Here is a 57671-nt window from a genome sequence, read left to right as displayed (position 1 = left end):
GGTACGCCAGCGCGCGCAGGGTGAGGGTTCGGCCCAGACCGCCTCCCTGTGCCTGCGGGTTCACACCCACCACGTAAATCTCGCCGGAGGGGGACAGCTCGCCCTGCTCCTGACCGGTCGGGATCTTCGTCCAGGTGAACGCCGCAATCGCAGAATCGTCATCAACCTCGGAGGCGATGAAGAAACCTTCGGGACGGAACCAGGGGGAGCCGGTGCGCTCGCGCAAATCGGCGAGGGTGAGCTTGCCCTGCTCGGGGTGGTGCGCAAAAGCGGCAGCGTTCACGCGTAGCCAGGGGAATTCGTCCGCGCCGGTGAAGGTGCGCATCCGCAGGTTTTCGGGGAGGGTGCGTGCATCGGAGCGTTCCACGAGCTCTTCGCGGGTCTGTGCGTCCAGGGGCAGAACCATCTTGTACAGCACTCGCACCGGCTCGAAGCCGTGCAGGGTCGCGAATGCGTGGGCGGGGCTTTCAATGCCGGTGTCGGTGGCGCTGCCGTGAACCCAGAGGCGGTAGCGTACGGCGTCTTCACCCAGCTGGCGGACGGCGTGGTCGAAGAACGCGCTACCGGTGCCTCGTCCGCGGTATTCGGGGGCGACGGCGGCCTCAATCACGCCTGTATCTTCGTCATGTGCGGGGGTGAGCGCCACGAAGACAGCAGCAAGGGTGCCGTTGTCCTCTGCGACAAAGAAACGCGGAGGGGTGAGGGTGCTTTCGCGTAGCGCCTTGCTCAGCTCGATGCGGGTCTGCTCGGAGAACGCCGAAACGCCGTCGTGCTTGGCAACCGCCTGGGCAAAGGAATCGAATCGTTCCAGCAGCTCTTCGGTGAGCTGCGGTTCCGCGTAAACAAGGGAGCTTTCAGCGGGCAGGGTGGAGGGATTGGGTGTCTGACTGTGTACCATCATCGCCTTCTTTCGTAGCCTTCTGATTCAACTCTACCGGGGATGATTGCTCTTTGAAGAGTTTGCTCTTCGTCTTGGGCGAATATGACAAGAACCGGAACATTTACACATTCTGGTACCTGGTTCAGCGGCGAGGCTACTCGAGAACGGGCACACCAAAACAGCGGATGGTGCCGCAAAATTTAGCGGGTGCTGTTGAAGGAATAGCCCACGTTACGCACGGTCGAGATCATCTGCTCGTACTCGGTGCCGAGCTTGGAACGCAGACGACGCACGTGCACGTCCACGGTGCGGGTGCCGCCGTAGTAGGAATCGTAACCCCACACCTCGGAGAGCAGCTGGGCGCGGGAGAAGACGCGTCCGGGGTGCTGAGCCATGAACTTGAGCAGTTCAAACTCTTTGAAGGTCAGGTTCAGTGCGGTACCGGAGAGATGCGCCGAGTACGCCTGTGTGTCAATGACGAGGTTGCCCGCGCGCACGATGCGTTCTTCGGAGCTTTCTTCTTCCGCGGCTGCGTCGCTCTTGATGGCGAGGCGCAGGCGCGCATCCATTTCGGAGGGGGATGCCTGGTCAGAGACGATATCGTCCACCTGCCAGGAGGCGGCAACCGCCGCCATGCCGCCTTCATTCAGGAGTGCGATGAGCGGCAACTGCACACCGGCGGCGCGCAACAGCTGGGCGCATTGGCGTGCCTTGACGAGCGCGGTGCGGGCGTCGACCATGAGCAGGTCGAAGGTCTCGGATTCGAGGGCGGTGTGGGCGGTGTCGAGGGGGAAGACGTGTACCTTGTGGCTGAGCAGGCTCAGCGAGGGGATCATATCCTGCGCGGCGGTGTCGCTCATGAGCGCAATACGGTACACACCCTCTCCTTTCCTATGTATTTCCCGTGTAAAACTTTTGGGCTCTTTCTAGTGTACTCGCACGCCCGCTCTGGGGTGCTGGAGTGGTGTTTGGGTGGGTGCTGGTATCGCATGGCGGACTGTTGCTGAACTCTGCCTGCCCGGAGGCGATGGGGGCGTGCGCAGCGACTGTTGCGGTGAGTGTTGTGGTGGCTACCGCGGGCGGGGTGTCCACTATGTTTCTGCCGCTGATTCTGCGCCCTTTCGGGGCGGGTCTGTGGTAGGTTTAAGGCATGGAAAACAATCTTATGGCTCTTGAAGCTCTCTTCATGTCGTTGATGGCTATCATCTCCGTGTGCATCGGTATCGGTGCATTCGCAGTGTTGCGTGGCCTCTTCAGCGGTCAGAAGTAGTCTTCCCGCACAGAGCAGAAGCATCGCCCACACAGGGCTTTAGGCGGTCGTACGGTTCGTACCGCCTCGCCAATGACGGCGTGAACCCCCACCCGGTCCCCTCCGGTTGGGGGTTTTCTATATGTCTGATGCCGGGCGTGGACGGGGAATTATCCCGCGCCGAGGGCGAACGAACAGGGTGCCGTTGTACGCTCGGGTACTAAAATAGGGGGTATGGCTATTGAAATCCCTACCAACCTAACCCCTGAACTTGTTCCCTTCGCATGGCTGCTCGGCACCTGGGAGGGTACCGGAACCATGTGGTACGAAGGCCAGGAAAACACCCCCTTCGGCCAGATTATTACTTTTGAGCAGGACGGCCTGCCCTTCATTGAATACCGCGCTGAGTCTTTCCTGCTCGACGACGAGGGTCAGAAGCTGCGCCCCATCACCGTTGAGACCGGCTTCTGGCAGATTGACCGCCCCCTGACCGACGCCGACGGCGGCTTCGGTATCGTTCCCAAGGACGTTATTCCCGCCTTCGCTGACGCTGAGAGCGTTGAGACCCTGCGCAACGAGGACGACGGCTTCTCGCTGTTGGCAACCATCGCGCACCCCGGCGGTATTAGCGAGAACTACGTGGGCATGGTCAAGGGCCCGGTCATTCGCATGCAGACCGGCAACCTGCTGCGCGACGACATCTCCCACGAGTACGCGGGCTCCGTGCGTCTGTGGGGCCTGGTCAACGGCAACCTCATGTGGGACTGGGAGGTCGCAGACGCCGAGGGTAAGCTGCACAAGCACGCCTCCGCTGAGCTTCGTAAGACTTCCTCGATGACCGGCGACTCCCTGGGCACCTCGATGTTCGGTTCCCTGGACGGCGAAGAGCCCACCGGCGAGCCCGGCTCCGAGCCCACCGCCTAATACATTACTTATGTCTGCCCCGCTGAATGGCGGGGCAGACTCTTTGCGTGAAAGGTGCACCTTCCGTGACTGATTCTTCGCTTGAAGCCCCTCAGGCTGAGGCACCCCAGCCTGATGCCGCCCGCCCGGTGAGCCCCCTGCTGGGCCTGCACGGCGCTTTTGCCGCCTCCGGCCTGGATGCCGGCGTCGCCGCGCACTACGGCAACCCCATGCTGGAGCAGCGCGCCCTCAGCTTTGACCGATCCGCGCAGGAGCAGGAACCGCTGGTGCTGGTGGACCGCTCCTCCATGGGCGTGGTGCGTGTTACGGGTCCGGATCGTCAGACCTGGCTGACCTCCATCGCCTCGCAGATTCTGACCGGCATGACCTCCGGGGAGAGCCGCGAGTTCCTGCTGCTTTCACCCCAGGGGCGCGTGGAGTACGCCCCGGCTGCTATCGAAGACGGCGAGGCGCTCTGGCTCATCGTTGAGGGCTACCAGGCTCAGCCGCTGACCGATTACCTGAACCGCATGAAGTTCATGATGCGCGTTGAGGTGCAGAACCTCAGCGACGAGTACGCCGTGCTGGAGAGCGCCCGCAACCCGATTCTGCAGGACGGTTCGGTGCATCCTGCGCTCGCCGAGGCTAAGCCGCTGGTGTGGGAGGATCCCTGGCATACTCCGGCACCTGGCAGCTACCGTTATGATGAGGCGGGTGACGCCCACCCTGGCGCGGACTACGTGCGTTTCTTGAGCATTGTGCCGCGCTCTGTCCTGCCGGCCCTGGCTGAATCTGCGGAGGCGCGTTTTGCGGGCCTGTGGGCTGCGGAGGCTCTGCGTATTGAGGCGTGGCGCCCGCGCTACGGTACCGAGGCTGACGATAAAACCATCCCTCAGGAGCTGGATTACACCCGTACCGCGGTGCATTTCGATAAGGGTTGCTATAAGGGCCAGGAGACAGTCGCTCGTGTGCATAACCTGGGTCGCCCGCCGCGCCGCCTGGTGTTCTTGGATATTGACGGTTCGGAGCACACCCTGCCTGCGGCCGGTAGCGAGCTGTTCGTGGAGGGTAAGTCCCGCCCGGTGGGTCGTATTACCTCGGTGGCGTTGCATCATGAGGCGGGTCCGATTGCGCTGGCTGTGATTAAGCGCGGCGTTGATCCGCAGGCGCCTTTGCGTGCGGTTGACGGCGGCGATTTCCTGCCCGATGGTTCGCCGGCACCGGCTACCGAGTACGCGGTGGCACAGACGACGGTGGTTTCGCCGGAGTCCGGTGAGGTGGCGCGTCGTTCTTTGGCGGGTCAGGATTTCTTGAAGCGTTAGGCGCTTCCCGGCCTCAAACTGCCTGAACTAGAAAATACCTCAGATAAAACCGCGGAGGCGGGCACCCGTTACGAGTGCCCGCCTCCGCGGTTTTAGTATGTGTGCTCAGCAATCTTGCCGAGCTTATGGGGTTTAGCGGCCGAAGAGGACGGCTGCTTCGTCCCAGCGTTCCTGAGGTACGGACTTCAGGCCGTCCAGTGCCTCTTCGAGGGGGACGTACTTGATTTCGGTGCCCTGAACGGAGACCATCTTGCCCCACTGCTTCTGAGCGACCATGTCGACTGCGCCCATGCCCAGGCGGGTTGCGAGCACGCGGTCGTAGCCGGTGGGTGCGCCACCGCGCTGGATGTGGCCCAGGATGGTGTTACGGGTTTCGACGCCGGTCATCTTCTCGATTTCCTGGGTGATGTACTCACCGATACCACCGAGGCGGGGACGACCGTCCTTCTCGGTACCCTTGTTTGCCATGACGTCGTCGAAGCCTTCGGGGATGAAGCCCTCAGCAACAACAACCAGGGGAGAGCGGCCGCGGTCGTGTACTTCCTTGACCCATTCTGCAACCTGCTCCATGGAGACCTTGACTTCGGGGATCAGGATTGCGTGTGCGCCTGCTGCCATACCGGAGTGCAGTGCGATCCAACCGACGTGGCGGCCCATGACCTCTGCGACCATGCAGCGGTGGTGCGATTCACCGGTGGTGCGGATGCGGTCCATTGCCTCGGTTGCGATGGAGACTGCGGTGTCGAAGCCGAAGGTGTAGTCGGTTGCGCGCAGGTCGTTGTCGATGGTCTTGGGAACACCGATGACGGGCAGACCTGCGTCTGCCAGACGCTTTGCGCCTGCGAGGGTGCCTTCACCACCGATAGCGACGATTGCGTCGATGCCGTGGCGTTCCATCATGATTTCGATGTTCTCGGGGCCACCGTTGGGGCCGTCGAAGGGGTTGGTGCGGGAGGTACCGATGATGGTGCCGCCCTGGGATGCCAGGCCGCGGACCTTCTGGCGGGGCAGGTCCATGTAGTCGCCTTCAACGACGCCGCGCCAGCCATCGCGGAAGCCGACGAACTCGTAGCCGTACTTCTTGACGCCGTTGAGGACAGCGCCGCGGATGACAGCGTTCAGGCCGGGGCAGTCGCCGCCGGAAGTAAGCAGACCGATCTTCATGGTTGGCTCCTAATGTCTGCGCGTTTTAGGTGTTGTGCGCGCGTGTATATAACTATGACCTCCACGATTTCGGCGCATGAATGTGCGCCGGTCGGGAGGTCGTTCTCTTGGTCTCTATTTTAGCGATGTTTGGGTTGTGTTGGTAGTGGTGGAATGGCGTGGGAATGCCCAAATCGCGGCATAAAAGTTCAGGTTTTTGAAACCTGTATGTTTGGGTTTGAAGTACAAATAGCCGCCGCTTCCCACTTATGGCACCGAAGAGGCAAATGAGGCCTCCGCGCATCCGAAAAGATGCGGGAGGCCTCGAGCGTTTTAAAAATATTTTTAAATCTTTGTGGGATTCCCGGTTTTTAGGACATAAAACGGTCAATAGCCCTGTGTTTGATCGTTTTGTGCCGGTTCACCCAACACCTAAACCGCACCTCCCGCCGGAGCGAGAGACGCGGTTCGGAGAGTCGCGAACTAGTCGCGTGCCTGACCGAGGAACTTCTGCAGGCGAGCCAGGCCCTCTGCCAGGTCCTGGTCGCTCAGGGCGTAGGAGAGGCGCAGGTAGCCGCTGGGGCCGAATGCCTCGCCGGGAACTACAGCGACCTCGGCCTTTTCGAGGATGAGCTCGGCGAGCTCTGCGGAGGTTTGGGGGCGTACGCCCGCGATTTCCTTGCCGAGCAGTTCGCGTACGTCCGGGTAGGCGTAGAACGCGCCGGTGGGTACGGGGCAGTGTACGCCTTCAATAGCGTTCAGGCCGTCGACGATGGTGCGGCGGCGGCGGTCGAAGGCAGCGTGCATGATTTCCACGTCCTCCTGCGGGCCGGTCAGCGCGGCAAGCGCTGCGCGCTGGGCGATGTTGTTGACGTTGGAGGTCATATGGGACTGCAGGTTGGAGGCTGCGGCGATGACGTCGCGCGGGCCAATCATCCAGCCAACACGCCAACCGGTCATGGCGTAGGTCTTTGCCACGCCGTTGAGGATGACGCACTGGTCGGCGAGCTCGGGCACTGCCTTCAGGATGGAGACGGAGTCGGTGCCGTCGTAGGTGAGGTGCTCGTAGATTTCGTCGGTCAGTACGAAAATGCCCTTGGAAAGTGCCCATTCGCCAATCGCGCGGGTCTCTTCTTCGGTGTAGACGGCACCGGTCGGGTTGGAGGGGGAGACGAAGATGAGCGCCTTGGTCGCGGGGGTGTAGGCGGCTTCGAGCTGCTCGACGGTGACCTTGTAGTGCTGGTCGCTACCGGCGAAAACCTCGATGGGGTTACCGCCAGCCAGGCGGATGCATTCGGGGTAGGTGGTCCAGTAGGGTGCGGGCAGAAGCACGTCGTCGCCTTCGTCGATGACGGTTGCGAATGCCTGGTACACGGCCTGCTTGCCGCCGTTGGTGACGATGACCTGGGAGGGGTCGACCTCTACACCGGAGTCGCGCAGGGTCTTCTCCGCGATGGCCTTCTTCAGCTCGGGCAGGCCGGATGCGGGGGAGTAGCGGAAGTTCTTGGGGTCGTTGAGTGCTTCGCGTGCGGCGTCCACGATATGCGCGGGTGTGGGGAAGTCCGGTTCGCCTGCACCGAATCCAATGACGGGGCGTCCCTGAGCCTTGAGTGCTTTTGCCTTTGCGTCGACGGCAAGGGTTGCGGAGGGTGCGATGGCACCGATGCGGCTTGAAATACGCGCCATGGGGCTCTCTTCTCTTTCTTCGTGTGCGCTGCCGGCGTGAAGTCGACAAGGAAAACAGGTGATTGGAATGCGCGGGTGGGACCGTCTCGCGTGCGTTGCGCGAGGGTGTAAGTGGCGTTCCTTTTATATAGGATACGGTCCACTAGTAGCGATGCGGAACCCTTCGTCAAGGTATCTCAAGAGGTTTTTCGAAAAATATTACATTCTGAAGTTGCATCGGCCCCGAAAGATGGTTTACAGTTAGTTCTGCACCCGCAAGGGTGTAATTGTTTGCCCCTCTAAAGCCACGGCTTAGAGGCAATGGAGGAGTAAACGAGTGAGAAGCAACTCTCACACCTGAAGTGAAAACTTCAAAGGGTGGTGGCTCAATTGGTAGAGCAGCGGTCTCCAAAACCGCAGGTTGCAGGTTCGAGTCCTGTCCGCCCTGCTTTTATTGCCTCAATAAATAACTTTGTACGCCCGCACCCCGGGCGTACTTTTTTAGACTCAGAAAGGGGCAGAAGAAATGGCATCGTCTGCTACCGCCGAGAAGGCTGTTCAGCCCGGCGCATCGTCGAAGAGCGATAAGAAGCTCGGTTTCTTCGGCCGTATTTTTGCATTCCTCCGTGAAGTTTTTGCGGAGTTGAAGAAGGTTACTACTCCCACCGGACGCGAACTGGTTGGTTACTTCTTCGGAGTTCTGTTCTTTGTCGTGGTGATGCTCCTTCTTATTTCTGGTCTGGATTATCTTTTCGGCCAGGGAGCATTCTGGATTTTCGGTAACGGAACCATTCAGCGTAACTAGTACTGGCTGCATCCTTATCTGGGGTGCCCCATCAGTGATTTCCCTCAGCGCATTGGCGAGTGGGAGTCCCCTCTAGATGATTAACGATAGAAAGTAGGAGCGACGTGTCCGAGCAGGAACTGGTATCCGAGATTGAAGAGGTCGAGGTAGCCGCTGCTGAGGCTACTGAGGAGTCTGCGGCTATTGAGCAGCAGGCTGAGGAAGCTACCGAGGCTGTCGAGGTGGCTGAAGCAGCTGCTGAGGCGGTTGAGGAAGTCGACGCTCTGGAAGAATTCAAGTCCAAGCTGCGCCGTCAGGCGGGTGACTGGTACGTGGTGCACACCTACTCCGGTTACGAGAATAAGGTGAAGACCGGTATCGAGACCCGTATCCAGAACCTGGAAGCTGAAGATGAGATCTTCGAGGTTCAGGTTCCCATGGAGACCGTGGTTGAGTTCAAGAACACCGTGAAGAAGACCATCCGCCGCGTGCGCGTTCCCGGTTACGTTCTGGTTCGTATGGAACTGACCGACCACTCGTGGGGCGTTGTCCGTCACACCCCGGGTGTGACTGGCTTCGTGGGCCAGGATGCGTACAACCCGGTCCCGCTGCGTATGGACGAGGTCTTTGACATGCTCCTGCCGGTCTTCGAAGAGCAGCAGCAGAGCCAGGGCCTGCCCGTTTCCAAGCCCGTTATCGAGTCCGACTACACTGTGGGCGAGAACGTCCGCGTGAAGTCCGGTGCTTTCGAGGGCATGGACGCTACCGTTTCGGAGATCAAGGGCGAGTCCCAGCAGATTGTCGTGATGATTTCCGTCTTCGGCCGCGACACCCCGGTGACCTTGAGCTTCACCGAGATCGAAAAGATTTAACGCTTCTAGCGTGTGAATATGAGCCTCGCACTTTGGTGCGGGGCTCATATTGCGTATGGGCGTCTTGAACTGTGCGAGCTGTGCGGGTGGGGTTTACTCTTTCTGCTAGCTGGCGCTGGATTAAGTCGCTGATTAACGCTAAAATGTTGGTTTGTGTATGCGCATGTCACGCTTTCATGCGGATGCACGGGTGGCCGCGCCACGGTCACCATCTTGCCGGCGTACGCTCCTGTGCGTCGGTTCCCAGCTAAGAAAAGGACCCTACATTGGCTCCCAAGAAGAAGGTCACTGGCCTCATCAAGCTGCAGATCCAGGCAGGCGCCGCTAACCCGGCTCCCCCCGTCGGCCCCGCACTGGGCTCGCACGGTGTGAACATCATGGAGTTCTGCAAGGCATACAACGCTGCAACTGAGTCGCAGCGCGGTAACATCATCCCCGTTGAGATTACCGTCTACGAGGATCGCTCCTTCACCTTCATCACCAAGACCCCTCCGGCTTCCCAGCTGATCAAGAAGGCTGCTGGCGTTGCCAAGGGCTCCGCTGTTCCTCACACCACCAAGGTTGGCTCGCTGACCGAGGCTCAGGTGCGCGAAATCGCTGAGACCAAGATGCCCGACCTGAACGCAAACGACCTGGATGCAGCATCCAAGATCATCGCAGGTACCGCTCGTTCCATGGGTATCACCGTCGAGTAATTTCGGTTCGCCGAATAGCCGAGTAATCGGCACCGTAGATTTTTCTACACAGAACTTGTAAATGCCCGTCGTATGGACGGGATGTGGCAGAGCCGAGCGCGGCTCACGAGACCACAACTGCATAAGGAGAAAAGCAGATGGCAAAGCGCAGCAAGGCGTACAAGGCAGCTGTAGCCAAGATTGAAGAGGGTAAGCTCTACACCCCCGCTGAGGCAGTTGCCCTGGCGAAGGAAACCTCTTCCACCAAGACCGACGCAACCGTTGAGGTTGCAATGCGTCTGTCCGTTGACCCCCGTAAGGCAGACCAGATGGTTCGCGGTACCGTGAACCTGCCCCACGGCACCGGTAAGACCGCTCGCGTGGTCGTTATCGCAGCAGGCCCCAAGGCTGCTGAGGCTGAGGCAGCTGGCGCTGACTACGTTGGTTCCGACGAGCTGATTGCAAAGATCGCTGGCGGCTGGACCGACTTCGACGCAGCGGTTGCAACCCCCGACATGATGGGCAAGGTCGGCCGCCTGGGTAAGATCCTGGGTCCCCGTAACCTGATGCCGAACCCCAAGACCGGTACCGTGACCATGGATGTTGCAAAGGCTGTTGCAGACATCAAGGGCGGTAAGATCGACTTCCGCGTTGACCGTAACTCCAACCTGCACTTCATCATCGGTAAGGCTTCCTTCACCGCTGAGCAGCTCGAGGAGAACTTCCAGGCAGCTCTGGAAGAGGTTAACCGTCTGAAGCCCTCTTCGGCTAAGGGTCGTTACATCTCCAAGGCAACCGTTGCTACCACCTTCGGCCCCGGTATCCCCGTTGATCCGGCTGCCGTTGCTGCCTAAGGTATGCACCTGTAGCTTCTAGCTTTAGCTAGTGATCGCCCCCGACGTTTAGGCGTCGGGGGCGATTTTTTGTGCATGATTTTGTCTGTGTGAAGATTCAAAACACAGCGTTAAGATTCAAGATGCAGCGTGAAGATTCAAGACATTGCGTGACCGGCGTCAGTTAAAGTACGTCACGGACTTCCAGCTTTTATAAGCTTAAAACATAGAATGATTTTCGAGCTCCCCGGTTCCTTGGGCCTGTCCATGTCCCGGCACCGTCGAAACACATATTGGGGCCGTGTGCCCCTATTCTGCCCTACAACCATGAGAGGTAAAACCTAATGCCTTCTTCCCTCCAGAGCGAGCAGAGCGCCCGCCGCGGCCTCAGCGTGCCGGTCAATTATTTTGCGGTGGCGCTGGGCACCGGCGCGCTGGGTGCTGCCTGGCGTACCGGTGCGTCGAAGGGGCTGGCGCCTGACTGGGTGGGTGAGAGCATCCTGGCTTTTAATGCCGTGGTGTGGCTGCTTCTTATGGGTTTTCTGGTTCACGCGGTGGTGAAGTACCGTGCGTGGGTGTGTGGTTTTTGGGAGCATCCGGCGCGTACCTGCTTCTTTTCGCTGGTTCCGGCGACGACGGCGCAGGTGGGTGCGGCTCTCTACCCGTATGTTGAGGTTCCGGCTCTCACGCTGGTTGTGCTGGGCGGAGTGGGGCAGCTGTATTTCGCTTCTCATCGTATTGCTGGCACGTGGCGTGGCGGGTATGCGCCCGAGGCTGCCTCGCCAGTGTTGTACCTGCCGACTGTGGCGACAAATTTTGCGACCGCTACGGCGATGGGTTTTGTCGGATGGCGCGATATGGCGATGCTCTTCTTCGGTGCGGGTCTGATTTCGTGGTTTAGCATTGAGGGCGCGATTCTGAGCCGTCTGCGTACCCTGACCCCGCTACCTCAGGGGGAGCGCGGCATTATTGGTATCCAGATGGCTCCGCCTTTTGTGGGTGGTAACGCGTACCTGGCGGCTAACGGCGGCACGGTGGACTGGTTCTTCCTTGTGCTGACCGGTTACGGCATTTTGCAGCTGTTCTTCTTGATGCGCTTGCTTCCGTGGACTCTTGAGGGTGGCTTCTCGATGAGCATGTGGGGTTTCTCCTTCGGTATGGCATCTATGGCGGCGAGTGGTATTCGCCTGACCTCGGCTGGCATGCTGGGGCTGGTGGGTCCTGCTCTGACGGTGGCGGGTACTGCTTTCTTGATTTTCCTGTGGGCGGGCACGCTGTATTTGGCGGTGAAGGGACGCCTGTTGGTGCGCCCGAGCTAAGGTTTCCGTGTGGGGTACCGGCGTGAGGTTAGTGTGCTGTTGTATGACGGCGCTTATCTTCTGCGCCCGTGCCGGGTGCGGGTTTCGGCGATAATGGGGGAATGACTTCTGCATCCCACTCTTCTTCTGTTGCGGCTTCTGAGCCTTTTGACGGCTTGCGTATTCGAGGTATCGCGAAGACTTTTGGCACCGATACGACGGTTCTGAATGAAATTGACCTGGATGTGCATCCGGGCGAGATGATTTCTCTGGTTGGTTCTTCGGGCACGGGTAAATCCACGCTGCTGCGTATTATTGCGGGTCTGGAGGAGCCGAGTGCCGGCCGGGTGACCTATGCCGGACAGCCTCTGGAGCGCGGCTCGGTGGGTGTGGTCTTCCAGCGTCCCATTCTGTACCCGCACCTGAGTGTGAAGGATAATATTCTGTTCCCGACGCGTCTGCGTGCGTTCTCCGGTGGTGCCGATATGGACTACTACCGCGAGCTGTTGGCGGCGTTGAAGCTTGAGGGCCTGGAGGACCGTAAGCCTTCGCAGCTATCGGGTGGTCAGGCTCAGCGTGTGGGTATTGCGCGTGCACTGATTCGCCGTGCTCCGGTGGTGCTTTTTGATGAGCCGCTGGCGAGTGTGGATGAGGAGATGAGCGCGAGTATTCGCGCGGATATTGTGCGTCTGCACGAACGCTACGGTTTTACGGGCCTGTACGTGACCCACGATCAGAATGAGGCTCTGATGCTGGGTCACCGTGTGGCGGTTATGGATGCCGGCTACCTGGTGCAGGTGGATACTCCGGAGCGGCTGCTGGCGCATCCGCATACTCTGCAGGTGGCGAAGCTTTTGGCGGCACCCGCGCTGAATCTATTGGAGCTTGAGGACTCTGCGTCTCTACCTGCCGGGTGCGAGCTGGCGATTCGTGCGACCGCCTTGCATCCGGTGGCGGCAGATGCTGCTCACGCCCTACCGGTGCAGGTGCTCGGCTACCGTCACCTGGTCGGTGGCATGCTGTACCGTGGGCGTCTGCTGGAGGCGGTTTCCCTGCCTCTGGAATCTCAGCGGGCTTCAGCAGAAACAGAGCTGAGCGCCCAAAAGTATGCCCGAGTGCGTGCGGACCAGGAACTGGAGTTCTTTATCCCGGATGCGCAGGGTACCACTTCCCTAAACGTGGGGCAGCGGGTGCACCTGGGGGTGGCTGCTGGGCGCTGCTTCTTGTTTGCCCAGGGAAAGCGTTTTTACCTCTAAAACGTGGTTTACCGGGTCTTCCAGAGGGGATAAAGCGCGGGTTAATCGGCTTAAAGAGGGGCTTTAAGTGATTAACCCCGCTTAATCACGTTTTTAACTTGCGACTCGGGCTTTAACCTGAGATGATGAATAAACCAAAGACCGCCGGTCTAGAACTATGTCCTTTATCGCCACCTCGATGGAGACGAAGAACAGAGTTCTGATAAGAGCAGATTTCACTAGAAATCGCCGCCCGCGTAGGTAACTCGAAGTGAATAGCCGTTGCCCTCATGCAGGGTGTCGTCTATCGTGCCTCGTACGCCTACGCGTCGGGGCATTTTTTATTGCTTGCAATAAATGCTTCGAGGCTCTACCGGCGACCTTACAAGAATCGGAAGAAGGAACTACCATGGCGACTCAGGAAAAGATCGCTGCAGTATCCGAGCTGAAGGAACTCTTCGAAGCTTCGAACGCAGTCATCCTGACCGAATACCGCGGTCTCACTGTTGCACAGCTCAAGGAGCTGCGCCGCGCACTCGGTGCAGAGACCGAATACGCCGTGGTGAAGAACACGCTGGCTGCTATCGCAGCTAAGGAAGCTGGCATCGACGCATTCGAAGGCCACCTCCAGGGTCCCTCCGCACTGGCATTCATCAAGGGCGACCTGATTGATGCTGCTAAGGGCCTGCGTGACTTTGCCAAGGCTAACCCCCAGCTGATCGTGAAGAACGGTTACTACGAAGGTGCCGCTCTGACCGAGGACGACGTCAAGCGCTACGCTGACCTGGAATCCCGCGAGGTTCTGCTGTCCAAGGTTGCAGGTGGCGCAAAGGCAGCCATCGCACGCATCGCACAGGTTGCAGACGCACTGCGCGTCAAGCTGGAGGAGCAGGAAGGCGCAGCTCCCGCTGCTGCCGAGGAGGCTTCGGAAGAGGCATAAGCCCCTTTCGTGCTACTGCACCAGCGCTGAGATACTCAGCAGCGTGAACGCGAATAGCGTGTAACGCACCCTAAATTTGACCGACCCTTTCGGGGTAGGTACTGAAGTTTTACACCGCGGGCGTCAGTCCGCACCAGATAGTGAAGGAGCCAAACAATGGCTAAGCTGTCCATCGAAGAACTCATTGCAGCATTCAAGGAACTGTCCCTCGTTGAGGTTTCCGAGTTCGTCAAGGCATTCGAGGAAGAGTTCGACGTCACCGCAGCTGCTCCCGTTGCAGTTGTAGCAGGCGGCGCAGCAGGCGAGGCTGCTGAAGAGAAGTCCGAGTTCGACGTTATCCTGGAGTCCGCTGGCGACAAGAAGATCGCAGTGATCAAGGAAGTTCGTGCCCTGACCTCCCTCGGCCTGAAGGAAGCAAAGGACCTGGTTGACAGCGCTCCCAAGGCTCTGCTCGAGGGCGTTTCCAAGGAAGACGCTGAGAAGGCTAAGGAGCAGCTCGAGGCTGCTGGCGCAACCATCACCCTCAAGTAATCGACTTCTTCTCGATTCTTACGCGGGCGGTGCATCCATCGGATGTGCCGCCTCGCGGCATTTAACAGCCCCGCGCCTACCCCGGCATAAGACTAGGGAGGTGCGGGGCTTTGTCGTGCCCGCTCTTTTCTCCTGTAGCAAACGGGGTATGCGCCACATAATCAGCAGGTGGCGTATAAGCCGCTGTGGCCGCCCTGTGCCTCGGATAAGAGAGGCTGAGAGCACTGTGGCTCCTCTCTCCTGGAGCCCAGCAATGGGGGATAGGTGCCGTATGATGGGATGAGACAACCCAGACATTCCTTTGCACGAAAGCGGATAGACATGAGCGAGCAGAAGAAAAAGAAGAAGAGCGCAACCAAGCGACCCGCCCGCGACTTGGCGGCTGAAGCACAGCAGATCCTGGACGCTTTCGGTGCCGGTGTTCGTGAAGACCGCGACTACCCGGCTCTGCACCTGGCACCTCCCGTGGGCCGTCTGAACGACCCGAACGGCCTGGTCTTCGACGGCAAGCGCTACCACGCCTTCTACCAGTACTCGCCCCTGCACCCGGAGCGTATGGTTTACTGGCGCCACGCGGTCAGCGAGGACCTGACCCACTGGACTGATGAGGGCACCGCGCTGGTTCCCGATAGCCGCTACGATTCGCACGGCTGCTACTCCGGCTCCGGCATTAAGGTCCCCGGCGGTTTTGAATTCTTCTACACCGGTAACGTGAAGGACGAAGAAGGCAACCGCGAAACCTACCAGATTCTCGCTACCGCGGGTGAGGACGCGAAGCCGACCCGTCAGTTGCCCCCGCTGATTTCCGGCCCCGCAAAGGGCTACACCGCGCACTACCGCGACCCGCACGTCTTCGAGCGTAACGGCGAATGGTGGATGGTCATCGGCGCTCAGCGCGAGGATCTGACCGGCGCTGTCGTCGTGTACACCTCCGCCGACCGCCGCGAGTGGACCTTCCGCGGCGAGCTGGGCATCAAGGATAAGACCCTCAAGGGCACCTACATGTACGAGTGCCCCTCCCTGCTGAGCATGCGCGATGAGCTGACCGGCGAGATCCGCGACGTGCTGATTTTCAGCCCGCAGGGCATGCAGCCCCTCGGCGAGAAGTACAACAACATTTTCCAGAGCGGCTACATTGTCGGTTCGCTGGATAACGAGACCCTCAAGTTCACCGTGGAGACCCCCTTCACCGAGCTGGATGCAGGTTTCGAGTTCTACGCCCCGCAGACCATCTCCGGCACCGGCCTGACCTCCGACCCGAAGGCACCGCACACCGTGAGCGGCGATGCCCCGGTGATGATCGCGTGGCTGGGCAACGCAGACCAGGACGACCTGCCCTCGTGGAGCCACCGCTGGGTGCACATGTTCACCTACCCGCGTGAGCTGCACCTGCGTAACGGTAAGCTGTTCCAGCGCCCGGTGCCGCAGCTCAACGACGCTATGGAGATGAAGCCGCTGTACCGCGAAGAGGAGAAGGGCAAGCTCGTCGAGCTGAAGAACGCCCTGACCTTCCGTCTGCGCGGCCGCGTGAACGTCTCGGATGAGCGCGTGAAGCTGAAGATTAAGGACACCCACGGCGTGGCACTGAGCATCGTCCTTGATAAGGACTTTGTGCAGATGGACCGTGGCGGTACCCGCTACACCGAGGGCGGTAGCCTGCGCCGCCGCACCCTGAAGCGTTCGAAGATTCGCGAGTTTGACCTGCTCGTGGACGGCTCGGCAACCGAACTGTACGTGGGCGGCAAGCTGGTCGCATCCATGGGTGCTGAGGTCATGACCGCTCGCACCTTCTTCAAGGGCGATAAGCGCCGCGTCCGCCTGACCGGTGGCGAGGTACTGTCCCTGGAGTACGGCCGCCTCTAAACCGTTTTATAGGCGTTAGGAGCTGCCCACACGGGTGGTTTTCGGTAATTTCTGAATATGTCTGAGGGCTCACTTTCCATGTGGAGGGTGAGCCCTCGCTTTTAAGAACTTTCCCGTGATACCATGTTTTACATCCGATATGTCAAACGTATGACATATGCATGACATGCACACACAGACATATCTCACCTCATTCACAAAGCATCATACGGTGGTGCTCCAAACAAAGGAGAGCGAGCGTGGACCACAAGTCAGTGGCACAGCGCGTGCTGAAGGACGTCGGTGGCGTCGGCAACATTCTTGCAGCCGCGCACTGCGCAACCCGCCTTCGCCTCGTCCTGAAGAACCAGGACAAGGTCGACCAGGCAGCAATCGACAACGACGAGGATCTCAAGGGCAGCTTCCTCAACGCTGGCCAGTTCCAGATCATCGTCGGCCCCGGCGACGTCAACGAGGTGCACAAGCACCTGATTGCCGCTGGCGCACCCGAGGCATCCAAGGATGACCTCAAGAGCATCGCCGCGAAGCAGGGCAACATTGTCTCCCGCTTCATCAAGACCATTGCCGACATCTTCGTGCCGCTCATCCCGGTGCTGGTCGGTGGCGGTATGCTGATGGCGGTCAACAGCGTGCTGACCTCTAAGGGTATCTTCGGCCCGCAGCCCTTCATTGAGATGTACCCCGAGTGGGAGGGCTTCGCGGATATCGTGAACCTGCTCTCCGCAGCGCCCTTCGCCTTCCTGCCCGTGCTGGTTGGTTTCTCCGCCACCAAGGTCTTCGGCGGTAACCCCTACCTGGGCATGACCATGGGTGCCGCTATGGTGTCCCCCGCCCTGATGAACGGCTACAGCGTCGCAAAGTCACTGGCAGGCGTTGAGGGTGCTGACCCCATGACCTACTGGAACCTCTTCGGCCTGCAGGTTCAGCAGGCGGGCTACCAGGGTACCGTGCTGCCCATCATGCTGGTTGCATTTATCCTGGCGAACATTGAGAAGTTCTTCCACAAGGTCCTCAAGGGCACCATCGACTTCATCTTCACCCCGACCCTCACCATCCTCATCACCGGCTTCCTGACCTTCCTGCTGGTCGGCCCGCCGATGTTCCAGCTGGGTACCTGGCTGGGTGAAGGTATCAACTGGCTCTACACCGTTGCCGGCCCGTTGGGTGGTCTGATCTTCGGTACCTTCTACGCATTCATCGTGATGACCGGTATGCACCAGGCATTCCCGCCCATCGAGATGAGCCTGTGGGCAACCGGCGGTTCCTTCATCTTCGTTGTTGCCTCCATGTCTAACGTGGCTCAGGGTGCTGCCGCAGCCGGTGTCGCGCTGACCACCAAGAACAAGAAGATCAAGGGCATTGCTTCGGCATCCGCACCTTCCGCATTCCTGGGTATTACCGAGCCCGCAATGTTCGGTGTGAACCTGGCTCTGCGCTGGCCCTTCTACATTGCAATCGTTTCCGCGGGTATTGGTGCAATGGTTGCTTCCATCCTGAACGTGAAGGCAATTGCTCTGGGTGCTGCTGGCTACATCGGCTTCCCCTCTATTAGCCCCACCACCGGCGCGGGCTGGGCTGGCTTCTTTGGCAGCCTCATCCTGACCACCGTCATCGCTTTCGTTGCCTCCTTCATCTGGGGCAAGAAGGTCGAAGCTGGTAACACCGAGGCTGCTGAGGCACCTGCTGCTGCTCCCGTTGCTGCCGCAGCCGCTGCGGCTCCCGCAGCAGCTGCTACTTCTGAGGCTGAAGCTGGCGAGAGCGTCGAGATCGGCTCCCACATGGTCGGTTCCGTGGTTCTGCTGGCTGACGTCAAGGACCCCACCTTCTCCTCCGGCGCGCTGGGTGCAGGCACCGCAGTGGAGCCCACCGAGGGTAAGCTCTACGCACCGGTTGACGGCAAGATCACCGTCGCATTCCCCACCGGCCACGCATACGGTCTGCGCACCGAGGATGGCCTGGACCTGCTGATGCACATCGGCATGGACACCGTTGAGCTCGACGGTAAGCACTTCGAACCCAAGGTTGCTAAGGGCGACACCGTCAAGCGTGGCGATGTTATCGCTGAGTTCGATATCCCCGCCATCAAGGCGGCTGGCTACCCGCTGGCAACCCCCATGGTGATCACCAACGCCAAGAAGGCAGCTGCTTCGGTTGAAGATGTCCAGGCTTCGGGCGCATCTGTCACCAATGCAGATTCGCTCCTGAAGGTTGCACTGAAGGCAAAGGCTAACGCATAGTCTGCACTCTTAGTGAGTAGATAACCTCAACGTGATGTACACCCCGTACCGCTCTTCCTAGAGCTGGTGCGGGGTGTTCAATTTTTCCTGCAATGCTGTGAAAAAAGTGTGTGAATACATATGCATTAAAATTATGCATATTGGTGCAATATTAGCTAGCGCACAATGGTGCATGGTCATGAAAAATGTCTTGATAAGGCAGAATTTATTAGCCAGGAGTGAATAATCCAGCTAATATTTATGTATAGTTTCAAGCTTTTGTAAAGGGTGAATATGACCTTAGCTTCCTATGCTGTCCGCACCGCCGAGCCTCATGAATATGCCGAAGCGCTCGAAGTCCTGATTGCCGCGTTTGACGGAGATCCCGCCATGATGGCAGTCATTGCAGGCGGTAGCCGCCGACAGGAACTCGCCAGGCTCCGCGCCATTATGACTCTTCAGGTTTACGGCAACTTTTCCGACCGTGGTCGCATCGATATCGGCATCGAAGAATCCACCGGCAAGATTGTAGGCGTCTGCCTCTGGAGCACCCCCGAATCCCACGAAGGTTCCTTCCTGAACGAGCTCAAGCAGATCAGTGCGTACTACAAGGCACTCGGCGTCAAGAGCCTGCTACGGGCAGTCATGATGGAGCTGCACCTGCTCAAGTACCGCCCCGCCTTCAAGCACTGGTACCTCTTCAACATTGGTGTTCTCGAAGAGTATCGAGGCCGGGGCATTGGCTCCCAGCTACTCGACTACGGTACCGAACGCATCGGCGACTACCCCGCCTACCTCGAAGCATCGACCTACGACAGTGCCCGCCTCTACGAGCGCCGCGGATTCTTCTCCCTCGGCCCGCTCCACGGAATCTTCTCCAAGGCACACGCCGTCGGCATGGTCTACCCCGGCACCGGTCCCACCGAGATTGTGCAGCGCACCTCCTAAACTTCCGGACGCGCGCAGAACCGATAAATGTATATGAAAAATCCGCCCCACCGTGAGCACTCGCACGGTGGGGCGGATTTTTATTGTCAGAAGAGGAGCCTCTTATTGGAGCTCGTCCGGGGCAGAGGTATCAGGCTGAATCTGATCCAGATTCGGGATAGAACGCACCGTCGCCCCCAAATGCAGCTCAACGGGGAGTACGTCCTCGGGTTGGGTAATTGGGGGAGCGGTCTTCTCTGAAGATTCCTCCTGCTGTAGCTCAATGAGCTCCAGTAGACGCTGCGCGGTACGCTTCGCAATACCCTCAATCGGCTGAACCACGGTCGCCAACTCCGGCATGAGCAGCTGAACGCTCTGCGTGCCGTCGTAGCCAATCACCTGGAAATCCTCAGGAACGCGAATACCGCGTGCGCGCGCCCAGCCCAGCGCCAACGCGGCGTAATTATCGTTGGAGGCGAAGACCGCATCCACCGGCTCCGGGCTATCGGCGCGTTCGTCGAGGTAGCGGTAGAGCACCTCACGCTTAATGCCCAGGGAGGGGCGGAAACCCAGCTCCAGGAACTCCGGCATGAGTCCGGCTTCGAGCATTGCCTCACGGTATCCGCGCTGACGCTCATTGTGCTCACCCAGGGTCGATGTCACGTGCACAATATTCTGCGCACCCGTGGCGATCAGATGCTCCGTGGCGGCGCGAGCGCCTCCGTAGTTATCGGAGCGGACATTCGGGTAAAAGCCGCTTTCGAGGCGGTCCACGGTCACCAGGGGAGCCTGGGCGTGCGGAATATTCACCAGCGCATCAGAGTGCGCGCCGCTGATAATGCCGTCCACCTGGTTGGAGAAAAGCATCTCCAGGTAGCGCTTTTCCTGCTCGGGGTGGTCATCGCTATTGCAGAGAATGACCCGGTAGCCTTCCTCAGCAAGGTAGCTTTCGAGGCGGTACACCATCTCCCCGTAGAAGGGGTTCGCAACCGTGGGGAAGATGAGGCCCACCATCTGCGAGCGCTGACCCTGCAGGCTGCGGGCGATGGCGTTGGGACGGTAGCCGAGTTCCCGCATTGCCTCGTGGACCTTGGTGCGGGTGCTTTCGCTCAGGTAGCCGCGGTTGTTGAGCACGCGGGAGACCGTGGTGGGGGAGACTCCCGCCAGGGCCGCAACATCGCTGAGTTTGGGCTTAGCCACGGGGGCTCCCTTCGGTATGCTAAACGATTGACATATCTCTCTACTATACCCCGACCGCATACCGCATAAACATTCCAACGCCGGAAAATAGCGCCTTACTACAGCACCGGAATAATCGGAACCCGAGCCCCCACCTCATGCGCAGAACCTCGCACCGAAGAATCATCCAACACCGCGCAGTGAGTAGCCGCCGCCAACGAGGACAACATATGCGACGCCGACTTCGGCAGAGGATACGCCACACCATCACGCACCGCCACAGGCAACAGACGAGCCCCCGCAGGCTTACGCAACGTATCAACAGGCTCACCCAGAACCGCAGAATCCAGCTCCGGCAGAGGCATATCCCTCATGCCAGCCAGAAGCGGCGGCAAATACGAATACAGGGCAGTGTAAGCCGCCAAAGGATTACCCGGCAGACCCAGCACAAAACGCTCACGACCCGAATTCGGGCCCGTCTCCGGAACCGGCAGGCGCGCAGCCAACGCAGGATGCCCCGGACGCACATCCACCGACTCAAACAGGTACGTCGCACCCATATCGTTGAGCACCTTACGCACCAAATCAACACCCGAGGTGCTCGACCCACCCGTAAACACCAGCACACGAGCCGTCGACGTGGACAAGAACGTGCGGAACTCAGACTCAACATCCGCCAGGCGAATCGACGGGCGCGCCTCACAGCCGGCAGAAATAATCGCATGCTCCATAAAGCCGCCAAACGCATCACGCACCTGACCCGGCGCAGGCACACCAAACGTAATGACCTCATTACCCGTAAACGCGCAACGCACCGGAATCGGGGCATACACCGGCAACTCATCAAAACCATTCGTGCCCAAGAACGCCGCCATACGCGCAGAAATACGGTCGCCGTGGCGCGCCAACAGCTCGCCACGCTCCAGCTCAGCACCGGCATGGCGAATATCAGCACCCGGTGCCGGAGGCTCAAAACCCTCCGCCATATCCAGGTAATGAATGCTCGACTGAGTCTCCAAATGAGCGCTCACGCCCGGACGCAAAGAAGCCTCCGCACCCTCATATAGGCGGGAATGCTCCTCACGCACAATCGCCTCAGCACCCTCCGGGATCAAACCACCCGTCAGAATCGGGGTCGCCTCGCCCGGTGCAATCGGCACGGTCAGGCGGTGAATATTCGCGCGAGAATCCTCCGGGTACGCCGGGGTCACCAGACGCCACGGAGGCGCACCCGCCACCGCGTAACCGTCCATCGCCGAAGAGCTGTAGTGGGGCACCGGCATCATCGAATAAACGTCGTCCGCCAAATAGTGGCCAATCGTCGCCAACAGCGGCAAAGACTCCGTCTTCACATGGTGAGCAATCTCTAGACCCTGCTCATGCAGAATCTGGCGGGCCTGCTGCCACGAAACAGAAGGAATATGGTGAGACATCGTACCTCATAAAAGTGTGTGCGGGACGCGCAACAGCGCGCGAGCTCAAAAACATCGCCCGGTCGGGCGTTAAGAACTGAGACCTACCACTAGGGTACTCGTAGCTTGGCAACTAGCGCTCCTGCGCGCCTCAGATGCTAATAACTCGTGCTAATAACTCGACCAGAGCGAAGTCGTATAGCCGAGAGCCTGCGCCTGCTCCCACGTATCAACATCGGCGGTGTCAGCGGCAGACATCTCCACCGCCGCAGGGTTCAGACGGCGCAAAAAAGAACGAACAGAAGCGTCGGTCGTGCCGGTCGAAAAGACCGAACGGATCGCCTCAAAGCGGTAAATACCCACCAGCGGCTGATAGATGCCCTCAGAGACACCCCAGAAACCTGCAGAAGCTTCAGAGTCACTAGGCGCTTCAGAACAGGTGGTGGAGGGGGTGGTCGCGGCCTGCTCAGCACTTCGTGCCGCGGTAATCAGCAGCTGAACCGCCGGAGCAATACGCGGAGTATCCACACCCAAAATCAGGCACCAGCCCGGCAACGGGACCTGCGAGCGCTCACAATCCGCCGCAATACACTCCAACCCGGCATGAATCGCCGCGGCAGGACCCGAAAACGGCGGATCCTCACGAGTACGCAACACCCCGGTAGGCAACGGCAGGCTCTCAGGACCCACCACCACGCGCGGGGACGCGGTGGCCACCGCCTCCAGGGCGCAATCCAGTAGAGTGCTCGTGCCGTCAGACAGGGATGCCTTCGGCACGTGGTTCAGGCGGCGGGAAGCACCTCCGGCAACAACGACCGCGGCGCACGAAAAATCACCCTCAGCGGCAAGCTCAGAACCGGGCATCTTATCCGCCCGCATTATCCACCCGCAAAGGGAGGAAGAACGTCCACGCGGTCTGCATCCTGCAGGGCAACATCCGCCTCCGAGCGGGCACCGTTGACCAGGAACGAGCACTGCTCCATCACCTGGGCAAGAGTCAGACCCGACGGGGTCGTACCCTCCAGGGTTCGACCCAGGTGCTCAATGAGTGCGCCAAGAGTCGCGGACGGCAACTCAGCCAGAGGCACCGACAGCTGCGCAGTACCCGCCGCAGAACGCGCGGCAGCGAAAAAATGAACCTGCATCATGCTCCTCAAACCTAGAACGGGGGATAGCCGAAAGCCAGGGGGCAGGTGCCAGCAAAAGACCTTGTCCCACGCATATCTGACTGTATATTCGGCTAATAAATAGGGTAGCCTCTTAGCCACCAATAGCGCTCATCGAGCGGCTCGCCTTCGCGAACTCCTCAATATCGAAGTCAGCGTCTTCCTTACCGTGGGCGCGCGGCTTAAACCACATGCCCTCACGCCAACGCAGCGCCAACTGCTGATCGTCGGCGCCGGAACGCAGAAGCTGCATCAGATCAGTCTCGGTATCGGAGAACAGGCAGGAGCGAATCTTGCCGTCCGCCGTCAGACGGGTGCGGGTGCACGCATTGCAGAACGACTCCGTCACCGACGCGATAATGCCCACGCGGCCCAGCGACTCGGTGCCGTCGGTCGGGAAGCCTGCCTCATCGAGGGCAGTACCGAGCGGGTACACCTCCCACAGCTGAGCGGGGGAGTCGCCGCGAGCCTCAGTCACCGAACCCAGGACGTACTCAGCCGACAGCTTCTCGCGAATCTCAGCGGCAGTAATCGTGCCCTCGCGGGTCCAACGGTTATCGGCATCCAGCGGCATCTGCTCAATGAAACGCAGCTGATAGCCGCCCGCCAACGCCCAGCGCAGAAGCTCCGGAGCCTGATCATCATTCAGGCCCGGCATCAGCACAGCATTAATCTTGATGGGCCACAGACCCGCCTCCGCCGCGCCGTCAATACCCTTGAGCACGGCGTCGAGCTTATCGCGGCGGGTCAGCTCGGCAAAGGTCTCACGGCAAATCGTATCCAGAGAAACATTGATGCGGGTCAGACCAGCCTCCGCCAGGGCGGCGGCACGCTTCTCCAAACCAATACCGTTCGTCGTAATCGCCAACGGAATGCTCGGATGCGCATCATGGATGCGAGAAATAATGTCCACCAAATCAGCGCGGACCAGCGGCTCACCACCGGTAAAGCGGATCTCCTCCACGCCCAGCTCGGTAATCGCAATATCGGCAAGGCGCGCAATCTCCTCGGCGGAGAGCAGATTCTCCTTCGGAAGCCACTGCAAACCATCCGCCGGCATGCAATAAATGCAACGAAGATTACATTTATCGGTCAGAGAGATACGCAGGTCCGTCGCCACGCGACCCCAACGGTCCAAGAGCGGGCCGCTGTTCGTAATATTAGGGAGCTTACGCGCAGGCTTGACGCCGCTCTCAGATTTTTCGGGCGTAACAAAAGCAGCCCCGTTACCCTCCGCAGAAGATAAGGTGCTTAACGTTGGGCCCGCAATGAGTTCAGAAGAGGCCGAATTCGCCGTGTACGCCATGTAAAACCTATGTGGAAAATTTGCATATTTCAGGTGACAATATGATTATTCCATGTTCCGGCGCCCCGTACATAGTGTGTGCAGGGTAAGTTACAACTGCGCCACAGCAGACAACCCCGACGAAACAACGCCGCGTGTACAAGCTAGGGACGTACACGGGACGTCACATAAAGCCCGCACATGGACGCACCTCACCTTCAATAGCAGTACGAACCAACCAAGGAAATACCTCATGAAGAGCCCCCTCGCAGCCCTCAGCGCGCTCGCTGCTGCAACCCTCGTCCTCACCGGATGCGGCGCCACCCAGAGCTCCTCTTCGTCCACCGCATCTGCCGCAAGCAGCCAGGCTGCCTCCGGCAAGGTCGAAGTCTTCGCCGCAGCCTCCCTGAACAACGCCGGTGCAGACCTCGAAAAGGCATACGAAGCCGCCAACCCCGGCGTAGACGTTACCTTCGTCTACGAAGGCTCCGCAAAGCTCGTCAACCAGATCGAGCAGGGCGCAACCCCCGACCTGCTCATCACCGCAGACACCAAGAACATGGACAAGGCAAAGAAGCTCGACCAGTTCTCGGCTTCCGAAACCAACGTTCTAGTCACCAACAAGCTCGTGCTCGTCACCGCCGAAGGCAACCCCGGCAAGATTAACAGCCTTGACGACCTCAAGACCACCGAAGGTGTCGTCGCCGTCTGTAAGGAAGACGTTCCCTGCGGCACCATCGCCCACCAGGAACTGAAGAAGCACGACATCACCCTCAAGAACGCAACCACCGAAAGCAAGGTCACCGACGTAGCAACCAAGGTCACCACCGGTAACGCGGACGCGGGCTTCATCTACACCACTGACCTTGCCGCCGCCAAGAAGAAGGGCGCCAACCTCGGTTCCGTCGAACTGACCGACGTGGAACGCAACGAATACCCCGCAGCGCTGAGCAAGACCGGCTCCTCCTCCGAAGCCGCGAAGAAGTTCAACGAATGGCTGAAGAACTCCGACGAGGCGAAGAAGATTCTCACCGACTACGGCTTCAGCACCGCCAAGTAACGCTAGCGCCGTTCCGCACCGCTGAAACCCGGAGCACAGAACGGACACCCGCAGGATGCGGCGGCACGCTCAACGAGCAAGCCGCCGCATCCTGAATGCGTCTCCTGTACCACTTACAGAACCCGAAGAAATACGCCGAGAAATATCCATGACAGACAGCACCGCAACCACTTGCCGCCGCGCTGGCGCCTCACGCACGCCCGGGAGCAGCCTCTTCGCCTCCGTGCCCGTGCTCTTCCTGGTTCCGGCGTCGCTGGGTATTTTCCTCATTGCCGGTCCGCTTCTCGGGCTCTTCCTCAACATCCCCTGGAGCCAGCTCGGCAGCATCTTCACCCCGCAGGTACTCGGGGCGGCGAACCTCTCCCTCAGCACTGCAGCCGCCTCCACCCTTATCTGTGGCCTTCTCGGCGCGCCCCTGGCGCTGGTGCTCTCCAAAGTGCTCAACCGCTCGCGGCTACACCGATTCGGGTCGGTCCTCTACGCCATCATCTACACCCCGGTGATTCTCTCACCGGTGGTCTCCGGCCTGGGCCTGCTCTTCTTCTGGGGCCGCAAAGGCATGATTGGTACCTACCTCTACCAGGCTGGAATCGCTATCCCGTTCACCTCGAATGCGGTGATTATCGCTCAGGTTTTCGTCGCCCTGCCCTTCTTTGTCGCCACCGCGGTTACCACCCTGCAAGCCATACCCCGCGAATACGAAGAAATCGCCCTCGTCGAAGGCGCCAAACCCGCAGAAATCACCTTCAAAGTGCTACTGCCCCTCGCCGCGCCCGGACTCGCCACCGCATTCCTCCTCTCCTTCGCCCGAGCACTCGGCGAATATGGTGCAACCGTCACCTTCGCAGGCAATGTGCAAGGCAAAACCCAAACCATACCCCTCGCCATTGACCTAGCCATCAACAGCAGCGACATCCCCAGCGCCCTCGGAAGCGCCCTGATACTCATCAGCCTCTACCTAGGAATCTTCGGGATCCTCGGCCTGATTCGCGCCCTCAAAAAACTACGCGAAAGCAGCCGATAAGCCACTCCGCCGCTCGCATCGCACACCACCCGGTGCACACAGGCTCTTAGGCACAACTGCATTTACCAGCCCACAAACACACACCTACACTAGTCATAACCACCGCCGCACGATTGGAACCGCCATGATTTCCCCCGAATTCAACGGAACCCCCAGCACCGAGGAATACCGCGCCTACCTGGCGCTACTGTTACGCGAAGTCTTTATCGGCACCGCAGAAACGGTTCCCCTCTACCACGCGGCAGGACGCATCCTCGCCCAAGACGTCACCGCACGCATGGACGTGCCCAGCTTCGACAACTCCCAAATGGACGGCTACGCCCTCACCGCGGCAGCCGTTGACCGCGAAGACCGCATCTTCACCGTCGGCCGCGAGATTCCCGCAGGGCGTCCGTTGCAACGCTCCCGCTCCTCCGACGACCTGACCTACCCCATCATGACCGGCGCACCCATGCCCAAGGGCTACGACGCCGTCATCCCGGTCGAACAGTCCGAACGCATCGAATACCCCGACCTGCCCGAATCCTTCGGCCGCCCCAGCGAAAAGGTCAAACTCGCCCCCGGCAAGCCCGGACAGTTTGTACGCCGCCGCGGCGAAGACGTCGTCACCGGCCAGGTACTCGCACGTGCCGGTGAACGCGTCACCCCCGCCCTGCTCGGTGCGCTCGCCTCCCAGGGCTATGCGCGCCTGACCGTCGCGGCAGGCCCCCGCGTGCTCGTATGCACCGGTGGCGACGAGATCCTCTCCGGCGTTGAAGAAGACGGCAGCGCCACCACTCAGGAACTCGGCCAGGGCCAGATCTTTGACGCCAACGGCCCCATGCTCACCGCCATGCTCCGCGAAGACGGAGCGGAGGTGCGGCGCATCGCTATTGGTGATGACCCCATCGAGCTGCTGCACCGTCTCACGGCAGAATACGAGAGCTTCAAACCGGACATCATCATCACCTCCGGAGGCATTAGCCACGGTAAATACGAAGTGGTGCGCAACGCCATCGCCAAGGCACACGAAGCCGACATCCTGGTGCCCGTCTCCTGGTTTGGTCACGTGAGCCAGCAGCCCGGCGGACCGCAGGGCGTAAACGTTCTCGACTTCAAGGGCCATCGCGTGCCCATGATTTCCTTCCCCGGCAACCCGGTGAGCACCCTCATCTCGTACGCGCTGATTCTGCGCCCCTACCTGCGTGCAGGCGGCCCCTACGGTGTGCCCTATGCGGTTGCCTCCGAACAGGCAACCCTGAACAACGCACCGCGAGGCGTGCTCGTCACCGAAACCCCGATCACCGCCCCGGCAACCAAGCGCCAGTTCCTGCGCGGAACCCTCGGCATGGTCGAGGTCGAGCCCGGAACCTACCGGGTGGAGCTCTACCCCGACGTGCTCTCCGGCTCGCACCTGTTACACCGCGCCGCACAGGCGGACGTGCTCATTGAGCTGGCGCCCGGAACCACCTACACCGGGGGAGAAGCGGTACCCTACCACCGCATCCGCCTCACCGATAACTAAGCCCCCGCCCCGCATTGTTCCTTGCTTTAGAGCAGTGAATAATAGCGACAGGGAATAATTGAGACTCACACCAAGTAACGATTTGCGGCAGAAGAACACCGCGCAGAAGCCAGGAGAAACGATGACCTCTACCTCGCAGCCCAATCAGGAACTGACCCACGTGCGCGCCGACGGCTCGGCACACATGGTGGACGTTACGGAGAAGTCAGTCACCACCCGCACCGCCCTGGCTGAGGCGACTGTGCGCACCCGCGAAGACGTCATCGCCATGATTTTTGACGCCGACCTGCCCAAGGGCGACGCACTGCCCGTCGCACGCGTCGCCGGCATTATGGGCGCTAAGCGCACCCCGGAAATCATTCCCCTCTGCCACCCGCTACCCCTGGGCAAGATCACGGTCGACTTCGAGCGCGGCACCGACTTCGTGCGTATTGAGGCGTCCGTGAAGACCCGCGGAGTCACCGGCGTAGAGATGGAAGCGCTCACCGCCGTCTCCTCGGCAGCGCTGACCGTTTTCGACATGATCAAGGCAGTCGATAAGTACGCCGTCATTACCGATATCCGTGTTCTGGAGAAGAGCGGCGGCAAGTCCGGCGACTGGTCCGTCCGCGAGGACTCCTAAGTTACGGCGGCACACCGCCCCCACCGATCCCACCGTCACCTGATAGATACAGAAAAGGAAAGCCAATGAGTAGCGAAGAGTACACCATGCCCGAGAACCTCACCGGCCTGGTTATTGTCGCCTCCACCCGCGCAGCCCGCGGCGTGTACGAGGATAAGTCCGGCCCCATTGCTGTGGAGTGGCTGCGCTCGCGCGGCTTCGACACCCCCGATGCCGTGGTCATTGAAGACCGCGATATTGTCGAGTACTTCAACACCCTGGTGGCTGAAGGTAAGAAGAACGGTAACCTACCGACCTTCATCCTGACCAGCGGTGGTACCGGTCTGAACTCTGACGACCAGACCGTGGAGGCGGTTCGCCCACACCTGGACAAGGAAGTACCCGGCGTTATGCATGCCTTCTGGATGAACGGTCTGAAGAACGTTCCCTCGGCGGTGCTTTCACGCGGCGTTGCGGGCGTTATTGACCGAACCTTCGTGATGACCCTGCCCGGTTCGCGCGGTGGCGTGAAGGACGGCGTGGCAACCCTCGACCCGCTTGTTGAGCACATTTGCCGTCAGATGGAGGACTACCATGACCACTAAGCCGCAGAACGAAGAATCCCTGGACCATTCGGGTGCGCACGGTGCTGAGCCGAGCGGCTCGACCGTGGTGTTCACCGATATTACGGAAGCGCCCCTGGAGCCGCTGTACGCGGCGGCTAAGGCTGAGGTCATGACTGACGCTATGGGTGCCCTGGTAATTTTTGACGGCATTGTACGCAACCATGATCACGGTAGTGCGGTTCGCGGGCTGTCCTATAGCGCGCATCCGCAGGCTCGTGAGTATATTGCGGAGGTTGCCGCCGAGGTTGCTGCCGAGCTGGACGGTGTGCGTCTGTGGGCTGTGCATCGTGTGGGTCCGATTGCTATTGGTGAGTCGGCTCTGACCGTGATGGCGGCGGCTGCTCACCGTGGCCGCGCGTTTGATGCCTGTGAGCTGGTGGCTGACCGGGTGAAGGCTCGTGTGCCGATTTGGAAGGAACAGGAACTGCTCGATGGAAGCATCGAGTGGGTTGGTGTGGACACTTCTCCCGCTTAGCCTTCTGAATATTCTGATATCTCTATATAAGCCTGTCAGGGGGTTTTCTCTCGGACAGGCTTATTCTCCTTGAAAGCTCAAGTCACCTCTACTACTAGACGCGAGGAATCCCTATGTCTTCTCAGCCTTCAACCGGCACGGGCGAGCTCTCTGCCGCTGAGCGTGCGTTCTACTCTCGTCAGCTGATTCTGCCCGAAATGGGTTACGAGGCTCAGTTGGCGCTCAAGCGCGCACGCGTGGTGGTGCTGGGTGCTGGCGGTTTGGGTGCTCCCGCGCTGCTGTACCTGGCGGGTGCCGGGGTCGGTCAGATTGTGGTGGTTGATGATGACTTCGTGGATGCCTCGAATCTGCACCGCCAGGTGATTCATACGCACGCCAGAGTGGGTAATTCTAAGGCTGAGTCTGCCGCAGAGTCTTTGCGCTCGCTGAATCCTTTTATTGAGGTTGTGCCGGTGCGTGAGCGTTTGACGGAGGCGAATGTTGATGAGCTTCTGTCTGGTGCTGACCTGGTGCTGGATGGTAGCGATAATTTCGAGTCGCGTTATGTGGTGTCGGCGGCGGCTGCGCGTGCTGGGATTGCGCATGTATGGGCTGCGATCCTTGGTTTTGATGCGCAGCTGAGTGTGTTTTGGGCTGGTCGCGGTCCGGTGTATGAGGATTTGTACCCTCATGCTCCTGCTGCCGGTAGCGTGCCGTCGTGTAGTACTGCTGGCGTGGTGGGTGCTATGGCTGGCGTGGTGGGTGCTGCGATGGCCATGGAGGCGGTGAAGCTGCTGACCGGGGTGGGGGAGCCGCTCATGGGTGAGGTTGGCCTATATTCGGCATTAAGCGGAAGGTGGGAATATATACCTCTTGTAGCTAGCGTGCAAGCTGTACCTAAGAAAAGCGCTGTTTTGCCCCAAGAAACGAGTCATAAGCCCAAAAATTATGTAACAATTCGTAATATTTCTCAGGATTTTACAAGCTCTTCTGCTGACTCGAAACCCCGCTCGATGAGCGCTCAGGACCTTAAAAAGATGTCATCGGGTGAAAATATTGCCCTTTTGGATGTCCGTGAGCAGGTGGAGTTCAATGCCTTTGCGATTGACGGTGCCATTAATCTGCCCCTCACTGAATTGCTTGAAGCGGCTCGAAATGACTCCCTCAAAGCCCTGATTGAGCGTAAAATCCCCGCAAATGCCCAGAAAATCGTTATTTACTGCACCGGATACACCCGAACGGTTGAAGCGGCTCGTGAAATAGCGCCTCTGGAGGAGCGTTCTGTGTACATGCTTGAGGGTGGAATTTCCGCCTGGCTTACGGTCTAAAACACCCTTATTTCGCATGAATTAGGCAAGGTTTTTATCTCGTATTTTCTATGCCAAATTTCCGATATATTGGGCAGTATGGAACAAGCATCACAGATTAAGGGCCCGGATGGCCCCCTTACCGATCAGCTGATCAAGTTCGGTAAGTTCTTCTCCCGCTGGGATGAGACTGAAGACGGCCGCGCCGTCTTCCGTGAAGGCGGCCGCGAAGGTGACGCCTTCTACCGCGACCGTTGGAGTCACGATAAGGAAGTTCGCTCTACCCACGGCGTGAACTGCACCGGCTCCTGCTCCTGGAAGGTGTACGTCAAGGACGGCATTATCACCTGGGAAGCACAGGAAACTGACTACCCCTCGGTTGGTCCCGACCGCCCCGAGTACGAGCCCCGCGGTTGCCCCCGCGGTGCAGCATTCTCGTGGTACACCTACTCTCCCACTCGCGTTAAGTACCCCTACGTTCGCGGTCTCCTGCTGGAGATGTACCGCGAAGCGAAGGCAATCCACAACGATCCCGTGGACGCCTTCCACTCCATCGTGTCCGACCCCGCCAAGCGTGCACGCTACGTGAACGCACGTGGTAAGGGTGGTCTGGTGCGCTCGACCTGGGCTGAGGCTCTCGAGCTGATGGCTGCTGCTCACGTGCACACCATCAAGTACTACGGTCCCGACCGTAACACCGGCTTCACCCCGATTCCGGCAATGTCCATGGCGTCCTTCAGCGCGGGTGTTCGCTACATCCAGCTGGCCGGTGGCGTCATGACCAGCTTCTACGACTGGTACGCTGACCTCCCCGTGGCTTCCCCGCAGGTCTTCGGCGACCAGACCGACGTTCCCGAGTCTGGCGACTGGTGGGACGCTGCATACCTCATCATGTGGGGTGCAAACGTTCCGCTGACCCGTACCCCGGATGCTCACTGGGTCTCCGAGGTCCGCTACCGCGGTACCAAGGTTGTCACCGTGAGCCCCGACTACGCCGACAACACCAAGTTCGCTGACGAGTGGCTGCCCGCCCAGGCAGGTACCGACGCGGCACTGGCTATGGCGATGGGCCACGTCATCCTCAAGGAGAACTATGTCGACCAGCGTGTCGAGTTCTTCGAGGACTTCTCCCTGACCTACACCGACCTTCCCTTCCTGGTCACCCTGGAAACCCGTGAAGACGGCATTAAGGTTCCCTCCAAGTTCCTGACTGCAGCTAAGCTCGCTGGCGAGGCTGAGCAGCCGAACGCTGACTTCAAGCCCGTCCTGATGGACCGCGAGACTGGCGAGGTCTTCGTGCCCAACGGCACCATGGGTCACCGTTACGCTCAGGAAGACCAGGGCAAGTGGAACCTGGATTTGCAGGGTCGTAAGCCGATTCTGTCGATTCGCGACCTGCCTCAGGGCCAGTCCGCAGCGGTTGAGATTAAGATGCCGACCTTCGATAACCCGAAGGGTCACGGCGACGTCATTACCCGCGGCGTGCCCGTAACCTACGTTGATGGTCACGAAGTTACTACCGTCTTCGATATCATGCTGGCACAGTACGGTGTGGGCCGTGAGGGTCTGCCCGGTACCTGGGCTAAGGACTACGAGGACTGGAACGTTCAGAACACCCCGGCATGGCAGGAGCAGATTACTTCTGTCCCCGCCGAGGCTGTTATTCGCGTTGCCCGCGAGTTCGCCAAGAGCGCCCTGGATTCCGGCGGCCGCTCCATGGTCATCTTCGGTGCAGGTATCTGCCAGTGGTACCACGCTGACACCACCTACCGCGCTATCCTCGCTCTGCTGAACCTGACCGGTTGCCAGGGTCGCAACGGTGGCGGTTGGGCTCACTACGTGGGCCAGGAGAAGGCACGTCCTCTGACCGGTCTGACCAACATTGCGAACGCTCTGGACTGGAGCCGCCCGCCGCGTCACATGATCGGTACCGGCTTCTGGTACATGCACACTGACCAGTTCCGTCAGGACGCATACTCCACCGACTACCTGCAGTCCCCGCTGGCTAAGGGCGAGCTGCGCGACGTTCACACTGCTGACGTTGTGGCACGTTCTACCCGTATGGGCTGGATGCCGTTCTACCCGCAGTTCCCCGAGAACTCGCTGGATCTGGCAGACAAGGCAGAGCAGGCAGTGGCACGCGGCGAGGCTTCCTCGAACGCGGACTACATTGCACAGCGCCTGAACTCCGGTGACCTGGAGTTCTCCGTTGAGGACGTTGACAACCCCGTCAACTGGCCTCGTACCCTGACCCTGTGGCGTTCGAACCTGTTCGGTTCCTCCGCTAAGGGTGAGAGCTACTTCCTGAAGCACCTGGTCGGTAGCATGGACAACGTCCAGGGCTCCGACTCGGAGAAGCTGCCGAACGAAGTGAAGTGGGTTGAGGACGCGCCTCAGGGCAAGCTGGATCTGCTGGTCACCTCGGACTTCCGTATGACCTCCACGACCCTGCTGTCTGACATCGTTCTGCCGACTGCTACCTGGTACGAGAAGCACGATATCTCCTCGACCGATATGCACCCGTTCCTGCACGCGTTCTCCCCGGCAATTGACCCGCCGTGGGAGGCAAAGACCGACCACGAGACCTTCAAGGCACTGGCGTTTGAGTTCAGCCGCCTGGCTAAGAAGCACCTCGGCGTCCGTAAGGACATCGTTTCGGTCCCGCTGCTGCACGACACCCCCGGCCAGATTGCTCAGCCCGGCGGTCACGCACCCGACTGGAAGAACACCCCCGGTATGGTGGGCGTACCCGGCAAGAACATGCCGAACTTCGTCACCGTCGAGCGCGACTACGGCGCACTGTACGACATGTACACCACCGTTGGCCCGCTGTTCGATAAGCTCGGTGCAACCACCAAGTTCATCACTTACGACCTGAAGGACGAAGTCGCGAAGATGGCTAAGGAATTCGGTGTGATGGACTCCGGTAAGGGCGCAGGCCGTCCGGCACTGGATACCGACGTGAAGATTTCTGAAGCAATCCTCATGATTTCCGGTACCTCCAACGGTGAGGTCGCTGTCAAGGGCTTCAAGGAGCTTGAGAAGCAGACCGGTCTGCACCTGATGGACCTGGCAGAAGGTAACGAGGAACGTCGTATCACCTTCCCCATGACCCAGGCCGCACCGCAGCCCGTGATGACCTCCCCCGAGTGGTCCGGTTCGGAGACCGGTGGTCGCCGTTACGCTCCGTTCACCGTCAACATCGAGAAGAAGAAGCCGTTCCACACCCTGACCGGCCGTATGCACTTCTTCCTCGACCACGACTGGATGCACGAAATGGGCGAGGCTCTGCCGATTTACCGTCCGCCGCTGGATATGACCGGCCTGTACAACGAGCCTGAGCTCGGTACTACCGATGGTGTTTCGGTTGCTGTTCGCTACCTGACCCCGCACAACAAGTGGGCAATTCACTCGCAGTACTTCGATAACCACTACATGCTGAGCATGTTCCGTGGCGGTCCGACTGCATGGATGAGCCCGCAGGACGCTGAGAAGATTGGCGTCAAGGATGGCGAGTGGATTGAGTGTGTGAACACCAACGGTGTCTTCGTCGGCCGTGCGGTTGTTTCGCACCGTATGCCCGAGGGCGTTTGCTACGTCTACCACGCTCAGGAGCGTATGGTTAGCCCGAAGTCTGAAGTCACCGGTAAGCGCGGTGGTATTCACAACTCGGTGACCCGTATTCTTCTGAAGCCCACCCACATGATTGGTGGCTACGCTCACCAGGCGTTCGCCTTCAACTATCTTGGACCGACCGGTAACCAGCGAGACATCGTCTCGTACATCCGTCGCCGTAAGTCCCAGGAGGTAACTTTCTAATGCGCGTTATGGCACAAGTTGCTATGGTGATGGCGCTCGATAAGTGCATCGGCTGCCACACCTGCTCCGTGACCTGTAAGCAGGCATGGACGAACCGAGCCGGTACCGAGTACGTCTGGTTCAACAACGTTGAGACTCGTCCCGGTCAGGGTTACCCCCGCCGTTACGAGGATCAGGAGAAGTGGAAGGGCGGCTGGGTGCTGAACAAGCGCGGTCGTCTGGAGCTCAAGAGCGGTAACCGCTTCCAGAAGCTCTTCACGATTTTCGCTTCCCCGATTCAGCCCGAGCTGAACGACTACTACGAGCCCTGGACCTACGATTACCAGAACCTGACCAGTGCTCCTCTGGGTGATGACTTCCCGGCTGCTAAGCCGGTCTCCCTCATCACCGGTGAGGACACCAAGGTCGAGTGGGGTATGAACTGGGACGACAACCTGGCTGGTGCGACCGAGTACGGTCACCTGGACCCGCTGGTTGAGAAGGTTCGTAAGAAGGCTGAGGACAAGATTAAGTTCGAGTTCGAGCAGACCTTCATGTTCTACCTGCCTCGTATTTGTGAGCACTGCCTGAACCCCTCCTGCATGGCTTCTTGCCCCTCCGGCGCTATCTACAAGCGTGCTGAGGACGGCATCGTTCTGGTTGACCAGGACCGTTGCCGCGGTTGGCGTCAGTGCATCACCGGCTGCCCCTACAAGAAGGTGTACTTCAACCACAAGACGGGTAAGGCTGAGAAGTGTACCTTCTGCTACCCCCGTATTGAGGCTGGTATTCCGACCGTGTGTGCTGAGACCTGTGTTGGTCGTATGCGCTACATCGGCATCTTCCTCTACGATGCAGACCGCGTGACTGAGGCTGCTTCGGTTGAGGACGAGAAGGATCTCTACGAGGCTCAGCTGTCGCTGATGCTTGATCCTTCGGATCCGGCTGTGATTGAGCAGGCTCGTAAGAACGACATCCCCGATGCGTGGATTACTGCAGCTCAGAAGTCGCCCGTGTACAAGCTGGCGAAGGAGTGGAAGGTGGCTCTGCCCCTGCACCCCGAGTACCGCACCATGCCGATGGTTTGGTACGTGCCGCCGCTGTCGCCGATCGTTGACCTGCTCAAGGAGCAGGGCCACGATGCAGAGAACAGCAACAACCTGTTCGGCGCTATTGAGTCTCTCCGTATTCCGGTTGAGTACCTGGCTGAGCTGTTCACCGCTGGTGACACTGAGGTTGTTACTAACGTTCTGCGCCGCCTGGCTGCGATGCGTTCGTACATGCGTGACATCAACCTCGGTGGCGAAGGCAACGAGGAGATCGCTCAGGCAGTTGGCATGACCGGTCAGCAGGTGTACGAGATGTACCGCCTGATGGCTATCGCTAAGTACAACGAGCGTTACGTCATTCCGAAGGCTCACATGGAGGACGCCCACAACCTTGAGGAAATGGGCTGCTCCCTGAGCGTGGATGGCGGACCCGGCATGTACGGCGATGCGTTCAACGACATGGAGGGTCGCCCGACCCCCGTGTCCACCGGTGTTTACGAGGCTAACAACAAGGTCAGCTTGTTCAGCTGGGACGGTTCTTCCCGTCCTGACGGCCTCTTCCCGAATACCACCGGAAAGAAGTAATAAGTGGCTGGATTCTTTTCCAAGCTCATGGGCAAGGCCGGTTCCGAGGCTGCGGTCTCGGAGCCGGCTCAGCCGGAGAATCCGTTCGATATCGATTACGGTCCCGGCGAGGATAAGGACTCGGTGATCTACCAGGTAAGCGGTATGCTCCTGGGCTACCCCGATGAGGAAACTCTGAAGGTTCTGCCTGAACTGGTTGAGATTACCGCTTCCACCCAGGATGAGGCTTTCATTGCTGCCGTTGATGCGGTTCAGCAGTGGCTGACTTCGAAGGACCTGGAGGATGTGCAGTCCGAGTACGTGCAGGAGTACGACCTTTCGCGTCGTCATTCTCTGCATCTGTCCTACTGGACCGATGGCGATACCCGCCGCCGTGGTGAGACTCTTCTGCGTTTCAAGCAGATGTACCGCGATTCCGGTATGTTGACCGTTTTGAATGGTGAGCTTCCGGACTACCTGCCGCTGGTGCTGGAGTTCTGTGCGTTGGTGGATCGCCGTAAGGGTCGTTCCGCTTTGCAGGCGTACCGTCCGTCCCTTGAGCTTCTTCGTCTGTCCATGAAGGACGGAAATCTGCCCCACTACGGGTTGTTGCAGAGCATCTGCGATACCCTTCCTGGCGTCTCTCCGCAGACTCAGGAGGAGGTCCAGAAGATGGCTGGCTACGGCCCTCCCGTCGAGACTGTTGGCCTGAATGGCTACGCTGATCATCAGCTGCTCCAGCAGGCTTCGGCTCGTTCTAACTAGTTTTATCCCTTGTGAGGAGACAACACGTGTACGTACTTGCTTCTGAGAACGCAGGACATGCTGCACAGGCTGTAGCCGATCCGGGTATTGTTGACATCCTGCTGTGGGGCGTTCTGCCCTATGTTGCACTGGTCATTCTGATTGGTGGCACCATTTGGCGTTACCGTACTGACCAGTTCGGATGGACTACCCGCTCGTCCCAGGTCTATGAATCGAAGCTGTTGCGCATCGCTTCGCCCCTGTTCCATTACGGTCTTGCGGCCGTTTTCCTTGGCCACGTTGGTGGTCTGCTGGTGCCTAAGGTACTTACTGACCTGGTCATTTCAGATGACACTTACCACATTGTGGCGCTGGTTGGCGGTTCTGTCGCTGCGGTCGCAACCATTGTTGGTATGTTCGTTCTGATTGGTCGCCGCGCTTCGAACTCTCGTGTGCGTTCGGCTACCACTCGTAATGACGTTTTCATGTATGTCGTTTTGGTTCTGGTGATTCTCGCCGGTACTGCGGCTACTCTGATTTCGGCAGTGAACCCCTCGGGCGGTTTGCCTCCGGTGAATGGTCACGAGGTTCACTTCAACTACCGTGAGACCATTTCTGTGTGGTTCCGTTCGCTGTTCTACTTCCACCCTGAGGTGGCTCTGATGGTGAATATTCCTGTGGCTTTCAAGATTCACATCGTGGTGGCTATGGTTCTGTTCATCATTTGGCCGTTTACCCGCCTGGTGCATGCACTGACTGTGCCTCTGCACTACCTCTTCCGCCCCTACACCGTCTACCGTTCTCGTGGCGGCCAGCGTGTTGGTGCACGTCGAGGTTGGGATCCGGTTGGTACTCTCCCGCGTGAGCGCGCCGACCGCTAATACACATATCCATATTGCAAAAGAGGAAATATGAGCACCCCTGCTGCACCGAGCTACGACCTGAAGAATGGTCAGCTCCGTAACGTTCTGCTTGCAACCTTCGCCTCGACCATTGGTTTCTGGGCGTGGACCGTTGTTGGCCCGCTGGCCAAGATGTACGCAAAGCAGATGCACCTGGACGCTGGTATGACCAGCCTTCTGGTTGCTATGCCGATTTTCATCGGCGCTATCGGCCGTATTCCCGCTGGTGGTCTGACTGACCGCTACGGTGGTCGTATTATGTTCACCGCTGTTCTGGCGATTAGCGCACCCCTGGTCTTCCTGGTTGGTGTTGCTGGTCAGATGAACTCGCTGCCCATGCTGCTTGTTGTGGCGTTCTTCCTGGGTATTGCGGGTACCGTGTTCGCTGTGGGTATTCCCTTCAGTGCCGCATGGTATGACGCTTCCAAGAAGGGTTTTGCGACCGGTGTGTTCGGTGCCGGCATGGTGGGTACTGCAATTTCTGCATTCGCTACCCCCCGCCTGGTGCAGGGTATTGGTTACTTCCAGACTCACGTTCTGATTGCTGTTATCTGTGCTGTGACCGCTGCTATTTCTTTCTTCTTCCTGAAGGATTCTCCGGCAACTATCGGCCGTGAGGTTACTCCGCTGATGCCGAAGATTGTTCAGGCGTTCAAGGTGAAGACCACTTGGCAGCTGTGCTTCCTCTACGCTGTTGTGTTCGGTGCGTTCGTGGCATTCTCGAACTACCTGCCCACTTACCTGAGCAACATCTACAGCTTCAACGCTAACGACGCTGGTATGCGTGCGGCTGGTTTTGCGGCTGCTGCTGTGATCGCTCGCCCCTTCGGTGGTGTTCTGGCTGATAAGTTCGGTCCGAAGATTATCTCCCTCATCTCTCTGGGTGGTGTGGTGATTCTGGCCGTTATTACCGCGTTCCAGCCTGACGCTGAGCACGTGTACGGTGCGGTCTTCATCCTGATGGCTGCTCTGCTGGGTCTGGGCCACGGTTCGGTCTTCGGCTGGGTGGGTCGCGCTGCTGATCCGAAGAACGTTGGCGCGGTGTCCGGTGTGATTGCTGCTGCTGGCGCTCTGGGTGGCTTCTTCCCGCCGCTGGTGATGGGTGCAACCTACAACCAGGCTGAGAACAACTACTTCATCGGTCTGATGCTGCTGGCTGTGACTGCAACTCTGGCTTTCCTGTCGGCATTCCTGGTGCCGCACGGTGGCAAGCCCAACCACGCTAAGTAGGGTCTTCTGATACATCCTTCTGTGGGGTGTATGTGAAGTTTGCTTTGACTGAGTCCGGCTCGTTTTCTCTTCGGAGAGGACGAGCCGGACTTTGTGCTTTTCGGCCGTTTTTCGTCTAACGGGGTGGGCTTTGGCGGGGGAGAAGAGTTTGATGTTTGGGCATGTCGAATGTTGGTAAAGCTAGCGAAACTTTGTGGAGATGTGGGACACTTAAAGTGTTCGACTCGTCGCAATAGCGCGACGTGACCCCTCTACGGTTTGCGCCGACCAATAGGAGAACCCTATGTCCTTTATTGATCGTCATCTCGGCCCCCGTTCCGCAGACGCAGAGCAGATGCTCGAAACCCTGGGATACTCTTCCCTGGATGCGCTGATGGACGCTGTCGTTCCCTCCCAGATTCGCCTTGACGGCGAATTGCAGCTGCCTGCTCCGCTGTCGGAGCATGAGGCTCAGGCAAAGATTGCCGGCTATGCTGCGAAGAATAAGGTTCTTGCCCAGATGATTGGTGCCGGATACTACGATGCTGTAACTCCCGCTGTTCTGCGCCGTAATATTCTGGAAAACCCCGGTTTCTACACTTCTTACACCCCGTACCAGGCTGAGATTTCTCAGGGTCGTCTGGAGGCTCTGCTGAACTTCCAGAACACCGTGATGGAGCTGACCGGCCTGGAGATTGCAAACTCCTCCCTGCTGGATGAGGCATCTGCGGTGGCTGAAGCGGCTGTCATGATGCACCGTGCAAACCGCAAGGTGAAGAACGGCTTCTTCGCTATTGACTCCCGTTGCCTGCCTCAGGTTATTTCGGTGACTCGTGGCCGTGCAGAGATGCTCGGCATTCCCTTCGTCATTACTGACTTCTCTGAGGGCCTGCCCGAGGGTGACCTGTACGGTATCGTCCTGGCGTACCCCGGTAATGAAGGCGATATTCGCGATATTGAGCCGCTGATTAAGGCCGCTAAGGAGCGTAACGCTCTGGTCACTGTTGTTGCTGACCTGTTGGCTCTGACCCTGCTGAAGTCTCCGGGCGAGCTGGGTGCAGACATTGCTGTGGGCAACACTCAGCGTTTCGGTCTGCCCTTCTTCTTCGGTGGTCCGCACGCTGCGTACATGGCTGTTCACAAGGGTATGGAACGCACCATGCCTGGCCGCCTGGTGGGTGTTTCTAAGGACTCTGCCGGTAAGCCTGCGTACCGTCTGGCTCTGCAGACTCGTGAGCAGCACATCCGCCGTGAGAAGGCTACCTCCAATATTTGTACTGCTCAGGCTCTGCTGGCTATTGTTGCTGGCGCTTACGCGATGTACCACGGCCCTGAGGGTCTGCGCGCTATCGCGAACCGCCTGCACACCAACGCCGCTCGTGTTGCTACCGCGCTGAAGGCTGCGGGTTACGGTATTGCTCACGATACTTTCTTCGACACCGTTGTGGTGGAGGCTGCTGGCCGCGCCGATGAGCTGGTTGCGAAGGCTCTGGAAGCTGGCGTGAACATCCGCCGCTTCGATGAGAACCGCGTTGGTATTTCCGTGGGTGAGTCTCACGGTGAGGAGCTGCTGAAGAGCCTGGTTGAGGCTCTGGGCGGCACCCTGGGTGAGGCAGATGCACAGTACGATCTGCCCTCCAACCTGCTGCGTACCGATGACTACATGCAGCACCCGATTTTCCACAAGTACCGCTCCGAGACCGAGATGATGCGCTACCTGCGTCACCTGGCGGATAAGGACCTGGCACTTGACCGCACCATGATTCCGCTGGGTTCGTGCACCATGAAGCTGAACGCGGCTGCTGAGATGGAGCCCATCTCTTGGCCTGAGTTCGCGAACATTCACCCGCTGGTCCCGGAGGATCAGGCTGAGGGCTGGCACGAACTGATTAAGGACCTGAGCGAGTGGCTGGTTGCTATTACCGGTTACGATGCTATCTCGCTGCAGCCGAACTCGGGTGCGACCGGTGAGTACGCTGGTCTGCGTGCGATCCGTTCCTTCCACGAGGCTAACGGCGACCACGAGCGCGATACCGTCCTGATTCCGCTGTCTGCGCACGGCACCAACGCGGCATCTGCTGCTCTGGCTGGTCTGAAGGTTGCCGGTGTGGCAACCGCTGCTGACGGTTCGATTGATGTTGACGACCTGAAGGCAAAGATTGAGAAGTACGGTCCCAAGGTTGCCGGCATCATGATTACCTACCCCTCCACTCACGGTGTGTTTGAGGAGCAGGTTGCTGAGGTTTGCCAGCTGGTTCACGAGGCTGGCGGTCAGGTGTACCTGGATGGCGCGAACCTGAACGCTCAGATGGGCTTCGCTCAGCCCGGTAAGTTCGGCGGCGACGTTTCGCACCTGAACCTGCACAAGACCTTCTCCATTCCTCACGGTGGTGGCGGCCCCGGTGTTGGCCCGCTGGCTGTTCGTGAGCACCTGGCGAAGTTCCTGCCGGGTGACGCATACCGCGCTGACTCTGAGGGTAAGCTCCCCAACGATGCTGCTCTGCCGATTTCGCAGGCGTTCTTCGGTTCTGCCGGTGTTCTGCCGATTAGCTGGATGTACATTGCGATGACTGGTGCTCAGGGTCTGAAGGACTCTTCGCAGTACGCGGTTCTGAACGCTAACTACATTGCGAAGAAGCTGAACGACAAGTACCCGGTGCTGTACACCGGCCCCGGCGGTCTGGTCGCTCACGAGTGCATCCTTGACCTGCGTCAGCTGACCGATCAGTCTCACGTGACTGCTGAGGATGTCTGCAAGCGTCTGATGGACTTCGGCTTCCACGCTCCGACTCTGGCGTTCCCGGTTCCGGGCACCCTGATGGTTGAGCCGACTGAGTCTGAGTCGAAGGAAGAGCTGGACCGCTTCATTGAGGCAATGGAGACCATCTACGACGAGATTATCGAGGTGGCTGAGGGCAAGGTCGCTGTGGAGGATTCGGTTCTGCGCAACGCACCGCACACCGTTGACGTGGTGAGCGCTGATGAGTGGGATCGCCCCTACAGTCGTACTCAGGCAGCTTTCCCTGTCCCGAGCCTGCGCGCTAACAAGTACTTCACTTCGGTGGGTCGTATTGATGGCGCTGGTGGTGACCGTAACTTCGTGTGCGAATGCCCCCCGATGGAGGCTTTCGACCTGGAAGCATAAGGAGCCTGTAACGCTCCTGGGTAGGCTGTAGCGGTCTACCTGCCCCCGTCCATCCCCAGGTTTCTGGGGATGGACGGGGATGCCTCCGCAGCGTATCTCGTGTCTGTGGGGGCGAACCAAATCTACGACGATTGAACGATAACAGCACGATGCTGTGCGTGAGGAGAATCCAATGTCCCCCAAGAAGACCTCTTTGTACTCTGTCCACGAGAAGCTTGGCGCTTCTTTCACCGACTTCGGCGGCTGGGATATGCCCCTGAAGTACGCTAATGACGTTGCTGAGCATGAGGCTGTCCGTACTCGTGCCGGTATTTTCGACCTGTCCCACATGGGTGAGTTCCGTGTGACCGGTCCGGATGCGGGTGCGTTCCTGGATTACGCTCTGGTGTCGAACATGTCCATCCTGAAGGTCGGTAAGGCAAAGTACTCGATCCTGGTCAACGACAAGGGCGGCGTGATTGACGACCTGATTACTTACCGTCTGGGCGATGAGGAGTTCATGGTCGTTCCGAACGCTTCAAACATTGACACTGACTTCGCTGCGATGAGCGAGCGCCTGGGCGATTTCAACGTTGAGTTCGTGAACGAGTCGGATCAGACTTCTCTGGTGGCTGTTCAGGGTCCTCGTGCTGAGGAGATTCTGCTGGCTGCTGGTGTTTCTGATGAGGAGGCTGTCCGCGAGCTGAAGTACTACGCTTCGGTGCCGCTGACTGTTGCCGGTGTTGATGTTCTGCTGGCTCGTACCGGTTACACCGGTGAGGACGGCTTCGAGCTGTTTGTTCCGAATGAGAACGCTGTTGAGCTGTGGGATAAGCTGGCTGCTGCTGGTGAGCCTTTTGGTATGATTCCTGCCGGCCTGGCCTCTCGTGACTCCCTGCGTCTTGAGGCTGGTATGCCGCTGTACGGTCATGAGCTGGGTCTTGAGATTACTCCGTTTGAGTCCGGTCTGGGCCGTCTGGTCGAGATTGCTCTGGAGAAGAAGGCGGCTGACTTCGTTGGTCGTGAGGCTCTGACTGAGCTGGCTAAGAGCGAGTCGAAGCGCATCCTGGTTGGTTTGAAGGCTCAGGCGAAGCGTCCTGCTCGTGCCGGTTCTAAGCTGGTGGATGCTGAGGGCAATGAGATTGGTGAGGTTACCTCCGGTATTCCTTCCCCGACTCTGGGCTTCCCGATTGCTATGGCGCTGGTGAACCGTGAATTCTCTGAGGTTGGTTCTACTGTGGATGTTGATATCCGCGGTAAGCGTGCTCCGTTTGATGTTGTGGCTCTGCCGTTCTACAAGCGTGAGAAGTAAGAGTTTTTCTGCAGGTAATCTGTAGGGTAGAGGCGTCGTGTCCTGTGTGGGCACGGCGCCTTTTCTGCGCCGTGAGGTGGGTGTTGAATAGCGGGGGAGGGCGTGAGGTGTTCTGAGCCTTAGTTTGTGATGGTTCTGAAGTGCGTTAGGATTAGAGCGGCCAGTCAAGGGTGATTGTCCGCACTTATAGACCGCAGGTTGATGTGTGGTTCCTCCGTTTTGGGGGCGCGTATCTTTTGGTGCGGTGCATAGACATTTTTTATTTGAAGGACAGAACGTGGCTATTAACCAGAGCGCGCCCAGCAGCGCCCAGAAGAAGGCAGAGGCTCTGCCGTATGACATCAGCGTTTTTGAGATGTTCAGCATTGGTGTGGGTCCTTCGAGTTCGCATACGGTGGGGCCGATGCGCGCTTCGAACCGTTTTGTGGCGGAGCTGATTGATGAGGGTCTGCTGGATCGCGTGACGGGCGTGCATATTGACCTGTATGGTTCGTTGGCGGCTACGGGTGCCGGTCACGGCACGATGAGTGCTGCGTTGAAGGGTCTGTGTGGTTTTGTTCCGGAGACTATCAATATCGCTGAGTCTGAGGCGATGATTGAGCGCAATAGCGTGGATGGCACGTTGCCGTTGGCTGGTTACCCGTCCTCTGCGTATGGCGTGACTGCTCCCGGTGGTGAGGAGCAGAAGGTGTACGGCCCGGTGGTGAATTACCGTGAGCTGGATATGACTCTGCGTCCGTTGACGGTTCTTCCGCGCCATACGAACGGTATGAAGATTGCGGCGTTTGCGGGTGAGCAGCTGCTGTTGGAGCGCACTTACTATTCGATTGGTGGCGGTTTCATTGTTGAGGGTGATGAGGAGGCGACCGGTGGTGCGTCGCTGATGAACCCTCCGTATCCGTTTGGTTCGGCGGCTGAGCTGCTGGAGATGGCGAATGAGTCTGGTCTGTCGATTGCGCAGTTGAAGATGGCGAATGAGTGTTCTCTGCGTTCGGAGCAGGAGGTCCGTGACGGCATCTTGCATATTTACCGTGTGATGAAGGAGTGCATTGGCTCTTCTCTGGCGCGTGTGGGTTATTTGCCGGGGCCTCTGAAGGTGCGTTGCCGTGCGGGTGCGTGGCATCGTGATTTGATGGTGGAGGATCCTTCGAAGTCTCCTGAGTTCGCTATTGACTGGGTGAACCTGATTGCTTTGGCGGTCAATGAGGAGAACGCTTTTGGTGGTCGTGTGGTGACTGCTCCGACGAATGGTGCTGCGGGTATTATTCCTGCGGTGCTGCATTACGCGATGAATTACACGCAGGGTATCCGCCATTGCGGTCAGGCTGCTCGTGATCAAGCGGTTGTTGATTTCTTCTTGGCGTCTGCTGCTGTAGGTGTGCTGTATAAGAAGCGCGCGTCAATTTCTGGTGCTGAGGTGGGTTGCCAGGGTGAGGTGGGTAGCGCCTCCTCGATGGCTGCTGCTGGTTTGGCGCAGGTCATGGGTGGTACTCCCGAGCAGGTTGAGAATGCAGCTGAGATTGCGATGGAACACAACCTGGGTCTGACGTGTGACCCGGTGGGTGGTTTGGTGCAGATTCCGTGTATTGAGCGTAATGCGATGGCTGCGTCGAATGCTGTGACGGCGGCTCGTATGGCGTTGCGTGGTGATGGTACGCACCGTGTGTCGTTGGATCAGGTGATTGAGACGATGCGTCAGACCGGTTTGGATATGTCTCACCGTTATAAGGAGACGTCCATGGGTGGTTTGGCTGTGAATGTGGTGGAATGCTAGGTGCACGCTGTGGCAGGTTTGCACTCCTGATGAGGGTGTGGTAGACAGAAGGGATTTCTTCCTGTATCGTTAGTATTTACGCTTTCCCTAACCTTTGTGCCTTCATATAGCGGTGGGCACGGGCTGAAGGTGACGTTTTTCCGTCCGACTCTATAGCTTCGAGCACCGTTCTATTCGGGGGCTGAGGTTGTCGTGTCGCCGGTAATGTCGCCGGGAGGCTGATTGCTAACAGACATGTCTGTGGAAGGATCCCCATTTTGGTCGCTTCGAGCACCTCTAACCATGACGCCGCTAACGGCGCAGAGAACGTCTCGCGCCGAATTTCATTCGCGAAGATTAACGAACCGCTGAAGGTTCCCAACCTGCTTGCTATCCAGACCGATAGCTTCGACCGCCTCGTTGGTAACGAGCGCTGGGCGGAGCGTCTGGAGAAGGCGCAGGCTGCTGGTGACACTTCTGTCCCCGCTCAGTCCGGTCTGGCTGAGATTTTTGAAGAAATCTCCCCGATTCGTGACTTCCAGGAGACTATGCAGCTCTCCTTCTCTGAGCCTGAGTTTGCTGACCCCAAGTATTCTGTTGAGGAGTGCAAGGACCGTGACGCAACCTACTCGGCTCCGCTGTACATTAAGGCTGAATTCATGAACCTCGCTACCGGCGAGGTCAAGCAGCAGACCCTGTTCATGGGTGACTTCCCCCTGATGACCGAGGCCGGTACCTTCGTTATTAACGGTACTGAGCGTGTGGTCGTTTCCCAGCTGGTGCGTTCCCCCGGTGCTTACTTCGAGAAGGCTCCGGACCGTACCTCCGATAAGGACATTTACTCTGCCCGCGTGATTCCTTCCCGCGGTGCATGGTTCGAGCTGGAGATTGACAAGCGCGACCAGGTTGGCGTGCGTCTGGACCGTAAGCGTAAGCAGTCTGTGACCGTTCTGCTGAAGGCTCTGGGCTGGACCGAGTCCAAGATTCTGGCTGAGTTCGGTCAGTACGACTCCATCCGCGCAACCCTGGAGAAGGACTCCGTCAAGGACCGCGACGAGGCTCTGCTGGACATCTACCGCAAGCTGCGTCCGGGCGAACCCCCGACGGTTGAAGCTGCCCAGGCTCTGCTGGACAACATGTACTTCACCCCGCGCCGCTACGATCTGGCGAAGGTTGGTCGTTACAAGCTGAACCGTAAGCTCGGCGTGGACGTTCCCATGGATTCCCCCGAGGCTTCCGTTCTGAGCCAGGACGACATCGCTCAGATGATTCGTTACCTCTGCGCTCTGCACGCAGGCGAGACCAGCATCCCGGGTGTACGCGATGGCGAGGAAATCTCCCTCAAGATCGATATCGACGACATCGACCACTTCGGTAACCGTCGTATCCGCACTGTGGGCGAGCTGATTGAGAACCAGATCCGTACCGGTCTGTCCCGTATGGAGCGCGTGGTTCGCGAGCGCATGACCACCCAGGACGTGGACGCTATCACCCCGCAGTCCCTGGTGAACATCCGCCCCGTCGTGGCAGCTATCAAGGAGTTCTTCGGTACTTCTCAGCTGTCCCAGTTCATGGACCAGAACAACCCGCTGGCGGGTCTGACCCACAAGCGTCGTCTGTCCGCGCTGGGCCCGGGCGGTCTGTCCCGTGACCGTGCAGGCATGGAAGTTCGAGACGTCCACCCCTCGCACTACGGTCGTATGTGCCCCATTGAAACCCCTGAAGGCCCGAACATTGGTCTGATTGGTTCGCTGGCAACCTACGGTCGCATCAACTCCTTCGGTTTCATTGAGACCCCCTACCGCGTGGTGACTGACGGCCGCGTGACCGATGAGGTCCGCTACCTGACCGCAGACGACGAGAAGTCTGTCGTTATTGCACAGGCAAACGCGCCGCTGAACCCGGACCGTACCTTCGCTGAGAACGAGGTTCTCTGCCGTGCGGGCGATGGTTCTGGCGAAGCTGTTCTGGTTGCTCCCGGTGCCGTTCAGTACATGGACGTCTCCCCGCGCCAGATGGTGTCTGTCGCTACCGCCCTGATTCCTTACCTGGAGCACGACGACGCTAACCGAGCACTGATGGGTGCTAACATGCAGCGTCAGGCTGTGCCCCTGCTGGAGTCTGAGGCTCCCGTGGTTGGTACCGGTATGGAGAAGTACGCAGCACTGGACTCCGGTGACTCCGTGCTCGCGAAGAAGCCCGGTGTGGTTTCCTCCGTGGACGCTAAGACCGTTATCGTCCGTAACGATGACGGCTCTGTCTCCACCTACCCGATCATGAAGTTCTCCCGCTCGAACCCGGGTAACTGCTACAACCAGCGCGTTGTGGTGAAGGAAGGCCAGCGCGTCGAATACCGCGACGTTATTGCTGACGGCCCCTCCACTGACGGCGGCGAGCTGGCACTGGGTAAGAACCTGCTCGTGGCATACATGCCGTGGGAAGGCCTGAACTACGAGGATGCGATCATCCTCTCCCAGCGTATGGTCTCTGAGGACGTGCTGACCTCGATCCACATTGAGGAGCACGAGATTGACGCCCGCGACACCAAGCTGGGCCCCGAGGAGATTACCCGCGACATCCCGAACGTGTCCGAGGACGTTCTCTCGGCTCTGGACGAGCGCGGCATCATCCACATCGGTGCTGAGGTTGAGGCTGGCGACATCCTCGTTGGTAAGGTCACCCCCAAGGGTGAGACCGAGCTGACCCCCGAGGAGCGCCTGCTGCGCGCAATCTTCGGTGAGAAGTCCCGCGAGGTTCGCGACACCTCCCTGAAGGTTCCTCACGGCGAGTCCGGTACCGTCATCGGTATCCGCATCTTCGACCGCGAGAACAACGATGAGGACGATCTGCCCCCGGGCGTGAACCAGCTGGTCCGCGTGTACGTGGCTCAGAAGCGTAAGATTACCGACGGCGACAAGCTTGCAGGCCGCCACGGTAACAAGGGTGTTATTTCCAAGATCCTGCCAATCGAGGATATGCCCTTCCTGGAAGACGGTACCCCCGTGGACGTTATCCTGAACCCGCTGGGCGTGCCCGGTCGTATGAACATTGGTCAGGTTCTGGAAGTCCACACCGGTTGGCTGGCTAAGCAGGGTTGGAAGATTGAGGGCGAGCCCGAGTGGCTCAAGCACATGCCGAACTTCCCGAAGGAATCCGGCCCGACCCGCCTGGCAACCCCGGTGTTCGACGGTGCCCACGAGGACGAGCTGTTCGACCTCATGGACCACTCGAACCCGAACCGCGATGGCGACCGTCTGATTAACCGTTCCGGTAAGGCACGTCTGATTGACGGCCGTTCCGGTGAGCCGTTCCCGGACCCGATTTCGGTTGGTTACCAGTACATCCTGAAGCTGCACCACCTGGTGGATGACAAGATTCACGCTCGTTCCACCGGTCCGTACTCGATGATTACCCAGCAGCCCCTGGGTGGTAAGGCGCAGTTCGGTGGTCAGCGCTTCGGTGAGATGGAAGTGTGGGCGCTGGAAGCATACGGCGCCGCATACACCCTGCAGGAAATCCTGACCGTCAAGTCCGATGACGTGGCGGGCCGTGTGAAGGTTTACGAGGCTATCGTGAAGGGCGAGAACATCCCTGAGCCGGGTATCCCCGAATCCTTCAAGGTTCTTATCAAGGAAATGCAGTCTCTGTGCCTGAACGTCGAGGTGCTCTCCACCGACGGCAAGATTATCGAGATGAGCGACTCGGAGGAAGAAGGCTTCCGGGCAGCAGAAGATATGGGCGTGAGCCTGACCCACGACGAGCCTAGCTCCGTCGACGAGGCATAAGCACCGCCTCCTTCTAGGGTGGGGAACCCCGCATGCGCTCGCGTGCGTTGTGGGGTTCCCGCCCGCTAACCCAAGTCTTCAGAAACTTACAGAAAGAGATTAGGACCGATATGTCCAACGAATCTTCGCTTGGTTTGATGCGAATTGGCCTCGCCACCGCCGACGACATCCGTCGCTGGTCCTTTGGTGAGGTTAAGAAGCCCGAGACCATCAACTACCGTACCCTGAAGCCCGAGAAGGACGGCCTCTTCGACGAGCGTATCTTCGGCCCCACCAAGGACTGGGAGTGCTACTGCGGTAAGTACAAGCGCGTGCGCTTCAAGGGCATCGTGTGTGAGCGCTGTGGCGTTGAGGTGACCCGCTCCAAGGTTCGTCGCGAGCGCATGGGCCACATTGAGCTGGCTGCTCCCGTGACTCACATTTGGTACTTCAAGGGTGTTCCTTCCCGCCTGGGTTACCTGCTGGATCTGGCTCCGAAGGACCTGGAGAAGGTCATTTACTTCGCTGCGTACATGATCACTAAGGTTGACGAGGAGGCTCGTCACGAGGATCTGCCGATGCTGCAGGCTGCTCACGACCGTGAGAAGCAGGAGCTTGAGGCTGCTCTGAACGCTGATGTGAACGCTATCAGCCGTGAGGTTGAGGCGGAGCTGGCTCGTATTGAGGCAGAGGGCGGCAAGGCTGCTGAGAAGCGTAAGCTGCGCGATAACGCTGAGCGTCAGCTCGCGTCGGTGCGTAAGCGCTACGAGCGTGAGGCTGAGCACCTGGAGCGCGTGTGGGATCGCTTCAAGAACCTGAAGGTCGCTGACCTTGAGGGTGATGAGGCTCTGTACCGTTCCATGATTGATAAGTACGGCCTGTACTTTGAGGGCGCGATGGGCGCAGAGGCTATTAAGAAGCGTCTGGAGTCCTTCGACCTGGAGGCTGAGGCTGAGGCTCTCAAGGAGATTATTCAGACCGGTAAGGGTCAGAAGAAGACCCGCGCTCTGAAGCGTCTGAAGGTTGTTAACGCCTTCCTGACCACTAACAACTCTCCGCTGGGTATGGTCCTGGATGTTGTTCCGGTTATTCCGCCGGAACTGCGCCCGATGGTTCAGCTGGATGGTGGCCGTTTCGCGACCTCCGACCTGAACGACCTGTACCGTCGTGTGATCAACCGTAACAACCGTTTGAAGCGCCTGCTGGAGCTGGGTGCTCCGGAGATTATCGTGAACAACGAGAAGCGTATGCTGCAGGAAGCTGTGGACTCGCTCTTCGATAACGGTCGTCGCGGTCGCCCGGTGACTGGCCCCGGTAACCGCCCCCTGAAGTCTCTGTCTGACATGCTGAAGGGTAAGCAGGGTCGTTTCCGTCAGAACCTGCTTGGTAAGCGTGTTGACTACTCGGGCCGTTCCGTGATTGTGGTTGGTCCCCAGCTGCAGATGCACCAGTGTGGTCTGCCCAAGCAGATGGCTCTGGAGCTGTTCAAGCCCTTCGTTATGAAGCGTCTGGTGGAGCTGAGCCACGCTCAGAACATTAAGAGCGCTAAGCGTATGGTTGAGCGTTTCCGCCCGCAGGTTTGGGACGTTCTTGAAGAGGTTATTGCTGAGCACCCGGTTCTGCTGAACCGTGCACCTACCCTGCACCGCCTTGGTATTCAGGCGTTTGAGCCGAAGCTGGTTGAGGGTAAGGCTATTCAGCTGCACCCGCTGGTTTGCTCCGCGTTCAACGCTGACTTCGATGGTGACCAGATGGCAGTTCACCTGCCGCTGTCTCCCGAGGCTCAGGCTGAGGCTCGTATCCTCATGCTGTCCTCGAACAACATCCTGAAGCCGTCGGATGGCCGCCCTGTGGCTGTTCCTTCGCAGGATATGATCATTGGTCTGTACCACCTGACTACTCCTCGCGATGGTCAGAAGAACGAGGGTCACGCATTCTCCTCGGTGTCTGAGGCTCTGATGGCGATGGATCGTCACGAGATTGAGCTGTACACCAAGGTGAAGATTCGCCTTGATGGTGACCAGTTTGTTGCTCCTGAGGGCTGGGAAGCTCCCGAGGGTTACAAGCCGGGCGACCCCGTGCTGCTGGACTGCACCGTTGGTCAGGTTCTGTTCAACCAGGCTCTGCCGAAGGATTACCCCTGGTTCTCCGGTGTGGCAGATAAGAAGGGCCTGGGTAGCCTGATTAACGATCTGGCTGAGCGTTACCCGATGGACGTTGTGGCTCGTGCCCTGGACAACCTGAAGAACTCCGGTTTCTACTGGGCTTCTCGTTCGGGCGTGACCGTGGCTGTTTCCGATATTGCTACTCCCGCTGAGAAGCCGGCAATTATGGAGCGCTACGAGAAGCAGGCTGCTGCAATTCAGGACGACTTCGAGATCGGTACCATCGATGACGAAGAGCGTCGTCAGGAGCTGATTAAGGTTTGGACCGAGGCTACCGACGTGGTTGCTGAGGCTATGCGTGAGAACCTGAGCTCTCACGGTGGTCTGAACACCATTTACCGTATGGTGACCTCCGGTGCACGTGGTAACTGGATGCAGGTCCGTCAGATTGCGGGTATCCGTGGTCTGGTGTCGAACCCGAAGGGTGAGATTATGCCTCGCCCGATTAAGTCCTCGTACCGTGAGGGCCTGTCGGTTCTGGAGTACTTCATCGCGACCCACGGTGCACGTAAGGGTCTGGCGGATACCGCACTGCGTACCGCTAACTCGGGTTACCTGACTCGTCGTCTGGTGGATGTTTCGCAGGACGTTATCGTTCGCGAGCACGACTGTGGCACTCGCCGCGGTCTGGTTCTGCCTCTGATTGATGAGGATGGCGGTCTGCACCAGGATGTCGAGACTTCGATTCACGGTCGTACCCTTGCGGTTGACGTGAAGGACGAGGCTGGCAACGTTCTGGCTGCTGCTGGTTCCGATGTCTCTGATGAGCTCATTGAGAAGCTCTTCAAGGCAGGCGTGAAGGATGTTCGCGTCCGTTCGGTTCTGACCTGTGAGTCCGCTATTGGTGTGTGTGCACTGTGCTACGGTCGTTCGATGGCTTCGAACGTTCTGGTAGACATTGGTGAGGCTGTTGGTATTATTGCGGCTCAGTCGATTGGTGAGCCCGGTACCCAGCTGACCATGCGTACCTTCCACACCGGTGGTGTGGCTTCGGCTGACGATATTACTCAGGGTCTGCCCCGTATTCAGGAGCTGTTCGAGGCTCGTACCCCCAAGGGTGTTGCCCCGATTTCTGAGGTGTCTGGTCGCGTGACCATTGAGGATACCGAGAAGTCCTACAAGATTGTGGTGACCCCGGACGATGGTTCCGAGCCCCAGTCCTACACTGTTCTGCGTCGTGCAGCTTCTAAGCTGCAGAACGGCGATCACGTTCAGGTTGGCGATCAGCTGGCTACCGGTTCTGTTGATCCGAAGGAGGTTCTGCGTATTCGTGGTCCTCGTGAGGCTCAGAAGCACCTGGTGAGTGAGGTTCAGGGCGTGTACAAGTCGCAGGGTGTGGAAATCCACGACAAGCATGTTGAGGTTATTGTTCGCCAGATGCTGCGTCGCGTGACCGTGATTGAGTCCGGCGATACCGATCTGCTGCCTGGTGAGCTGGTTGATAACATTGCTTTCCAGACTGCTAACCGCAAGGCACTGGTTGAGGGTAAGAAGCCCGCAGCTGGCCGTCCGGAAATGATGGGTATTACCAAGGCTTCGCTGGCTACCGAGTCCTGGCTGTCGGCGGCCTCCTTCCAGGAGACCACCCGCGTCCTGACTCAGGCTGCTATGGAGGCGAAGACTGACCCGCTGCTCGGCCTGAAGGAGAACGTGATCATCGGTAAGCTGGTTCCCGCCGGTACCGGTCTGGCACGTTACAACGATATTGAGGTTGAGCCCAGCGCTCAGGCTACCGCGGAGCGTATGCAGGCTCTGGACACTTTCGGTGGTTACCCGAGCGCATTCCAGATGGATAACGAGGTGTACACTTACGGCAACGGCGGCTTTATGGCTGTTTCGCTGGATGAGTACGGTCGTGGTCTGGACTAAGGCTTCTGCCGTGAGGGGCAGGTTGGGAGTTTAGATTCCTGACCTGGTCCTTGATAAAGAACGCGGATACTCGAGTTGTCTCGGGTATCCGCGTTCTTTGTTTAACGAATAGGTGGGGGAGGGACGGCTTTCTTTAAGCGGTACTTTAATATTCTTTATCCTTCAGGGGAAGGTTTCATGTTTTTTGTCTAGTGGGCGAATTTATTTATAAAAAAATCACTGGAGCGCATTATTTTTCAAACCGGGAAAATTTCTTGGCTGGGCAAGAAATTAGATGATGATCAAATATCGTGAGACCCCTTGTAATTCGCCCCAATGCCGCCATAAATAGAATATTTAATCGTTTTTCTTGCCAGTATAAAAAGAGTGAATATTCTATATTTGAACAATGCTAATTCAACTTGGAAAGCCCTTTGACTAGGTTCTATTCTTGAAGGCATGCATATCACTCCATTCTCTTCCGGACGGGTGACGAATCAGGGTACCCGACTGTCTTCCGGAACGGCGCAGCCTCACGAATCTGAACAGAATTCCTCTTTGACCGCAGGGGAGCAAAAGCGCTCCTCTGTTTTTTCGCGTTTTAAGGCGCCCACCCACTCTCTTGCTCGCATTGGCGCAGCATGTCTTATTGCGGTGTCCGCAATTCTTCCCGCCGGTCAGGTTGCAACCGCAGCTCCTACTTCTCAGAGCTCTAGTGCTACCCCCTACCTGGTAGGTGCGGGTGCGGCGGATATTACCGGTGAGCCCGGTGAGGTCGGCTTCATGGGCTACGGTGAGACCTCCCAGAAGGGGAGCGGTGTGCATACTCGCCAGTATGCGCGCGCTTTCATTGCTGTGGATCGAGCCTCGGGTAAGCGTAACCTCATTGTTGTTCTGGACTCTCTGACCGGTTGGCAGTCTCTGCGTGATGAGTTGGTCAAGCGTATTCGCGCTGAGTTTGGCTCTGCGTACGATGAGTCGAACATTATGATTACCGCGACTCACACTCACGCGACTCCGGGTGGTATTACGCATCAGAGTCTGTACAACATTACGACTCTGGGCTTCCATCAGGACACCTTCAATGCCCAGGTGGACGGTTCGCTGAAGGCAATCCGCCAGGCAACCAGGGATCTGGCTCCTGGTAACCTGACGATTTCTTCTTCGAAGCTGACCGGTGTTGGTGCTAACCGTTCCCGTGAGGCGTTTAATCTGGATTCTCCTGAGCTTCGTTCCAAGTTGCCTGGCGGTACCGATCCGACCAATATGACTCTGCGCTTGGAGCGTAACGGCAAGACTCGTGCGGTGCTGAACTGGTATGCAATTCATCCGACGTCCTTGACCTCGAAGAATACTCTGATTTCGAGTGATAACAAGGGCTATGCGGAGTACCTGCTGGAGACTCAGGACCACGGTGTTGACCGCAATGTTCCCGGTAGTGGCGATGGTTTCGTGGCGGCGTTTGCAAACGCTAATGCTGGTGACGTTTCCCCGAATACTTGGTTGAAGCCCGGCCAGGGGCCAACCAATGACCAGTTCAAGAACGTGAAGATTCAGGGTGAGAAGCAGGCTAACGCCGTGCGTTCTCAGCTCAAGAGCTCGGGTACTCCGGTGGGTAAGGGTCTGGATTCGCGCATTTCGTACTTCAACTTCTCGGGTATGAACGTGGATGCCAAGTACACCGGTAGCGGCCATAATGAGCGCACCTGCCAGGGCTTCCTGGGTACTCCGTTCGGCGCCGGATCCACTGAGGATGGCGGCGGCGGTTGGGCTGTCTATAAGGAAGGCTCGGGTCGCCCCTCTATTCTGGGTACTTTGGTGTTTACTCCGAGTGCGGCGCAGACGCGCTGCCAGCAGCCGAAGGGTATTCTCTTCTCTGCAAAAAATGGAACGATCATTCAGGAAAAGTATCCGGTGCAGATTATGCGCTTCGGTGACTACTACCTGCTGGGTATGCCTGGCGAGTTCACCGGCGCGGTGGGCGTTCAGTACCGCCAGGATGCAGCCAAGCTTTTTGGTGTTCCCGAATCGCACATCATTCTGCAGGGCTACACTAACGCCTACGACCACTATGTGACGACCCCTGAGGAATACGACTCGCAGCAGTACGAAGGCGGCGCGACCCTCTTTGGCCGTTACACCTCCAGTGCGTTCCGTCAGACTATTAACGTAGTGGGTACGTCCCTGAAGAACGGTACCCCTCTGGGTATCGGTGATCGCCCGAATGATCGTCGCCCGGTAGCCAGCCTGCAGGGTAAGGTCGTCTACGACACTCCCATGTTTGGTACGCGCTACGGTCAGGTGACCCAGCAGCCTCAGGATGCTATTGCCGGCCGTCAGGAGGTGTCGGCTCGTTTCGTGGGTGCGCACCCAAATAACAACATGCATCACGACGGTAGCTACTTCGTGATTGAGCGTCGTGTGGGTAATACCTGGAAGTACTACACCGCGGATAACAACCCGGATACCTTCTTTGAATGGAAGCGCATTGGCGTGTCTGCTTCTCAGGTGACGGTGCGTTGGAACGTTCCGGCAAATACCCCTAAGGGCCAGTACCGCATCCGTTACTACGGCAATGCCAAGAAGAACTCGAAGACTATTACCCCGTTTGAGGGGCAGACTCGAGTCTTCCAGGTGGTGTAGTTCGGCAGTCGCTACGGTGAACCTATAACTGAATACTCTCTTGCGGGAGGCGGGTGCGATTCTGCGCTCGCCTCCCGCAGTTGTTGAGGCCGTCAGGAATCGTTGAGACGGTTCTTGGAGGCTTTCTGCTTTAAAGTGCGTCAAGGAGGTGGTGAGGGAGGAGTAAATCCCAACAATGTAATTTAAGTGAGGTAAATCATTGGTTTTAACCCCTTGGGTGGGGCATTAAAGCGAAGAATCCCAGATCTGGCGCTAGATTAAGTGCGATTTAACCTGTATAGTCTTATCCGAAGTACTTGAGCTCGGTGCACAAGGATCCACCCCCGGTGGGTTTACGCGGGATATTTCCCGAGGGCACGGGCATGATGAATCAATGGCAGTATGGATACCGTCCTTTGGCGTTGCTTTTTTGCTGACGCCTAAATGCCATTTTTAGTCATGCCCAAAAACTTTTTCACCTCTGACGGTGAGGAATTTTAGCCCTGAGAACTCGCCGAGATGTCGAGGAACCTATAGAAACCAACCGGATATGCATCCGAGCGTTTCTGATAACCGAGAGCACCCATCCAACGTGATGGGGGCCAGTAAGTTTATACGGGCTTCTCTAACGAGAAACCTGATCAAGCAACGGAGAAAACGTGCCTACTATTCAGCAGCTGGTCCGCAAGGGCCGGACTCCCAAGGTCGTTAAGACCAAGGCGCCCGCACTGAAGGGCAACCCCATGAAGCGTGGCGTGTGCACCCGTGTGTACACCACCACCCCGAAGAAGCCGAACTCGGCACTGCGTAAGGTCGCTCGTGTCAAGCTCAACGGCGGCGTCGAGGTTACCGCATACATCCCCGGTGAGGGTCACAACCTGCAGGAGCACTCGATCGTGCTCGTTCGCGGTGGTCGTGTGAAGGACCTCCCCGGTGTTCGCTACAAGATCGTTCGTGGCGCTCTGGATACCCAGGGTGTTAAGGGTCGCGGCCAGGCTCGCTCCCGCTACGGCGCTAAGAAGGAGAAGAAGTAATGCCTCGTAAGGGTCCCGCTCCCAAGCGTCCCCTCGTAAACGATCCTGTTTACGGTTCTGCTCTGGTCACTCAGCTGATCAACAAGGTTCTGCTGGACGGCAAGAAGTCCGTCGCAGAGCGCATCGTCTACGGCGCCCTCGAGGGTGTCGAGAAGAAGACCGGTTCTGACCCGGTCGCAACCCTGAAGAAGGCTATGGACAACATCAAGCCTTCTCTCGAGGTTCGCTCCCGCCGCGTTGGCGGTGCAACCTACCAGGTTCCGGTTGAGGTTCGCCCCGGCCGTTCCACCGCTCTGGCTCTTCGCTGGCTCGTTGGCTTCTCGAAGCAGCGCCGCGAGAAGACCATGACTGAGCGTCTGATGAACGAGATCCTGGATGCGTCCAACGGTCTCGGTGCCGCTGTGAAGCGTCGCGAGGACACTCACAAGATGGCCGAGTCCAACAAGGCCTTCGCACACTACCGCTGGTAATTCTCCGTTTAGAGCCTGCCGAGTCGATTCGAGTCGGCAGGCTTTCGGAGTATCTCATTTAGGGAGAATAACGTGGCACTTGACGTGTTCACCGACCTTAACAAGGTCCGCAACATCGGTATTATGGCGCACATCGACGCCGGTAAGACCACCACCACTGAGCGCATTCTGTTCTACACCGGTATTAACCACAAGATCGGTGAGACCCACGACGGCGCTTCCACCATGGACTGGATGGCTCAGGAGCAGGAGCGAGGTATTACCATTACCTCCGCAGCAACCACCTGCTTCTGGAAGGACAACCAGATCAACATTATCGACACCCCCGGTCACGTCGACTTCACCGTTGAGGTTGAGCGC

At 58.7% G+C, this 57671-nt stretch carries 43 protein-coding genes and 1 tRNA gene (2 of these 44 running past the window's edge); 35 read left to right on the top strand and 9 right to left on the bottom strand.

The genetic code is table 11. The annotated features are described in order from the left end of the window. Together mshD and RWL87_RS01400 are read right to left on the bottom strand one after the other, a co-directional pair. On the bottom strand, window positions 1-901 hold the 5' portion of the coding sequence (mshD, locus tag RWL87_RS01405; protein ID WP_313968639.1) for a mycothiol synthase. It extends 164 nt beyond the left edge of the window; 901 of the gene's 1065 nt are visible here — the first part of the coding sequence; the start codon lies at window positions 899-901; its stop codon lies off the left edge, out of view. Window positions 902-1080: 179 nt separating this feature from the next. Next, window positions 1081-1758: a response regulator transcription factor gene (locus RWL87_RS01400; protein WP_294627594.1), complete on the bottom strand. Its 678-nt coding sequence runs from the start codon at window positions 1756-1758 to the stop codon at window positions 1081-1083. A gap of 605 nt (window positions 1759-2363) precedes the next feature. Here RWL87_RS01400 and RWL87_RS01395 point away from each other — a divergent pair. Next, window positions 2364-3053 (top strand): FABP family protein, encoded by a 690-nt coding sequence (locus RWL87_RS01395; protein WP_070634875.1) that lies wholly within the window; start codon window positions 2364-2366, stop codon window positions 3051-3053. A gap of 65 nt (window positions 3054-3118) precedes the next feature. After that, a complete protein-coding gene (locus RWL87_RS01390) occupies window positions 3119-4354 on the top strand; it encodes a folate-binding protein (protein WP_313968638.1) in 1236 nt (411 codons plus the stop codon). A gap of 132 nt (window positions 4355-4486) precedes the next feature. Here RWL87_RS01390 and RWL87_RS01385 read toward each other — a convergent pair whose 3' ends face one another. Further along, complete coding sequence (locus tag RWL87_RS01385) at window positions 4487-5518, bottom strand: 6-phosphofructokinase (protein WP_313968637.1); 1032 nt, start codon at window positions 5516-5518, stop codon at window positions 4487-4489. A 462-nt stretch (window positions 5519-5980) separates the two neighbouring features. Further along, on the bottom strand, window positions 5981-7183 hold the full coding sequence (locus RWL87_RS01380; RefSeq protein WP_313968636.1) for a pyridoxal phosphate-dependent aminotransferase: 1203 nt from the start codon (window positions 7181-7183) through the stop codon (window positions 5981-5983). A gap of 354 nt (window positions 7184-7537) precedes the next feature. On the opposite strand from RWL87_RS01380, the gene RWL87_RS01375 reads away from it, so the two are divergent. The 12 genes from RWL87_RS01375 to RWL87_RS01320 all read left to right on the top strand — a co-directional run bounded on the left by RWL87_RS01375 (window position 7538) and on the right by RWL87_RS01320 (window position 19356). Continuing rightward, window positions 7538-7610: transfer RNA gene (locus RWL87_RS01375), tRNA-Trp, on the top strand. 78 nt (window positions 7611-7688) lie between these two features. Further along, on the top strand, window positions 7689-7967 hold the full coding sequence (gene secE / locus RWL87_RS01370) for a preprotein translocase subunit SecE (RefSeq protein ID WP_005504868.1): 279 nt from the start codon (window positions 7689-7691) through the stop codon (window positions 7965-7967). A gap of 104 nt (window positions 7968-8071) precedes the next feature. Next, the gene (gene nusG, locus RWL87_RS01365; RefSeq protein WP_313968635.1) at window positions 8072-8818 is read left to right on the top strand and encodes a transcription termination/antitermination protein NusG; all 747 of its coding nucleotides are present in this window, start codon (window positions 8072-8074) and stop codon (window positions 8816-8818) included. A gap of 266 nt (window positions 8819-9084) precedes the next feature. Beyond that, window positions 9085-9513, top strand: a complete 429-nt coding sequence (gene rplK / locus RWL87_RS01360; RefSeq protein ID WP_005504870.1) for a 50S ribosomal protein L11 — start codon at window positions 9085-9087, stop codon at window positions 9511-9513. 137 nt (window positions 9514-9650) lie between these two features. After that, complete coding sequence (rplA, locus tag RWL87_RS01355) at window positions 9651-10346, top strand: 50S ribosomal protein L1 (protein WP_005504876.1); 696 nt, start codon at window positions 9651-9653, stop codon at window positions 10344-10346. A gap of 323 nt (window positions 10347-10669) precedes the next feature. Next, a complete protein-coding gene (locus RWL87_RS01350; RefSeq protein WP_313968634.1) occupies window positions 10670-11644 on the top strand; it encodes a TDT family transporter in 975 nt (324 codons plus the stop codon). A 101-nt stretch (window positions 11645-11745) separates the two neighbouring features. Then, on the top strand, window positions 11746-12879 hold the full coding sequence (locus RWL87_RS01345) for an ABC transporter ATP-binding protein (protein WP_313968633.1): 1134 nt from the start codon (window positions 11746-11748) through the stop codon (window positions 12877-12879). A gap of 388 nt (window positions 12880-13267) precedes the next feature. Continuing rightward, window positions 13268-13798 (top strand): 50S ribosomal protein L10, encoded by a 531-nt coding sequence (gene rplJ / locus RWL87_RS01340; RefSeq protein ID WP_049338065.1) that lies wholly within the window; start codon window positions 13268-13270, stop codon window positions 13796-13798. Between the two features lie 156 nt (window positions 13799-13954). Continuing rightward, window positions 13955-14329, top strand: a complete 375-nt coding sequence (gene rplL / locus RWL87_RS01335) for a 50S ribosomal protein L7/L12 (RefSeq protein WP_005504884.1) — start codon at window positions 13955-13957, stop codon at window positions 14327-14329. Between the two features lie 321 nt (window positions 14330-14650). Further along, a complete protein-coding gene (locus RWL87_RS01330) occupies window positions 14651-16192 on the top strand; it encodes a glycoside hydrolase family 32 protein (protein ID WP_313968632.1) in 1542 nt (513 codons plus the stop codon). A gap of 239 nt (window positions 16193-16431) precedes the next feature. After that, the gene (locus RWL87_RS01325; RefSeq protein ID WP_313968631.1) at window positions 16432-18429 is read left to right on the top strand and encodes a glucose PTS transporter subunit IIA; all 1998 of its coding nucleotides are present in this window, start codon (window positions 16432-16434) and stop codon (window positions 18427-18429) included. A gap of 273 nt (window positions 18430-18702) precedes the next feature. Next, on the top strand, window positions 18703-19356 hold the full coding sequence (locus RWL87_RS01320; protein ID WP_313968630.1) for a GNAT family N-acetyltransferase: 654 nt from the start codon (window positions 18703-18705) through the stop codon (window positions 19354-19356). A 102-nt stretch (window positions 19357-19458) separates the two neighbouring features. Here the strand turns inward: RWL87_RS01320 and RWL87_RS01315 are convergent, their stop codons facing one another. The 5 genes from RWL87_RS01315 to moaA form a co-directional block, all read right to left on the bottom strand. Then, entirely contained in the window at window positions 19459-20535 is a 1077-nt protein-coding gene (locus RWL87_RS01315; protein ID WP_313968629.1) for a LacI family DNA-binding transcriptional regulator, read from the bottom strand. A 98-nt stretch (window positions 20536-20633) separates the two neighbouring features. Beyond that, the gene (locus RWL87_RS01310; RefSeq protein WP_303969606.1) at window positions 20634-21947 is read right to left on the bottom strand and encodes a molybdopterin molybdotransferase MoeA; all 1314 of its coding nucleotides are present in this window, start codon (window positions 21945-21947) and stop codon (window positions 20634-20636) included. A 150-nt stretch (window positions 21948-22097) separates the two neighbouring features. Then, window positions 22098-22805 carry an NTP transferase domain-containing protein gene (locus RWL87_RS01305; protein WP_313968628.1) on the bottom strand — a complete coding sequence of 236 codons (708 nt, stop codon included), beginning with the start codon at window positions 22803-22805 and terminating at the stop codon, window positions 22098-22100. Then, window positions 22805-23071, bottom strand: coding sequence for a MoaD/ThiS family protein (locus RWL87_RS01300; RefSeq protein WP_297605427.1), 267 nt, complete (start codon window positions 23069-23071; stop codon window positions 22805-22807). The genes RWL87_RS01305 and RWL87_RS01300 overlap by 1 nt, the downstream gene beginning before the upstream one ends. A 115-nt stretch (window positions 23072-23186) precedes the next feature. Then, the gene (gene moaA, locus RWL87_RS01295; RefSeq protein WP_313968627.1) at window positions 23187-24398 is read right to left on the bottom strand and encodes a GTP 3',8-cyclase MoaA; all 1212 of its coding nucleotides are present in this window, start codon (window positions 24396-24398) and stop codon (window positions 23187-23189) included. A 232-nt stretch (window positions 24399-24630) separates the two neighbouring features. Between moaA and modA the strand changes: the two genes are divergently transcribed. The 21 genes from modA to fusA form a co-directional block, all read left to right on the top strand. After that, complete coding sequence (gene modA, locus RWL87_RS01290) at window positions 24631-25437, top strand: molybdate ABC transporter substrate-binding protein (protein WP_313968626.1); 807 nt, start codon at window positions 24631-24633, stop codon at window positions 25435-25437. A gap of 148 nt (window positions 25438-25585) precedes the next feature. Then, window positions 25586-26461 (top strand): ABC transporter permease subunit, encoded by an 876-nt coding sequence (locus RWL87_RS01285; protein ID WP_313968625.1) that lies wholly within the window; start codon window positions 25586-25588, stop codon window positions 26459-26461. A 124-nt stretch (window positions 26462-26585) separates the two neighbouring features. Next, window positions 26586-27965: a molybdopterin molybdotransferase MoeA gene (locus RWL87_RS01280; RefSeq protein ID WP_313968624.1), complete on the top strand. Its 1380-nt coding sequence runs from the start codon at window positions 26586-26588 to the stop codon at window positions 27963-27965. 121 nt (window positions 27966-28086) lie between these two features. After that, on the top strand, window positions 28087-28587 hold the full coding sequence (moaC, locus tag RWL87_RS01275) for a cyclic pyranopterin monophosphate synthase MoaC (protein WP_005508376.1): 501 nt from the start codon (window positions 28087-28089) through the stop codon (window positions 28585-28587). Window positions 28588-28652: 65 nt separating this feature from the next. Beyond that, window positions 28653-29171, top strand: a complete 519-nt coding sequence (locus tag RWL87_RS01270; RefSeq protein ID WP_303975723.1) for a molybdenum cofactor biosynthesis protein B — start codon at window positions 28653-28655, stop codon at window positions 29169-29171. After that, the gene (locus RWL87_RS01265) at window positions 29161-29667 is read left to right on the top strand and encodes a molybdenum cofactor biosynthesis protein MoaE (protein WP_005504913.1); all 507 of its coding nucleotides are present in this window, start codon (window positions 29161-29163) and stop codon (window positions 29665-29667) included. The genes RWL87_RS01270 and RWL87_RS01265 overlap by 11 nt, the downstream gene beginning before the upstream one ends. 113 nt (window positions 29668-29780) lie before the next feature. After that, window positions 29781-30974 (top strand): ThiF family adenylyltransferase, encoded by a 1194-nt coding sequence (locus RWL87_RS01260; RefSeq protein WP_303959659.1) that lies wholly within the window; start codon window positions 29781-29783, stop codon window positions 30972-30974. A gap of 78 nt (window positions 30975-31052) precedes the next feature. Then, entirely contained in the window at window positions 31053-34772 is a 3720-nt protein-coding gene (locus RWL87_RS01255; RefSeq protein ID WP_049341117.1) for a nitrate reductase subunit alpha, read from the top strand. Next, window positions 34772-36385: a nitrate reductase subunit beta gene (narH, locus tag RWL87_RS01250; RefSeq protein WP_005504921.1), complete on the top strand. Its 1614-nt coding sequence runs from the start codon at window positions 34772-34774 to the stop codon at window positions 36383-36385. The genes RWL87_RS01255 and narH overlap by 1 nt, the downstream gene beginning before the upstream one ends. A 3-nt stretch (window positions 36386-36388) precedes the next feature. After that, entirely contained in the window at window positions 36389-37129 is a 741-nt protein-coding gene (gene narJ / locus RWL87_RS01245) for a nitrate reductase molybdenum cofactor assembly chaperone (RefSeq protein WP_070615157.1), read from the top strand. Window positions 37130-37155: 26 nt separating this feature from the next. Then, window positions 37156-37989 carry a respiratory nitrate reductase subunit gamma gene (gene narI / locus RWL87_RS01240; protein ID WP_313968623.1) on the top strand — a complete coding sequence of 278 codons (834 nt, stop codon included), beginning with the start codon at window positions 37156-37158 and terminating at the stop codon, window positions 37987-37989. A gap of 30 nt (window positions 37990-38019) precedes the next feature. Beyond that, on the top strand, window positions 38020-39240 hold the full coding sequence (locus RWL87_RS01235) for an MFS transporter (protein ID WP_313968622.1): 1221 nt from the start codon (window positions 38020-38022) through the stop codon (window positions 39238-39240). Window positions 39241-39523: 283 nt separating this feature from the next. Continuing rightward, the gene (gcvP, locus tag RWL87_RS01230; protein ID WP_313968621.1) at window positions 39524-42364 is read left to right on the top strand and encodes an aminomethyl-transferring glycine dehydrogenase; all 2841 of its coding nucleotides are present in this window, start codon (window positions 39524-39526) and stop codon (window positions 42362-42364) included. A 172-nt stretch (window positions 42365-42536) separates the two neighbouring features. Further along, window positions 42537-43655, top strand: coding sequence for a glycine cleavage system aminomethyltransferase GcvT (gene gcvT / locus RWL87_RS01225; RefSeq protein WP_049353778.1), 1119 nt, complete (start codon window positions 42537-42539; stop codon window positions 43653-43655). Window positions 43656-43932: 277 nt separating this feature from the next. Next, on the top strand, window positions 43933-45429 hold the full coding sequence (locus RWL87_RS01220) for an L-serine ammonia-lyase (protein WP_053089003.1): 1497 nt from the start codon (window positions 43933-43935) through the stop codon (window positions 45427-45429). Between the two features lie 257 nt (window positions 45430-45686). Next, window positions 45687-49193: a DNA-directed RNA polymerase subunit beta gene (rpoB, locus tag RWL87_RS01215; protein WP_200962785.1), complete on the top strand. Its 3507-nt coding sequence runs from the start codon at window positions 45687-45689 to the stop codon at window positions 49191-49193. A 110-nt stretch (window positions 49194-49303) separates the two neighbouring features. Next, window positions 49304-53206: a DNA-directed RNA polymerase subunit beta' gene (locus RWL87_RS01210; protein ID WP_311469018.1), complete on the top strand. Its 3903-nt coding sequence runs from the start codon at window positions 49304-49306 to the stop codon at window positions 53204-53206. Window positions 53207-53839: 633 nt separating this feature from the next. Continuing rightward, complete coding sequence (locus RWL87_RS01205) at window positions 53840-55828, top strand: neutral/alkaline non-lysosomal ceramidase N-terminal domain-containing protein (RefSeq protein ID WP_313968620.1); 1989 nt, start codon at window positions 53840-53842, stop codon at window positions 55826-55828. 638 nt (window positions 55829-56466) lie between these two features. Continuing rightward, the gene (rpsL, locus tag RWL87_RS01200; protein ID WP_005504939.1) at window positions 56467-56841 is read left to right on the top strand and encodes a 30S ribosomal protein S12; all 375 of its coding nucleotides are present in this window, start codon (window positions 56467-56469) and stop codon (window positions 56839-56841) included. Beyond that, complete coding sequence (rpsG, locus tag RWL87_RS01195; protein WP_005504941.1) at window positions 56841-57311, top strand: 30S ribosomal protein S7; 471 nt, start codon at window positions 56841-56843, stop codon at window positions 57309-57311. The genes rpsL and rpsG overlap by 1 nt, the downstream gene beginning before the upstream one ends. 72 nt (window positions 57312-57383) lie before the next feature. Continuing rightward, window positions 57384-57671, top strand: the beginning of a protein-coding gene (fusA, locus tag RWL87_RS01190) for an elongation factor G (protein WP_070737711.1). 1827 nt of this gene lie beyond the right edge of the window; the window shows 288 of its 2115 coding nt (coding positions 1-288); the start codon lies at window positions 57384-57386; its stop codon lies beyond the right edge, outside the window.

This window comes from uncultured Rothia sp. (assembly GCF_963555405.1).
Taxonomy (GTDB): Bacteria; Actinomycetota; Actinomycetes; order Actinomycetales; family Micrococcaceae; genus Rothia.
This window is presented reverse-complemented; position numbering and strand designations above follow the sequence as displayed.

Excerpts from the sequence above, each read along its gene's own strand:
- narH (WP_005504921.1), top strand. The coding sequence starts at position 34,772 with ATGCGCGTTATGGCACAAGTTGCTATGGTGATGGCGCTCGATAAGTGC.
- RWL87_RS01310 (WP_303969606.1), bottom strand. The coding sequence starts at position 21,947 with ATGTCTCACCATATTCCTTCTGTTTCGTGGCAGCAGGCCCGCCAGATT.
- RWL87_RS01300 (WP_297605427.1), bottom strand. The coding sequence starts at position 23,071 with ATGCAGGTTCATTTTTTCGCTGCCGCGCGTTCTGCGGCGGGTACTGCG.
- RWL87_RS01210 (WP_311469018.1), top strand. The coding sequence starts at position 49,304 with ATGTCCAACGAATCTTCGCTTGGTTTGATGCGAATTGGCCTCGCCACC.
- moaC (WP_005508376.1), top strand. The coding sequence starts at position 28,087 with ATGACCTCTACCTCGCAGCCCAATCAGGAACTGACCCACGTGCGCGCC.
- rplJ (WP_049338065.1), top strand. The coding sequence starts at position 13,268 with ATGGCGACTCAGGAAAAGATCGCTGCAGTATCCGAGCTGAAGGAACTC.
- RWL87_RS01345 (WP_313968633.1), top strand. The coding sequence starts at position 11,746 with ATGACTTCTGCATCCCACTCTTCTTCTGTTGCGGCTTCTGAGCCTTTT.
- RWL87_RS01330 (WP_313968632.1), top strand. The coding sequence starts at position 14,651 with ATGAGCGAGCAGAAGAAAAAGAAGAAGAGCGCAACCAAGCGACCCGCC.
- RWL87_RS01265 (WP_005504913.1), top strand. The coding sequence starts at position 29,161 with ATGACCACTAAGCCGCAGAACGAAGAATCCCTGGACCATTCGGGTGCG.
- gcvP (WP_313968621.1), top strand. The coding sequence starts at position 39,524 with ATGTCCTTTATTGATCGTCATCTCGGCCCCCGTTCCGCAGACGCAGAG.
- rpsG (WP_005504941.1), top strand. The coding sequence starts at position 56,841 with ATGCCTCGTAAGGGTCCCGCTCCCAAGCGTCCCCTCGTAAACGATCCT.
- RWL87_RS01350 (WP_313968634.1), top strand. The coding sequence starts at position 10,670 with ATGCCTTCTTCCCTCCAGAGCGAGCAGAGCGCCCGCCGCGGCCTCAGC.
- RWL87_RS01395 (WP_070634875.1), top strand. The coding sequence starts at position 2,364 with ATGGCTATTGAAATCCCTACCAACCTAACCCCTGAACTTGTTCCCTTC.
- RWL87_RS01285 (WP_313968625.1), top strand. The coding sequence starts at position 25,586 with ATGACAGACAGCACCGCAACCACTTGCCGCCGCGCTGGCGCCTCACGC.
- RWL87_RS01320 (WP_313968630.1), top strand. The coding sequence starts at position 18,703 with ATGACCTTAGCTTCCTATGCTGTCCGCACCGCCGAGCCTCATGAATAT.
- RWL87_RS01270 (WP_303975723.1), top strand. The coding sequence starts at position 28,653 with ATGAGTAGCGAAGAGTACACCATGCCCGAGAACCTCACCGGCCTGGTT.
- RWL87_RS01255 (WP_049341117.1), top strand. The coding sequence starts at position 31,053 with ATGGAACAAGCATCACAGATTAAGGGCCCGGATGGCCCCCTTACCGAT.
- gcvT (WP_049353778.1), top strand. The coding sequence starts at position 42,537 with ATGTCCCCCAAGAAGACCTCTTTGTACTCTGTCCACGAGAAGCTTGGC.
- RWL87_RS01385 (WP_313968637.1), bottom strand. The coding sequence starts at position 5,518 with ATGAAGATCGGTCTGCTTACTTCCGGCGGCGACTGCCCCGGCCTGAAC.
- RWL87_RS01235 (WP_313968622.1), top strand. The coding sequence starts at position 38,020 with ATGAGCACCCCTGCTGCACCGAGCTACGACCTGAAGAATGGTCAGCTC.
- RWL87_RS01305 (WP_313968628.1), bottom strand. The coding sequence starts at position 22,805 with ATGCGGGCGGATAAGATGCCCGGTTCTGAGCTTGCCGCTGAGGGTGAT.
- moaA (WP_313968627.1), bottom strand. The coding sequence starts at position 24,398 with ATGGCGTACACGGCGAATTCGGCCTCTTCTGAACTCATTGCGGGCCCA.
- modA (WP_313968626.1), top strand. The coding sequence starts at position 24,631 with ATGAAGAGCCCCCTCGCAGCCCTCAGCGCGCTCGCTGCTGCAACCCTC.
- RWL87_RS01280 (WP_313968624.1), top strand. The coding sequence starts at position 26,586 with ATGATTTCCCCCGAATTCAACGGAACCCCCAGCACCGAGGAATACCGC.
- secE (WP_005504868.1), top strand. The coding sequence starts at position 7,689 with ATGGCATCGTCTGCTACCGCCGAGAAGGCTGTTCAGCCCGGCGCATCG.
- RWL87_RS01380 (WP_313968636.1), bottom strand. The coding sequence starts at position 7,183 with ATGGCGCGTATTTCAAGCCGCATCGGTGCCATCGCACCCTCCGCAACC.
- rplL (WP_005504884.1), top strand. The coding sequence starts at position 13,955 with ATGGCTAAGCTGTCCATCGAAGAACTCATTGCAGCATTCAAGGAACTG.
- RWL87_RS01260 (WP_303959659.1), top strand. The coding sequence starts at position 29,781 with ATGTCTTCTCAGCCTTCAACCGGCACGGGCGAGCTCTCTGCCGCTGAG.
- rplA (WP_005504876.1), top strand. The coding sequence starts at position 9,651 with ATGGCAAAGCGCAGCAAGGCGTACAAGGCAGCTGTAGCCAAGATTGAA.